This is a genomic window from Streptosporangium longisporum (assembly GCF_039534895.1).
Lineage (GTDB): Bacteria > Actinomycetota > Actinomycetes > Streptosporangiales > Streptosporangiaceae > Streptosporangium > Streptosporangium longisporum.
The window spans coordinates 574,450-631,622 of the sequence record NZ_BAAAWD010000014.1 but is presented as its reverse complement, the minus strand read 5'-3'; the positions used below and the strand labels follow the sequence as shown (position 1 = coordinate 631,622).

Genomic DNA, 57,173 nt, shown 5'->3' with positions numbered 1-57,173 from the left:
TGCTCACCAACGACTTCTTCACCAACCTGCTCTCCCCGGGAACCCGGTGGAAGGCGTCGGAGTCCGAGGAGCACGTGTACGAGATCCGGGACGTGAACACCGACGAGGTGAAGTGGACCGCCACCGCGGTCGACCTCGTCTTCGGCTCCAACTCCCAGCTGCGGGCCCTCGCCGAGGTCTACGCCAGCCAGGACGCCTCGGACAAGTTCGTGACCGACTTCGTCGCGGCCTGGACCAAGGTCATGGAGCTCGACCGGTTCGACCTCGCCTGATCCGTTCCACCTGATCCGTTCCACCCGGCGAGCCCGGTCGAGCCACCACGGCCGGCCGGGCTCGCCCGTTGCCGGACCCGGTGATCGACCGGATGAGCGTGACGTCGCGGGCTGAGACCGCGGCGTTCCGGGCGGAGCCCCGCGGCCTTCCGCCCGGAGGTCGGCGGCCTCCGGGCGGAGGTCAGCCGCTCTTCGGGGTGACGAGGGGGACCAGGGTACGGTCGCCGACGTCGGTCATGAAGGCCAGCGGCCTCACCGAGGCGCCGACGAACGCGGCCAGCGCGGGCCTGCCCGAGGCCCTGGCCAGGCCGGGTCCCAGCGCGGCCATCAGCGCGGTGAGCGCGGGCAGCGGCCGGACCCACATGGTGACCTCCTCGATCAGCCCGTCGTCGTCGAGACGGACCAGGGCGGCCTCCTCCAGCTCGTGGTGGCCGAGCCGGGCGGTGGCGGCGAGCATGCGGGTGCGGTCGTCGCCGACGTCGGTGTGGTAGCGAAGGTCCCGCAGAGCTCCGAGGGCGACGCCGAAGAGCCGGCGGATCTCGGCGTGCCCGGAGAAGCCGGCCCTGCTGCTGAGCGGGGAGCGGAAAACCACCGTGGGGGCGAGCGTCGACATCAGGGCGTCGACGTCCTTTGCCTCTCCGGCCTCGCGATAGCGCTGAGTGATGGCGTTCATGGAGCCTCCGGTGAGTCCTGAAAGTGAACTATGTGGGTTCACTTTAGCAACTGACTATGCTGGGGTCATGAACAGGTTCGGGGAGATGCACTGCTCGATCGCGCAGGCCGTCGGCGTGGTGGCCGAGCCGTGGACGCCGCTGATCCTGCGGGACCTGTTCCTCGGGCTGCGCCGCTTCGACCAGCTGAGCGAGGACCTCGGGATCTCGCGGAACCTGCTCACCCAGCGCCTGGACCGCCTGCAGGCGGCGGGCGTGGTGGAGAAAGTGGCGTACCAGGAACGGCCGGTCCGCCACGAGTACCACCTGACCGAGGCGGGACGCGACATCGTGCCCGCGCTGATCACCCTGATGGCCTGGGGCGACCGGTGGTCCACGCCGCCCGGCGGGCCACCCGCCCTGCTGGTCCACTCCTGCGGCGAGCGGTTCACGCCCACGGTGACGTGCCCGCACTGCGGCGGTCCCGCCGACGCGGACACGATCACGGTCGTCGCCGGCCCCGGCGCCGCGCAGGGCCCGGGGACGATGGTGCTGGCCAGGCCCGACTAGCGGCCCCGTCGTGCCGCTCCTCACCGAGGAGACCGCTCCGCCCGGTGCCCGGCCTGTCCGGGATGTCCCTGGCGTCGCTGGTGTCCAGGATGGCCCGCCCGCGTTCAAGGTGGTCTGCCCGTGTCCAGGATGGTCCGCCCATGTCGCCCACGCCGCGTCAACCGGCCGGTCCACCGGTCGCCGGACCGCTTCCCGCGCGCTCGGGTCCCGGGGGAGCCGATCTCAGGGTGCGTACCTGAGGCGCGCAGACGGTGAACGCGGCGGCCGCGCAGACGAGCACGGCACACCCGGCGAGGGTGGGCCGGAGACCCAGCTCGCGCGCGCCGACACCGGCCGCCACCACCGCCACGGGAGCGAGCGCCAGCGATCCGAACCAGTCGTAGGCGCTCACCCTCGACACCGCGTGAGCGGGAACGTGCTGCTGGACGACCGTGTCCGCGAGGACCATCAGCAGGCCGCCGCCGACGCCCGCGACGACCGCACCGGCGACCACGACCGGCGCGGGCAGCGCGGCCGCCAGCAATGCGATGGGAACGGCACCGGCCGGGAGGAGCAGCGCCGCGACGAGGGCGGGACGACGGGGCCGGACCCAGCGGGCGACGACCGCACCGGCCAGGGTGCCGACGGCCTGACCGGCGAGGACCGCGGACCATGCCCGGGGCCCGCCCAGGTAGGACTGGGCGGCCGACGGCCCGAGTACCCCGGTGACGGCGGAGGTGACGGCGTAGCAGACCGAGTAGCCCGTCACCAGGACCCACAGCCACTGGCGGCCGGTGAACTCCCGCCACCCCGCGACGAGCTCCCCGGCCAGACCGGCCCCCGCCCCCGAGACCGAGACCGACGCCGGGACCGGGGCCGACCCCGAGGCCGGGACGGCCGGTCGTAGCGCGGCGAGGAGCACGGCCGCCAGCAGGTACGTGGCGGCGTCGACGGCCAGCGCCCAGCCGGCACCGGCCCACGCCACCGTCGGACCGGCGGCGACCAGTCCCACGGTCCGCGCCGTGTACGTGGCGGACCGCAGCACGGAGTTCGCCCGGGGACGCTCGGACGCGGGCACGACGTGCACCACCAGCCCGGTCAACGCCGGTCCCACCGGCGCGGCCGCCACACCGGCGACGACCGCGCAGGCCGACAGAAGGGGGACGGGCGCGGCGCCGGTGCCCACCATGACCGCCATGCCGCCCCACGCGAGACCGGCGGTCACCTCCGCGGCGGCCAGCAGGACGGTCCTCGGGAGGCGATCGGCCAGCACACCGCCGAGGAGGACCAGGAGCAGGTGGGGAACCGTCTGGCAGGCCACGATCAGCGACAGCGTGCCGGTGTCGGCTCCGGGCAGGCCGAGGACGCCGAACGCGAGCGCGACCGGCCCGAAGCCGGTGCCCGCCGAGGAGACGACCCGCGCGGCGAGCAGCAACCGGAAGTCACGACGCCACCCCGCCGCCCCCGGCCCCCGCGCCGTCGCGATACGCCGCGTGTTCGCCATGTTCCCGCAATGTACGCGGAAGCTCCTGTAGGGAAGCTGAGACGGATCGAGAGAACATCGAGAGGGACGGGGACACGGTGCTGTTCTCCACGACGACAGGGCGGCAGAAGGCGAAGAACCTCGGACGTGACCCACGGGTCAGCCTCACGGTCTACGACACCGGGGACCCGTACCACTCGGTGGACATCCGCGGCACCGCCGAGCTCGTCCGGGACGAGGAGAAGTCGCTGCCGCGCAGGCTCTCGCAGAAGTACCTCGGCGAGGACCCTCCACCCGAGCCGGAGGAGACGCTTCGGCTGGTCGTCCGGGTGACCCCGCAAAAGATCACCGGCTTCGTCCGATAGGAACACCCGGCCGTACGGCGGTCCGGGCCACCGGCCTCCGGGACCGGCCCCCAGCGGCCCTCGATCGCCCGTCTTGTCGGTACGGTTTTGGCCGAGCAGAGTGATGAGTGGACCGAGGCCCGCCGCTGTAGGGGTCTGGACGTTCTGGCCAAGACCCGGATGGGCCTTCTCGTCGGCGACACACCGCAGCAGAACCCAATTCCGCAGAGACTTGCCGCTTTACCTGCAGAAACAGGATCACGCGAAGGTCAACTCATACACCACTTCGCTGGACGTGACCCACGGAGACAAGACGAAGTCCTTACCGGAGAAACCCTCTTGGCCTGGAAATTCGGTAATCGGAGTCACTGAGCCTGCGACGGAAGCACATGGACCTGGACAATGTGGTGATCCAAGCGTTCTGGCAGGCCGAGCGGTTTCGATACCGGCCCGGACGTAAGAATCCGCACACCTGCGTTGCCCGGTTCCATCGCCGTCTCTGCCTGAAGGGTCACACAAGGCCAAGCGCGCCTTTGGACGTCAGTACTTCCACCTCATCGTGTGCCGTAAAAATTGCACGGAGCGCAGGGGCATGTTCGAGATTCTGTCCCGCCGACCGTACCGAGCCCGCTCTCGCACGCGCGGATCGTGTCGAGGATTGAACGATGGCAAAGGCAAGCGGGTCCAGCCCCCTGTCCCTTCGCCCCTGATCGTCCTCCGCCCCCCACAGGAAGGCGCAGAAGCTCGGACAGGTGGAAAGAGCGGGATCTCATGTGGTGCACGCCTGATGGTGACTCGATCGCTGAGAGCGACTGGGACGACCGAAACAACTCCCGCGTCCCGCCGAGATCGACAAGGATGCCCACGTTCACGATGCGCGCCACACGGCCAGGGATGGGCATCCGAGTGATTCAGGCGGCCTCGGCCACTCCCCGCTCACCACGACCGAGCGGTACACCCGCATCCCCGAGACGCCCTCGATCGAGGCGGCGGGCCGGAAGGGACGGGTACGTGGGTCCCCTGACGGCGACGGACCGGCCGTCGTAACCGCAGCCGGAAATGCAACCGGGCAGACTTCCCGATCATGAAAATAGGGAGTCTGCCCAGGTCATTGAGGTAGGGCGCCTGGGACTCGAACCCAGAACCTACGGATTAAAAGTCCGCAGCTCTAACCATTGAGCTAACGCCCCGCAGGTGACAGCGTACCGAGGATAGTGTCCACTAACGTCCGTCGCCAGGCCCATTCATGGTCACCTGTTTGCGGAACGGCAGGTGGAGGGCCGGGACGGCTCCTAGAGTGGCAGGCATGACGAGCTCGGGGCTTGAGCCCGCCCGCGGTGCCCACGTCTCCACCGTCTCCACGCGGCAAGGGTATGTCGTGGTGGACGTGGAGACCACCGGATTCTCCCCGTCGAGGGGCGACCGGATCTGCGAGATCGCGCTCGTCTCGCTGGACGCCCGGGGCGAGACCGTCGACGAGTGGCACTCGCTGGTCGACCCCCGCCGCCCCACCGGGGCCGTGCACGTCCACGGGATCACCGGCGCGATGGTCGCGGGAGCGCCGATGATCGAGGAGCTGCTGGACGAGATCTGGCGGCGGGTCGCCGGCCGGGTCCTGGTGGCTCACAACGCCTCCTTCGACCTGCGATTCCTGCGGCCGCTTCCCGGGAGCGAGTGGGTGAGCGAGACCCTGTGCACGCAGCGGCTGGCCCCCGGTTTCCTGCCGGAGGGCAGGTGGACGCTGGCCGCGTGCTGCGAGCGCGCGGAGATCCCGCTCACCCGTGCCCATGCCGCCCTGGCCGACGCCCGCGCCACCGCCGATCTGCTCCGCTTCTTCATGGCCTGCGGCGCCTCCTGGGAGGACGAGCTCCGCAAGGCCGCCGAGACCCCCGAGTGGCGGCCCTCCGGCCTGCCCCAGAGGCATCCCCGCCCGCGGTGACCCGGGCGGGCGTCACCGTCCCGCAGCGGCCTCAGTGGCGAGGACGGAACCGTCCCGCCGTGACCCCGGGCGAGAACGGAACCGGCCCGTGGTGACCCTGAGGCGAGAACGGGACCGGCCCGTCCGGGCGACGGTCCGCGTGGACGTCAGCGGTAGGCGGCGATGCCGGTCAGGGCCTCGCCGAGGACCAGCGTGTGGATCTCCTGGGTGCCCTCGTAGGTCAGCACGCTCTCCAGGTTGTTCATGTGCCGGATCACCGGGTACTCCAGCGTGATGCCGTTGCCGCCCAGGATGGAGCGCGCCTGGCGGGCGATGTCCAGGGCCGCGCGGACGTTGGCGAGCTTGCCGAAGCTCACCTGACGCGGCGTGAGGGTCCCCGCGTCCTTGAGGCGGCCCAGGTGCAGGGCGGTGAGCTGCGCCTGTCCCAGGCCGACGTACATCCAGGCGAGCTTGTCCTGGGTGAGCTGGAAGCCACCGATGGGCCTGCCGAACTGGACGCGGGACGTGGAGTAGTCGACGGCCGCCTCCAGGCAGGCGCGGGCGGCGCCGGCCACGCCCCAGACGATGCCGAAGCGGGCCTCCGACAGGCACGACAGCGGGCCCTTGAGGCCTCGTACACCGGGCAGTACGGCCGACGCGGGCAGGCGGACGTCGTCGAAGTAGAGGGAGGAGGTCACCGAGGCCCGCAGGGACATCTTCTTGTGGATCTCCGGGGCGGTGAAGCCCGGGGTGCCGGCCGGCACCACGAACCCGCGGACGCCCTCTGAGGTCTGCGCCCAGACCACCGCGACGTCGGCGATCGAGCCGTTGGTGATCCACATCTTGGCGCCGTTGAGGATCCAGTCACCCGAGGGGTCCTGCTCGGCGTGGGTGCGCATCCCCGCGGGGTCGGAGCCGTGGTCGGGCTCGGTCAGCCCGAAGCAGCCGATCGCCTCGCCCGCGGCCATCCGGGGGAGCCACTCCTCCTTCTGCTCGTCCGAGCCGTACTTCCAGATCGGGAACATCGCGAGCGAGCCCTGGACGGACACGAACGACCGCAGCCCGGAGTCCCCGGCCTCCAGCTCGCGGCAGGCCACGCCGTAGGAGACCGCGTCCAGGCCCGCGCAGCCGTACCCGTCCAGGTGCATGCCCAGCAGGCCGAGCGAGCCGAGCGCCGGGGCCAGCTCGCGGGCCGGGAAGGCCGCCTGTTCGAACCAGTCGCCGACGTACGGGAGCACCTTGTCCGCGACGAGGTCCCGTACGGTGTCGCGGATGAGCCTCTGCTCCTCGGAGAGCTCGTCGTCGATGCGCAGGAGATCGTCCATGGTGTCCCTCTCTCGTCGGCCCTGTCAGGGTATTGCGGCCCCGGACGGGGTGCATGTCAGGGTCCTGCCAGGGGGAATCCCGATGTGAGACCGTCCCTCGGCCGGGCATTCTCGATACATGAACGAAAACGACTTCTCAGGCGTCAAGAAGCTCCAGCGGACCAGGGACGGGCGCATCGTCGCGGGTGTGGCCTCCGGTCTCGGACGGTACACCGGTATCGACCCCAACATCATCCGTGCGGCCCTCGCCGTCGCCACCTTCTTCGGAGGGCTCGGCGTGGCCGTCTACGCGATCGGCTGGGCGCTCCTGCCCGAGGAGGGGCACGAGCGGTCGGTCCTGCAGGACGTGATCGACAAGAACAAGGACAACCCGATCTGGGTGGACGCCAGGACCAAGGCCGAGCAGGGCTGGGCCAAGGCCACCAGCCAGCACCGCGCCCCGAACCGGCCGGTCGCGGACTACCCCACCCACCAGGAGCCCTTCCCGCCGGCTCCCGAGCCCGTCGTCACCCCGGCGCCGTACCAGGCGCCCAGGCAGGGCGACGACCTCCGTCCCCAGGGCTGAGTCAGGTGTTCGCCTCCACGCGAACCCTCTCGATGACCTCCCTGCGGGACCGCCTCCAGAGCACGGCCAGCGCGGCCGCCGTCACCAGACCGGCCGCGCCGGCCAGTGCCACCACGAGCTCGGGGCCCAGGTGGTCGGCCGCGACCCCGCCGATCAGGATGCCGATGCCCTGGGAGGCCAGCAGGCCGGACTGGACGAGCCCGAAGGCCTGACCTCGCTGCCCGGCCGGTACGTACTGCACGAACGCGGCGTTGGCCGCGAGCTGGTACGCCCCGCCCAGCCCCGAGGTGAACCAGAGCAGCAGGACCACGACGAGCGGCGGCCTGGCCGCGCAGAGGATCAGGGGCGCGCAGGTCAGCATCGCCATCCAGCCCATCGACCGCAGCCGGTCCGACGGGCTGACGTAACGGCTGAACAGGAACGCGCCCACGACCGTCCCGGTGGGCATGGCCGCCATGAGCAGGCCGGTCACCAGGGAGAGCTGCCGCGGATCACCCGTCAGCTCGTCGGCGTACGGGGTCGCGATCCCCTCGGGCAGCACGTAGAAACCGCAGAGCCAGGCGAACAGCACCAGCGTCCGCAGCCGGGGGTCGCCGAAGACCAGCCCGGCGCCGGCGCGGGTCATCTTCCACATCGAGGGCCGCTTCTCGTCGGGGGAGCAGGGAGCGGGACGCCGCCGTACGCCCGCGACGAGGATGAGCGCGGAGGCCAGGTAGGTGGCCGAGTCCAGCGCCAGCGCCCGGTACGGGCCCATCCCCATGATCAGGATGCCGCCGAGGGTGAAGCCCAGCATCTGCGCGCCCTGGTTGGTCATGTTCTGCAGGGCCGAGCCCGCGACGTAGCGGTCACCCTCCAGGAGTTCCGGCAGCAGGGCCGCCCGCGCCGCGGAGAACGGCGCGCTGAGCAGCACCACGCAGAAGACCAGGACGCACAGCGCCGAGAACGAGGTGCCGGGGACCGCCATGAGCGCGACCAGGGCGGCCCGGAGCAGATCACAGGTGATCATGACGCGCCGCCGGGCGTAGCGGTCGGCGAGGCCCGCGAGCAGCGGCCCGCCGACGATCGGCGGCAGGTAGGTCAGGGCGTAGACCGACGCCGTCGCCAGGGGTGAGTCCGTCCGCTCGAAGACGAGGACGGACAGCGCGACCCGCGAGAGCTGGTCGCCGAGCAGGGAGAGCCCCTGGCCGATCCAGAGCGCGCGGAACTCCCTGATGGCGATGACCTCGCCGTAGGTCGCTCGGCGTTCCGCCGGACGGCGGTGCCGACCGGGTAGTCGGCCGGACTTGGTGGCCGCCATAGGACTCCGCTGAGTTCGCAGGCACACTGACTGTGGGTGTTCACCGTGTGACCTACGGTGCCTTCTGTGAGGCCCGCGCGCAACCTAAAGCAATCAAACGCATGCAAACCGTAACGATAAGCGACGACATTTCGAGAACGGTGGCATTTGGTGCGTGTTCCGGGGGTACCTACCAACCCAGCTCGTGCAGCCGGTCATCATCGATCCCGAAATGGTGAGCGATCTCGTGAACGACGGTTATCTGTACCTCCTCGACGACCTGGTCCTCCGTCTCGCACATCGCGCAGATCGGCCCCCGGTAGATCTCGATCCGGTCGGGTAGCACCCCCGCGTACCAGTCGCCGCGCTCTGTGAGCGGAATGCCGGTGTACAGACCTAGGAGTCCTGGTTCGGGGGGATCGTCCACGACGACCAGCACCACGTTGTCCATGACCTTCGTCAGCTCGGGGGGAATGCTGTCCAGAGCCTCGGCCACGAGTTCCTCGAACTTCTCCCGCGAGATCTCGATCACACATGTCATTCTGCCCGCGCATTCCTGGGTAGAGGTGGAGGCGGATGAAACTCACTGATCTGGCCCCCCGGGCCCGCCGTCTCGCCGGCGGGCGGATCGCCCGCGGCGTCGCACGCGCCGTGGCCGTCGCCGCCGTCGCCCTGGCCGGCACCTGGCTCGGCATCATGCTCGGCGGGACCGTACGGTCCAACGTCGGCCCGGTGGAGCTGGGCATGTCGGCCGAGCCCTCCTGGAGCGGCGAGACCGTCGTGGACGCCCACCCGTTCGGCACGCTGCTGTTCGACACCCACAACGCCCCCGTGGGCCTGCGGGTGACCCTGGAGAACATCAACCCCGACCGGGCACGGGGCTTCCTGGACGACCCCCGGTTCTCCGCGGACCGCCTTCCCGCGCTCCTGGAGGAGGAGCTGGGGGCCGGGGTCAGGACGCTGGTCGCGCGCGCCGCGTTCTGCGGCCTGGCGGGCGCCCTGGTCGCGTCCCTGATCGTCTTCCGCAGGCCCGGACCGGCCCTGGCCGGTCTGACGGGCGTCGCCGTGGCGATCGCCGGTACGGGCGCGGCCGTCGCCCTGACCTTCCGGCCCGACTCGGTGGTGGAGCCCAAGTACACCGGCCTGCTGGCCGGGGCGCCCTCCCTGGTCGGCGACGCCGAGTCGATCGTGACCAGGTTCGAGTCCTACCGGGTGCAGCTGGCCAAGCTGGTCAACAACGTCTCCCAGCTCTACGACGTGGTCTCGGCCCTGCCCGTCTACGACGCCGACCCCACCTCGATCCGGGTGCTGCACGTCTCCGACATCCACCTCAGCCCCATCGCGTGGAACCTCATCCGCTCGGTCACCGCCCAGTTCAAGATCGACGCGATCGTCGACACCGGCGACCTGACCGACCACGGCACCGGCCCCGAGGACAGGTTCGTCGAGGAGATCGGCACCTTCGGCGTCCCGTACGTCTTCGTCAGGGGCAACCACGACTCCGCGACCACCCAGCGGGCCGTGGCCCGGCAGAAGGGGGCGGTCGTCCTCGACGGCCAGGCCGCGACCGTGGCCGGGCTGCGCGTCTACGGCCTCGGCGACCCCCGCTTCACGCCCGACAAGACCGTCCCGGTCGACTCCGACCTCGAATCCCTGGCGGCCCTGGGACGTACGCACGCCGCCAGGCTGGCGCGGCTGCCCAAGCAGGTCGACCTGGTCGCCGTGCACGACCCCACGATCGCCAGGGGGTTCTCCGGCTCGGCCTCGCTGGTCCTCACCGGTCACTCGCACCAGCGCTCCACCGAGCTGCTGCCCTCCGGGACCCGGGTCCTGGTCCAGGGATCCACCGGCGGAGCCGGCCTGCGGGCGCTCGAACACGACGAGCCGACCCCGGTGGAGGCCTCGGTCCTCTACTTCGACGCGCAGACGCACCGCCTGCGGGCCTGGGACGACATCACCCTCGGGGGGCTGGGCGAGCAGTCGGTTCAGATCCAGCGTCACGTCGAGGCCGACCCTGGCCGTACAATTTCTCCTGTGCCGACGACCGCTCCGTCTCCAACGGGGTCCGTCAGCGTCACACCGACACCGTGACCGCAAACCGCTTTGGCATCGAGGCAAAAGTCCCCTATGCTTCAGAGGTCTCCAGCGGAGCACGGCGACGGAACGGGATGCGAGTCCCGAGCCCCCATCGTCTAGTGGCCTAGGACACCGCCCTTTCAAGGCGGCGACACGGGTTCGAATCCCGTTGGGGGCACGGTCGGGCCAAGGCTCACCGGGGAAACGGCAGGTCGAAGACCTCCGGAAAACTGGTAGGCTAAGCACGGCAAGAAGGACGGGGCAAAGCCCCGGCAAGCAAGGTCCTGTAGAGCAGTTTGGAGTGCTCGCCACCCTGTCAAGGTGGAGGTCGCGGGTTCAAGTCCCGTCAGGACCGCTCTGGTAGGTGTTCGATCCACCACCGAGGTCAGGTAGCTCAGTCGGTACGAGCGTCCGCCTGAAAAGCGGAAGGTCGGCGGTTCGACCCCGCCCCTGACCACAGCAGCTGAGCAGCACGAACGCCCCGAGCGATTATCGTTCGGGGCTTTTTTTAATTTCTCAATCACACGCCCTGTTCACTGTGGTTCAAGGTGTTCAACGGCCGGTAAGAACAATCAGCGAATCCTCAACGAGGATCAGATAATCTGATTTCATGAAGGTGATGACTGCCACCGAGGCGTCCCGAAGCTTCGCGGTCGTTCTGGACGAGGCGGAGCGAGGGGAGACGATCGTGGTCACTCGGGGAGGTAAGCGGATCGCGGTGATCGGTCCCGCGCCCACGGCGCCGGGACGTATGGTCAAAGCCTTCCTGGCCAGAGCCGCGGAGACGCTGGACGCCGATTTCGAGGCCGATGTCGTGGCGGCCCGGGAGGCCGTCGACGACGAGATGAGGAGCGCGTGGCCCGACGTCTGATCCTGGACACCGGCGTACTGATCGCGGCGGAGCGGGGCAAGGCCTCCGTGGACGCGGTGATCGGGGACACCGACGATGTGGCGGTCGCCGCGATCACTGTGGCCGAGTTGTTCGTCGGCGTGGAGCTGGCGGATGAGGCGCGCCGTCCCGGGCGACAGGCTTTCGTGGACGAGGTTCTGGCGTTGATCCCGGTCGAGGAGTACACGGTGGACGTCGCCAGGGTTCACGCTCGTCTCATGGCGCATGTGCGCCGGTCGGGAAAGACGCGGGGAGCGTACGATCTGCTGATCGCCGCGACGGCGGCCACCACCGCCAGAGTCGTGATCACGATGGATTCGTCCGCCGCGTTCGACGACCTGCCCGGGGTCCGGGCGCAGGTCGTTCCCCGTTGAACGCCGACGACGATCTTGACGGTAACGGCCGGTGGCCCTCACCGGTCGGCCGTGAACGGGTGGATCTGTTCACCCACTGTGGGACGACGTCCCCTTCCCGCGTACGCGGCATGTCCGGGAGCGCCGGCGTACGGCCGGACCCGGCCGGATCGATCAATGGACCGGCCACGTGGGGACGGGCAGAGAAGAACGGCTGATCGTCGTCCTCCACAACGGTCGCCGGCGGACAGGTCGCCTCGATCACCCACCGGGACGCACCTGCGATCTCGACGGAACGTACGCCACCGGCACGGCCCGACGGCGTGATGCCCCCGTCCTGATCGGGTGACAAGCAGGGGACGACGCTGTTGGCGACGCGGGCCGGGCCGCCCGGTCATCCGGCCGGTGGGCCGTTCTCGTCCCGCTTCCCGATCGCGTTGCCGATGCGCGCGTGCAGCGTCCCGAAGTGCTCGACGAGCTCGGCCGGTTCGTGGACGGTGAAGTCGAAGCCGAGCAGGGTCACGTACAGGGCGAGCCCGTCCAGGGAGTTCGAGCCGGCCCGCAGGGTGCAGGTGTGCTCGTCGACGGCTTCGACCGTCCCCGCGTCGGACGGCACCCTTTCGGCCACCTGCGCGGCCGCGGCGTGCATGGTGAACCGCGCCTGGTAGCGGTAGCGGTCGACGCCCACGGCCCAGGACGCGTACCCGCCGATGTCGCCGGACGGCGGCTCGCGCGGTGTGAAGCGCGGACCGGCCGGGGTCCGCGGCCGCAGCCGGTCGACCCGGAACGTCCGCCAGCCGGCCCGGTCGAGGTCGTAGGCGACCAGGTACCAGCGGCGCTCGGCGTGGACCAGCCTGTGCGGCTCCACCGTGCGGACGGTGTCGGTGCCGTCGTGGTCGCGGTAGTCCATGCGCAGCCGCTGGTGGTCGCGGCAGGCCGCGGCGATCGTGGTCAGCGTCTCCGCCGGGACCACCGCGCCCGGCCGGTGCTGCGCCACGGTGGCCGCGTCCAACGCCGAGACCCGGTACCGCAGCCGTGACGGCAGGATCCGTTCCAGTTTCGCCAGGGCCCGCACCGACGTCTCCTCGATCCCCGCGACCGTGCCGTTCGCCGCGGTGCGCAGTCCCACGACGACCGCGACGGCCTCCTCGTCGTCGAGGAGCAGCGGCGGCATGGCGGCCCCGGCCTCCAGCCGGTACCCGCCGACGTTCCCGATCGTGGCGTGCACCGGGTAACCGAGTTCGCGCAGCCGGTCGACGTCACGGCGCACGGTGCGCACCGTCACCCCCAGCCGGTCGGCCAGCTGCGGGCCGGGCCAGTCCCGGTGTTGCTGCAGCAACGACAACAGCCGGAGCAGGCGGGCGGATGTTTCGAGCATGTCCTCATTGTGCACTCCAATGAGGACCGTACCTGACCTCCTTGGCGGACACGATGGTACCGACCCGCTCTGTGCCCGCGATCCCGGTCGTTCCGGCCTCGAAGCGGGCCGACGACCGGGGCCGACGACCGGGCGCGGCCAGGGAGCCGATCCCGTACGCGAGGCCGAGCACGTCACACCGACCAGAAGGAGCCGTTTCATGACCAGCGAGATCAAGCCGTTCCGCGTCCACATCCCCCAGGCCGACCTGGACGATCTGCGGCGGCGCCTGTCGGCCGTTCGCTGGCCCCGCCAGATTCCCGGCGTGGGCTGGAGCCGTGGCGTGCCGGTGGACCACCTGAAGGATCTGGTCGAGTACTGGACGACGACGTACGACTGGCGCGCCACCGAGGAGAGGCTCAACCGGTACCCGCAGTTCACCACCCGGATCGACGGGCAGGACATCCACTTCCTGCACGTCCGTTCGCGCCACCCGCAGGCGTTCCCGCTGCTCCTCGCGCACGGCTGGCCCGGGTCGATCGCGGAGTTCCTGGAGGTGATCGAGCCGCTGACCGACCCCGACGATCCCGACGACGCCTTCCACCTCGTGATCCCGTCGCACCCCAACTTCGGGTTCACCGGACCGGCCCCGGCGGGCTGGGACCCGCGCCGCATCGCCACCGCCTACGCCGAGCTGATGGCCAGGCTCGGCCACGACCGGTACGGGGCACAGGGCGGCGACTTCGGCGCGTTCATCGCACCCGATCTCGGCCGGGTGGATCCGGAGCACGTCGCGGGCGTGCACGTCAACGCCGCCACCGTCGGGTTCATCCCGTTCGGCGGTGTGCCGGAGGGCACGGAGCTCACCGACGCCGAGCAGGTCCGGCTCGATCGGATGAACCGGTTCCTCTCCGATGGCAACGGCTACTTCCAGATCCAGGCCACGCGCCCGCACACGCTGGGTTTCGGCCTGGCCGACTCCCCGCTCGGCCAGCTCGCCTGGATCGGTGAGAAGTTCCACGACTGGGCCCACCCCGCGGGTTCGATCGGGCCCGACGACGTCATCACCCACGCGATGATCTACTGGCTGACCAACACCGGCACCTCCTCGGCGCAGATGTACTACGAGTCCATGAACACCACCAGTTGGCCCACACCCTCGCGGGTGCCCACCGGCGTGGCCAACTTCGCCGAGGACATCGCGATCCGCCGGTTCGCCGAACCGCTCAACACCATCACCCACTGGGCCGAGTACGACCGTGGCGGGCACTTCGCCGCGCTCGAGGTCCCCGGCCTGTTCGTGGACGAACTGCGCACCTTCTTCCGTACCGTTCGCTGAAAATCCCGCCACCGCGGCCCTCGCGTCGGCACGGGCCTCTCACCACCTCGTGATCGTTCTCAGTACGGCGCCGCCTCGGGGCTCGTGGCGCTGGCCCGGGTGGAGGGCCACGGGGCGGGGGAGGGACGCCTCGGTCCCGCGGGTGCTGCACCCTGGTGGGGTGGACGATGTGGCGGAACTGCTGGACCGGATCTGGCGGACGGACGCGGCCGGCATGCTCGGCGCGCTCAGCCGGCGTCTCGGCGACTTCGACCGTGCCGAGGAGGCGCTGTCGGACGCGCTGGCCGAGGCGCTCAAGCGCTGGCCCGGAGAGGGGGTGCCGGACAGCCCCACCGGCTGGCTGGTCACCACGGGCTGGCGCAAGGCGCTGGACCGGCTGCGCCGCGACGCCGTCGGCCGCGAGAAGGTGGCACGGCTGGCCGCCGAACCGCCGCCGGAACCGGGCGCGGACGACCGGCTGGCCATGATCTTCGCGTGCTGCCACCCGGACCTCGCCGAGCCGGTCCGGGTCGCGCTGACGCTGTACGCCGCCGGTGGCCTGAGCACGGCCGAGATCGCCGCCGCGTTCCTGGTGCCGCCGACGACGATGGCGCAGCGGCTCTCCCGGGCCAAGCGCCGGCTGCGGGAACGCGGCATCCGGTTCGAGGTGCCACAGCCGCACGAGTACGCCGACCGGCTGCCGGCCGTGCTCGCGGTGATCTACCTGGTGTTCAACGAGGGCTACCTGTCCGCGAGCCGGTCCGCCCAGCGGCGCGAGCTGGCCCGCGAGGGGGTCGAGCTGGCGCGCCGGCTCGCCGGGCTGCTGCCCGGTGAGCCGGAGGCCGCGGGCCTCGCGGCGTTGCTGGAGCTGCACCACGCCCGCGCCGAGGCGCGGTTCGACTCGTGGGGCCGCATCGTCCTGCTCGACCGGCAGGACCGGCGCCTGTGGGACAGGGCGGCGATCGAACGGGCCGCGCTGCGGCTGCGGGCGGCGGTGCGTCAGGGCCGGACCGGGTCGTACCAGCTGCAGGCCGGCATCGCCGCGCTGCACGCCCTCGCCACCTCGTACGAGGCCACCGGCTGGGCCGACGTGCGGGCGTTGTACGACCGGCTGTACGCGCTGGACCCGTCGCCGGTGGTGCTGCTGAACCGGGCGGTGGCCACGCGGTTCGCGGTGGGCCCGGCCCCGGCGCTGGACGAGGTCGACGCGCTCGGGGACCGGCTCGCCGGCTACCACCTGTGGCACGCGGCCCGGGCCGACCTGCTGGCCGCGCTCGGCCGTCCGGCAGAGGCGGTGACGGCGGCGGAGCGGGCTCTGGAGCTGGCGACGAACCCGGCCGAACGGGAGCTGATGTCGCGCCGGGTGGGTGAGCTGAGGCGCCGGCCGTGAGACCGGCGCCCGGCGTCACCGCCGTTCGCGGCTCACCGTCGGACGGATCCCCGCCGCTGTTCACGGCTCACCGTCGGACGGATCCCCGCCGCACCGCTACTCGTGGCTCATCACCGGGCGGACCTCCAGTGCGCTCATCCCGGCGCCGAACGGCCAGGTGGCCGCGATCCGCGTGGCCTCGTCGACGTCGTCGCACTCCAGCAGGACGATCGCGCCGATGACCTCCTTGAGTTCCAGGTACGGCCCGTCGGTGATCACCGGCCGGCCGTCCCCGTCGGCGCGCACCGTCTTCGCCGTCTGCCGGGGCTGCAGCTCGGCACCACCGTCGATGATCTTGCCGGTCGGCTGCCACCGCTCGAACCAGGCGTAGACCTGCTTCATCACGTCCTCCTCGCCGGCCGGGGACAGCGTGGCCCACTCGCGGTCGTCACCGCAGATCAGCATCGCGTACTTCATCGTCGCTCCTCATGGATGGAAGGGATGCTTCGTCCGTGTGACGAACGGCGGGCACCGGTCCTCGACAGGATCCGCCGGATTCCTTCCCGAAGTTCCGACGGCCTACGGCTCCAGGCCGAGAACGGACATATCAGGCTGGATTCGGCGTGGACGTACCGTTCGGGTCCCTTGGTATTTCCGGCGCGCACGTGCCCGGCCGGGTCTGGAAGACGCCGGCGGGTCCTGGACGATCGTGTGGGGACTTTCGGCCTCGCCGGAGGGCGTCCGGTCGTGGGGGGTGTCGCTCATGGGAAGAGCGGGGCCGTTTGTGTCGTAGTGCACGCTCGCCCTTGTGTGTGCGTTTGTACGCAGAACGGGGCTTCTCTCCTGCCTAATGTCGGTGCTGTCCGGAACGCGCAGCACCGAGAAAGCGCACCGGGCGCGGACAGCACGGATCGCTCACCCGAAGGAAATCCCTCATGCGCAAGCTTCGCAGCATCCTTGTCGGCACGGCTCTGGCCGGCGCGCTGGCCACCGGTGTCGCCGCCGCCCCCGCCCAGGCCGCCACCACCGCCACGGCCGGTACGGCTTCGGCCGCCCAGGCGCAGTACACCAAGCACTGGTTCTCCGGCTACTCCGGCTTCGGCGGTGACGAGTCGCGCGGCGAGCGCTCCTACTACAAGGGTTACTGGTACTACTCCAACGGCCGCTACCACTTCGACATCAAGACCTGGGACCGCGACCGCGACCGGGAGAACACCTTCATCGACTTCTCCCACCACGACGACCGTGGCTGGCACAACCGCCGCTTCAGCACCGGCGGCCACCGCGAGTGGAAGTTCAGCTACAGCGCCAAGGGCGGCTTCGACGGCTTCCGTGTCCGCATCGGCGAGGGCCGCTCCGGCGACTTCGACTGGGGCACCTACCACCGCGACTCCTTCTGATCCCGGTCTCCTCGGAGATGGGGCACGCGCCGTGTTCGACGACGAACCGGTGGAGGCGTCGGCACCTCCACCGGCCGGCGCCGTCCCGTACGGACCGGCTCACGGCCCTCGGCCACGGTCGTCCTGCGGCCTACAACCGGCGCAGCACCTGCATGGCCTCCCTCTCGATGCGTGAGAGATCGCGGAGGATGACGCCGGCCCGCGTGAGGTACTCCGCGTCGCCGCTCTCCCCGGCCTTCTCGATCAGGGCGGACACGTCCGTCCACAGGGTGGCGGCCTCGGTGTAGAGCCTGTGACCGGTGCGGAGGCCGTCGTCGTCGATCAGCCGGGTGCACTCGTCGAGGAAGTCACGGTAGAGGACGCGGAACAGGGCGCCGCCGGTGCCGCCCCTCTCCATGAGGAGAGCGGCCTGCGGCAGGTCCTGTCGCGGCTCGCCGGCGCGCAGCAGCCATCCGGGCACCAGCTCGGCGGCCTTCTCGATGCCGCGGTGGCCCAGGTTCGCGATGGGAGCGGCGAGGAAGGCGTCGGCGCAGTCCTTGACGGCGGGGATGATCCGGTCCTGCCAGGAGGGCGGGCGGGCCGGCAGGGTGACGGTGAAGGATCGGTTCCTGGCGGTCATCGGGCCGCGTTCGGCGCGTGCCATGGCGAGACCGGCCAGGGTGGTGCGCACGGCCCCTCCCTGCTGCTCGGTGTCCACGAGGTAGGCGTCGTGCTCGTCGTAGCCGTACATGGCGACGACATGGCCGCCGAAGTGCACCTTGGAGCGGAAGTAGTCCAGGTGGTAGCAGTCGAGCTGAAGGCCGACCGGCCGGCCGGCGTCGATGGGGGCGGCCACGTTCTCCCACGCCCTGCGCGATGAGGTGGTCTCCTCGACCGTCAACGTCAGCCCCAGCCTGGCGGCCAGGTTCCTGGTGAGGTCGAAGGGCTTGACGCGGCCTCCGATGAAGGGGAGCGGCATGTCCTTGCGGTCCCAGTAGACGAAGGACAGGCCCGAGCCCAGCCCGAACAGCATGGGTTCGGACAGATCGAGTCCCTCGTGCCGTAGCAGCACCCCCAGCGCCGTGGTCTCGCAGTGGTGCGTGCCACGGGCCTCGACGTCCTTCACGATGGTCATGTGCCGCTCTCCTCGGGCCGACGCGCGGATGGTCACACCGTCCTCGCCCCTGACACCTGCATGATCAACCGCCGAGGACCGCTGGAGACAGCATGGGGTCTCCCACGGTGGGAGAGTCCAGCCGGGCCGGACCCACCCGGCGAGGAGCCGTCGAAGGGCCATTGAAGGCCTCGGATTCCGTCACCGGGGGCTCGCGGCACAGGACCGGACCGCGCGGCAGGCTCGCGCCCGGCTTGATGAGCCGGGCCACGACCACGTTCCGCTGCCGATCGACCGGGCGAGGTGGGATGGCGGCCACCGCCGGCCGTCCGCGGGAGTCCGCCCCGGCAGAACGGCTTGCAGATCACGCTCAGGTCTTCCCCGACGGCTCGTCGCTCATCTCGAAACGAGCCGCAGGCATCTCAGGGTGCGTTCAAGCCTGCTGCCCGGTTCGGGCGATGAGCGTGTAGTCGACGCCTGTGCGGAAATCACCGGAGGATCCGCGGATGGTCAGCGTATGGCGACCGGGCCGCAGCGGCTGGAGACGCACCCAGAGACCGCAGGCGTAGGAGGTGGTCGTTCCCTTTTCGCCGGTCAGCGGGTTGCCCGCCACGCCGGTCACGGCGACGTTGTCGTCCTCGATCCGTTCGGGCGTGACCGGCTCGCCGTCGAGGGTGGCCCTGCCTTCGGCGGTGGTCATGAACTCGTTGCACACCGCCTTGGAGTTGGCCTGTTGGTTCACCAGCGGGAACACCACCGGTCGCCCCGTGGGAACCGTGCAGGTCCGCCGTACGGTGCCGCCGAAGGTTCCGGCGAGGAACCACACGTCCTCTGGCTGGTTCCGGCCGCAAAACCTTCCGGTGGTGTCCGCCACGGGGTTCGTGCTCTCGCTCTCCGAGGCCGCCCAGGTCCACCAGCGTCCCTGGATCGTCTCCGCCGACGAGGCGACAGGTGTGGGAGAAGTGATCGTTTTAGCTCCGTCAGCGCCGCTCTTTTGAGCCACCCCGCAGCCGGTGAGGAGACCGGCGGTCAGTAGAAGCGATATGACGGATTTAGAGGGCATTCGGAAATCATAGGCCCGGCGGGCGTCGGCCCTTGTCCGACTGGCGGTGAGCGTGAGACAGGTGAACGACGCCCTGTCGATATTCCTCCTGGTCCACCCCTGGCGTTCTTCGTTCTCCTTTTCCCGTTGAGGTTGAGAAGGACAGGGCGGCGATCGCCGCGTCCAGGCTCACGGTCGGGGGCTTCGCAAGGGTACGGCGGTGTGCAGCGGGGGTGCCGGGGTGGTTCAGCGCTCGATTCCCGGGAGGATCACCTCGTCGAGCACGGCCCGGGCGGTCCGCTGGTCGGGGTGGTCGTACTCTCCGGCGGTGATGGCGACCACGAGGTCCAGCGGGGGCGCCACGTGGATCCGCTGGCCGCCGTTGCCGAACGCACCCACCCATCCCTCACCGGTGTACCAGTGGTAGCCGTAGGAGGAGTTCTCGTCGCGTCGTACGCGCGGACGCAGTGCCGCCGCCAGCCAGGATGCGGGTACGACGTCCCTGCCTCCGTCGAGGACGAGCCCTCCGATCGCCAGGAGGCCGCGGGGGGTCAGTCGCAGACCGGCCGCGGCGATGGCCGTCCCGTCCGTGCCGGTCGTCCACGCGAAGCGCGTGATCCCCAGCGGCTCGAACAGCCTGTCGCGGGCGTAGTCCGCCAGCGCCGACCCCGTGCCCTTCTCGATGAGCCGCGCCAGCAGCGCCGTGGCGCCCCCGCAGTAGGAGCGGCGGACGCCGGGCTCGTCCACGATCGGCCGTTCCAGGACGTAGCGGTAGCGGTCGGGGGCGAGCTCCATCGCGAGCTCGTCGTTGGCCGGGCTCGTGTAGGGGACGTTCTCGTCCCACTCCAGGCCGAGGGTCATCGTGAGCGCGTGCTCGACCGTCAGTGCGGCGCGCCGGGGGTCCTCGGCGAGGTCCGGGTACTCGGGGAAGTGCCGGAGCAGCGGCTCGCGCGGCTCGGGTACGTGGCCGTCGGCCAGGGCGACGCCGTACAGGAGACCGACGACACTCTTGGAGACCGAGCGGACGTCGTGGAGGGTGTCCGGGGTGAAGCGCACGTGGCCGAGCGGCTCGCCGAGCCTGAAGTCCTCGCCCTCGCCGTAGTGCTCCAGGACCACCTCGCCGCGGTGGGCGACGACGACGGCGTGCAGGCCGGGCACCCGGTCCTGTTCGACGGCGCGGGCGAGGCGGTCGGTGAGCGTGCGACTGTCCATGATCTCGTTCTACCGTCCGCCGCCCTCCGTCCGCCAGCGGTCGAGGGGGCGAGATGTCCGCCCTGGACGCCTTCCGGGGGACGGCGTCCAGGGCGGTTCACCGGGCGGGACGGTGTCACGAGAGCCGGTTCCCCGGTTCCGGGGACGGCGTCCAGGGCGGTGGGTTCACCGGACGGGACGGCGTCCCTGGAAGCCGGTTCTCCGGAGGGGACGGCGTCCATGACCGGGGGTCATCGCGACACCCCGGCCGGTTCCCTGGACTCCTGCCGTGTCCCGGTACGGCTCAGGCGGCCGGGCCACCAGGCGCGGGGGCCCAGGTCCCGGACCAGTGCCGGTACCAGCAGGGACCGCACCACCAGGGTGTCGAGCAGGACGCCGAAGGCCACGATGAAGGCGATCTGGGCGAGGAAGGCCAGCGGGATCACCACCAGCGCGGCGAAGGTGGCGGCGAGCACGACGCCCGCAGAGGTGATCACTCCGCCGGTGGTGACCAGCCCGCGCAGCACGCCCTGCCGCGCCCCGTGACGCGCGGTCTCCTCGCGCACCCTGGACATGAGGAAGATGTTGTAGTCCACCCCCAGCGCGACCAGGAAGACGAAGCCGTACAGCGGCACGGACGCGTCGACGCCGGTGAAGCCGAACAGGTGCGTGAAGACCAGGGTGGAGACGCCGAGGGTGGCCAGGAAGTTCAGCGCCACGGTGACCACCAGGAGCACGGGCGTCACCAGCGAGCGCAGCAGGACGATCAGGATGAGCAGGATGATCGCCAGCACGACCGGGACGATGAGCAGCGTGTCCTTCTCCGCGGTCTCGGTCGTGTCGTACCGCTGGGCGCTGTACCCGCCGACCAGGACGCCGTTCTCGGCGGAGAGCGCGGTGCGCAGCCGCCTGACCGTGTCCTGGGCGGCGTCGCCGTCCGGCGCGTCCTTCAGCGTCGCCTCCACCAGCGCGAGGCCGCCGACGACCTTGGGGGAGTCGCCCGGGCGTCCGCTCCGGCTCACCACCGACGCGTCGGACACGCCCTCGACGCCGCGGGCCGCCTCCCGTACGGCCGTGGCGCGCCCGGCCGGGACGACGATGACCGCGGGCTGTCCGGAGCCTCCGGGGAAGTGCTCGCTCAGCGCCGCCTGCGCCGCCACCGACGGCGCGTCGTTCACGAAGGTCTCGTCCAGCGGTACGCCCGCGGCGTTCAGCTGCGGTGCGAAGAGGGCGAGGCCGATCAGGGGCAGGACGGTCGCGATCCAGAGCCGGCGCGGATGGCGGTCGACCAGGCCGGCCACCCGGCCCCAGATCCCGCGGACCCCGCTCCCGGCCGATCGACCGGCCCGGTGGGCCGCAGGGGAGCCGTCCGGGTGCTCCGCAGAGCGGTCGTCCGGGTGCTCCACCGAGGGGCCGTCCGGGTGGTCCGTGGAGAAGCCGGCCGGGAGGTCGGCCGGGTGCGGCTTCGTCGGCCACAGGGCGGCGCGGCCCAGCAGGACGAGCGCGGCGGGCAGGAAGGTGAGGGCGCTGAGGGCGGCGCACACGATGCCGATGGCGCCCACCGGGCCGAGCGCGCGGTTGTTGGTCAGGCCGCTGAGCAGCAGCGCGAGCAGGGCCAGGGCCACCGTGGCGGCGCTGGCGACGATCGGTTCGAACGAGCGCCGCAGCGCGACGCGGCCCGCGGCGACACGGTCGCCGGTCGCGGCCAGCTCCTCCCGGAAGCGGGCGGTCAGCAGCAACGCGTAGTCGGTGGCCGCGCCGATGACCAGGATGAACAGGATGCCCTGCACCTGGCCGTCGACCCGGACGATGTCGCGGTCGGCCAGGACGTACACCAGGGCGCACGCCAGGCCCAGGGCGAAGACCGCACCGGCGATGATGATCAGGGGCAGCAGCACGCTCCGGTACACCGCCAGCAGGATGACCAGCACGGTGATCAGCGCCACCCCGAGCAGCAGGCCGTCGATCCCGGCGAAGGCGTCGGACAGGTCGGCCCGGGTGGCCGCCGGTCCCGCGAGCCTGGCCTGCAGGCCGTCGACCGCCACCGCCGAGCCGATCCGGTCCAGGGTCTGTTCGAGCGAGTCGCCGAGGTCGGGGCTGAGCTGGACCACGCCCTGCAACGCCCGGCCGTCGTCGGACCCGATGGCGGGCGTGGGCGTCCCCACGACGCCCGCCGTCCCGCGCAGCGAGGCGAGCGCCCGGGTCGCCTCGGTGGTCTGCCCGGGGGTGACGTTCCCCTCCGCCGTCCACACCACGATGAGCGGCTGTGTGGTGCCCTCGCGGAAGCGCTCCTGCGTCTCCAGCACGCGCGTCGACTCCGCGCTCTGGGGCAGGAACGCGGCCTGGTCGTCGGTGGACACCTCGGCGAGCCTGCCGGCGAACGGGCCGAGACCCCCGCCGACGGCCAGCCAGACCAGCACCAGCAGTGCCGGGACGAGCAGGCGGATCGATCGCCGCGCCATGAGACCGTCCTTCCGTGACGCCATATAACTCAATGATTGAGATAGCCAATGATTGAGTTAATGTAGCATGGCCTCATGACCGGCGACAGCGGGGAAGGCATCGACCTGCACTCCTTCGCGGTACGGCTGCGCCGGATGAACACCGAGTTCAACCGCATCGCCCACGAGTTCGCCCACGAGCACGGCCTGCACATCACCGACGTCCAGGCCCTCGTCACGATCTTCGACTCCCCGTCGCCGATCACCCCGAGCCGGCTACGGCAGGAGCTGAACCTGACCTCGGGCGCGGTCACCGCGTGCCTGGACAGGCTGGAGCGGGCCGGGCACATCCGCCGGGTCCGCGACGTGCACGACCGGCGCGTGATCCACCTGCACTACCTCGACGCGGCCAAGGAGTTCGCCGCGGCCTTCTTCCGCCCGCTCGGCCGCGGCACGGACAACGCGCTGCGGCGCTTCAGCCCGGACGAGCTGCGCACCGCGGCCGCCTTCCTCGACGCGATGAACGAGGAACTCGACCTGCTGCGCGCCACGCCGCGCCCCTCCTGATCACGCGCACCCGGCGCGCTTCCGCTGATCACGCGTACCGACGCGTGCCCCCGCGCGCACCGACGCGTGCCCCCGCGTGCCCCCGCGCGCATCGACGCGTGCTCCCGGATCGCGCGCACCCGGCGCGTGCCTTCCGGCCGCGTGGTCCCGGCGCGTGCGTGCCTTGAGGCTCAGGAACGCTCGTGGCGCAGTGAGGTCCGCCGGGCGCGGTCGCCCGGGGCGGTCGCGACGAGGCGGCGCGCCATCGCGGTGACGTCGTCGTTCGTCAGGCTGGCGCCCATGGCCGTCGCCTCGTCGTACGCCTCCGGCGAGAGGGTGGAGCGCACGGCGGCCACGTTGCGGGGGCCGTCCAGCGGGTCCATCAGCTCGGGGGAGTAACCGACCCGGGAGCCGATGGCCGAGACCGCGCCCAGGAGCACCGCGCCGTCCACGGCCCGGCCCGCCATGCCGAGGGCCCCGGCGAGCACGTGGGCGCAGGCCAGCCAGGAGGTCACGTCCTGCACGCGGTCGAGGTGCACGACCATGCGGGCCATCTGCTGCACCGCCCTGTCGGCGTCGCCCAGGTCCATGGCGACCTTGGCGCCGATCCAGGCCGAGGAGCAGTACGCCCAGTCGTGGCCGCAGGACTCGGCCAGGGCGGAGGCCTGCGTGAGCTGCTCGGTGGCGAGCAGCGGATCGCCCGCCACCCTGGTGATCTGCCCGCGGACCATCGTCAGCTCGGCCTCGACCCAGGACAGCCCGGTCGCCTGCACGTGCTTCCAGCCCTCGGCGAGCGCGAGCTGGGCCTGGCCCGGGTCGCCGCTGAGCTGGAGGAAGAACGCCCGGTACGGCAGGCCGCGGGCCAGGACCTCGACGTCGCCGGACGTCTCGGCCTCCCGTAGCGCCAGTTCGACGTCGTCGTTCCCGGTGAACGGGTCGCCCGCCAGGTAGCGGAGCATCGCCCGGCCGATCAGCGCCTGTCCCCGTCCGGGGTGGCCCGCGTCCGCGAGGTCGAGGGCCTCGGACAGCCGCGCGATGCCCTCGTGCACGTCGCCGTTGCGGTACCAGAACCACGACAGCGCGCCGGCGACGCGCAGCGCGGCGTCCCCGTCGCCTTCGGCCAGGGCATGGCGGAGGGCGGCCCGCGTGTTCGCCTGCTCGTTCCGGAGCCTGCGCGTCCACAGCGCGCCGTCGAAGGTGCGCAGGCGCCGTCCGGCCGTCTCGGCCAGTTCCACCGCCCAGGCGAGGTGGCGGTCGGCCCACCGGGCACGCTCGCCGGCGGGCAGGGTGCGCAGGGCGTACTGCCGGATGGTCTCCAGCATCCGGTAGCGCCGGGGCAGGGTGGCGCCGTCCACGGTGACCAGCGACTTGGCGACGAGACCGCTCAGCCTGTGCAGCACCGCCGGGGGTCCCGCCACCCGTTCGGCCGCCTCCAGGTCGAACCCGCCCTCGAACAGGCTCAGGCAGCCGAGCAGCTCCGCCTCGGCCGGGGTGAGCAGGCGCACGCTGGAGGCGATGGCCGCCTCCAGGCTCCGGTGGCGCTCCGGAGCGGTACGGGAGCCGGTGGTCAGCAGCGCGAACCGGTCGCCGAGCCCGTCGGCGATCTGCTCCAGGGACAGGACCCGCGTCTGGGCCGCCGCGAGCTCGATGGCCAGGGGGAGGCCGTCCAGCTCCCGGCAGATCCTCGCGATGATCTTCCGCTCGTCGTGCCGGGGGCGCTGACCGGGGCGGACGGCGAGGGAGCGTTCGACGAAGAGCTCGACGGCCGCCCCGTCGGGGTCGAGCGGCGGCAGGTCCCAGGTGGTCTCTCCCGCGACGGCCAGCGGCTCCCGGCTCGTGGCGAGCAGCCGCAGGCCGGGGCAGCGGGACAGCAGCGTCTCCGCCAGCGGGGCGACCGCGTCGATCAGGTGCTCGCAGTTGTCGAGGACCAGCAGCGTGTCCCGGTCGCCGATCGAGGCGGCGAGATGGTCGGCGCTGCCCGTGATGGCGACGCCCATCGCCGCGCCGATCGTGGCCGGCAGCAGCCCCGCGTCGGTCACGTCCGCGAGGAGGACCAGCCACGGGCCGTCCACGTCTCCGTCGGCGTCCCCGTCCGCGTGTCGCCGGGCGACCTCCAGGGCCGTGCGGCTCTTGCCGGTGCCGCCCAGGCCGGTGATCGTCACCAGCCGGTTCGCGGCGAGCAGGTCCGTGACCGTGTTCACGGCGGCGTCGCGTCCCACGAGGCGGGTCAGCGGCGCCGGCAGTCTCGGGCGGCCCGGCCGCTGCTCCGGTTCGGCGAGCCGCGCCGTCTCCTTGGGAGCCCGCCGGTCCAGGGCGGGGTCCTGCCGGAGCAGCGCCGTCTCCATGGCGCGCAGCGAGGGGCCGGGGTCCACGCCGAGGTCCTCGCTCAGCCGCTCGCGCGCCGTGCGCAGGGCGGCCAGGGACTCCCCCTGCCGCCCGTTGCGGTACAGGGCGAGCGCGAGCAGTTCCCAGGACCGCTCGGCCAGCGGATGCTCGCGCACCAGCGCCTCCAGCTCGCCCACCGCCTGGACGGCCGTGCCCATCGCCAGCAGGGCCGCCGCGTGGTCCTGGCGGGCGGCCAGCCGGGCGTTCTCCAGCCGGGCGATCTCGGCGCTCGCCACGTCGGTGTCGCCGAGGTCGGCGTACGCGGGCCCGCGCCACAGTCCGAGCGCGGTCGCGAGGGTCTCCGCGGCGGCCGGCGGGTCGTCGTCCAGGAGTCGCGCGCCGCGCTCGGCCAGGGCGACGAAGCGCTCGGAGTCCACCGACTCCGGCCTGACGCGCAGGGCGTAGCCCGGTCCCTGGCGGACCAGCAGGCCCGTGGCCGAGCGCGGGGGCCGGTCCGGTTCCAGGACCTTCCTCAGCTTGGTGACGTACGTGTAGAGGGTGGCCAGGCCGCTGTCGGGGGCCTGCTCCCCCCAGATCGCGTCGACGATGCGGTCGGTCGTGATCATCTTGCCCTGCGCGATGAGCAGGGTCGCGACCAGGGCCTTGACGCGGGGGCCGCCGAGGACGAGCCGTTCCCCCCGGCGGGACACGGTGAGCGGGCCCAGGACGGAGAAGTCGAGTCCGGCCGGTTCAGCGCTCACCCGTGACCCGTTTCCCTCTGCCGTCAGCGTCGTCCGAATATCGGCCTGTCGCTTTTATACCTCAGAGGGTTATAAAGGCAAAACGATGTCGCCGGTGGTGAGCCGCCCTCTACCGCGGGAGCGGCGAGTCGGCGGGGACCGGTTCCATGTCGGCGTCGGCTGTCCGGTGCTGGTGGCGGACCAGGTCGGCGTAGTGGCCGTCGCGGGCCATCAGCCACCGGTGGGTGCCGGTCTCGACCACCCGGCCGCGGTCGAGCACGACGATCAGGTCGGCGTCCTGGACGGTCGACAACCGGTGGGCGATGATCACCTGCGTCTGCCCGAGGTCGAGCAGGTTGCGGCGGATGCGCTCCTCGGTGACCGCGTCCAGGCTGGCGGTCGGCTCGTCCAGCAGCAGGATCCGCGGGCGGCGGAAGAGCGCGCGGGCCAGGGCGAGCCGCTGGCGCTGCCCGCCGGACAGGCGCGAGCCCCCCTCGCCGATGTCGGTGCCGTAGCCCTGGGGGAGCCGCATGATCTCGTCGTGGATCTCGGCCATGCGGGCGGCGTGCTCGGTCTCCTGGCCACCCGGCCCGGAGAAGCCGGTGATGTTGTCCCCGATGGTGCCGGCGAACAGGTGCGGCTGCTGGGTGACCACCCCCACCTGACGGCGGAGCCACTGCCGGTCGAGCTCCTCCAGCGGTGTCCCGTCGAAGCGGACCTGCCCGGCGGCCGGTTCCACCAGCCCGACCAGCACGCGTCCCAGCGTGGTCTTGCCCGACCCGGACGCGCCGACGATCGCGACCCTGGCGCCGGACGGGATGCGCAGGCAGACGTCCCGCAGCACCGGCGTGCGGGCGTCGTAGCCGGTGGTGAGCCCGGTGACGGTGATGTCGCCGCGCAGCCCGCCCTCCGGCCGGAGACCGCCCGCCGGTTCGGGTGCCGTGCCCATCAGGTCGGCGATCCGCCCGATGTGCGCGGCGGCGAGCTGGAGCTGGTACACGATGCCGAGCAGCGACGCGAGCGGCGTGGTCGCCGAGACGGCCAGGGAGACCAGGGCGAGCCGGTCGCCCAGCGTCGCGCCGTCGCCGGCGGTGGCGAACACGGCGACGAGCAGTCCCAGGTGGAGCGCCAGCTGCACGGCGTTGCTCACCGCCTGCACCCCGGCCACGTGCCGGTCGCGGGCCGCCCCTGCGGCCAGCTCCTCGTCGTGGTGCTCGCGCCAGCGGGCGACGACGGCCGCCTCGCCGCCGGAGGCCTTGACCGCCTCGATGCCGGTGAGGCCGTCGATCAGGATCGACTGGGTGGTGGCGCCGGTGTGCAGCGCGGCCAGGGCCAGGTGCATCCCGCGCCGGGCCGTGGCCAGTACCACGGTGGCCTGGGCGGCGGCGGCCGCGAGCGTCAGCAGCGCCAGCCCGGGCGAGGCCACCAGGAGCAGGGTCACGTACGACACGGCGGTGAACAGGTCGAACAGGAACGTCAGCGACCGTTCGGTGAGCAGGTCGCGCAGCATCGCCACCCCGCTGAGCCTGCTCAGCAGGTCACCGCTGGACCGGCGCTGGAAGAAGCGGTACGGCAGGGCCAGCGTGTGGCCGACGAGCCCGCGCATCACCTCGCCCGCCACCGAGGTCTGCAACCTGATCAGCACCCGGGCGCGGGTCCACGACAGCAGCGCGTGCACGAGGACGACGCACAGGGCCGCAGCCGCGAGCGTCGTCACGCCCGCCTCCACCGGCCGGTCCACCACGAGCTTGGTGAACAGCGGCACGGCCAGCCCGAGGAGCTGAGCACCGAGCGAGGCCAGCAGCACGGCGACGATCAGCCCCCGGTTCGCCAGCGCGGGCCTCACCAGCGGTCGGAACACCCGCCACGGCCGGGACCGGACGGCGGGGACGAGCCCGTCGGGGGCGTCGGCGAGCAGGACCGTGCCGGAGTATCCGGCCTCGAACTCCCGCGGGGACAGCCGCCGCCGTCCGCGCGCCGGGTCGAGGACGAGGACGCCGCGCGGGGTGACGTGCTCGACCACGACGAAGTGGTTGTCCTCCCACAGCGCGACGAACGGCGCGGGGAGCCCCGCGACGGTGTCCATCGGGGCGCGGCAGGCGCGCAGCCGCAGCCCGAAGCGGGCACCGGCCTGGATCATGTCGCGCAGGCTCGCCCCGTCGACGCCCTCGGCCAGGTGCTCGCGCACCTCCGCCATGCCGGTACGTCGTCCCAGCCCGCCGAGCACCATGGACAGGCAGGCGGCACCGCAGTCGCTGCGGGCGAGCTGCATGCGCAGCGGCACTCTCCTCCTCACAGCCAGAACCACCTGATGTCGGCCGTGCGCCGCCGCTCGTCCAGCCAGGCCTGGAAGGCCGCGTCACGCGCGGCGTCGAGCACCTCCGGAGCCTCGGGGTCGGCCGGGACGACCTCGTACACGACCCCGGCCAGGTGGCCGCCGTCGTAGGGGACCGGCCCGACCGCCGTGCCCGCGGGCACGGCGCGCAGGGGTTCGGGCAGCGCGGGGGTGATCGCGGCGGTGACCCGCAGCTCCAGCCCCCGGGTGCCGACGTCCAGGGGGGCCGGGCGTCCGGTCCCGTCCGCGGTCCCGGTCCCGTCCGCGGTCCCGGACGCGGACGCGGACGCGGGCAGCAGTGCCGCGGTCACCCGGTCCGTGAAGCCGGTCACCGGGCCGTCGGCGAAGGCGCGCAGCACGTCCGGCCGGGGACCGGTCACCCAGGCGGCACGCCGTACGGCGAAGTCCCCGGCGTGCTCGGCGAGACGGCGCCGGGCGGGTTCTCCGGCGAAGCGCTCGCGGACCCGGGCGACGAGCGCCTGCGTCCTGACGTGGTCCCAGAACACCTCCTCGGACATGCCGGTGTCGGCGAGCCACTCCAGCGTCTGCGCGCGGCCGGTGAGCCCGCGCCGCCTGCGGAACTCGTCGGCGGCCCGCTGCGTCTCGTCTGTGGTCGCCGGTGGCTCGTCCCGCAGCTCGTCGAGGACGATGCGGTGGTCCACCAGCCGCTCGTGCAGCCGCCGGTCGCGGGCGCCGAGCGCGCGGACGGTGGACAGCGCCGCGGTGATCGAGAGGCCGGTCCCGTCGACGCTGAGGACGTGGGCCGCGGCCCAGTGGGTGGAGTGGTCGACGAGCCAGGGAACGCCGTCGTCCACCTCGGCCGACAGCGCGACGGTGCCGCCCTCGGGGTGGTCGAGGAGCAGGTCGTGACCGATCCTGGTCGCTCCCGGGGGCTCGTCGACCACGAGCTGGGCGCGCAGCCACGGCCGCAGGGCAGCCCATTCCCGTACGGACCGGTGGGCCTCGTCCGCGGCGTCCCGGGCGGTCGGCAGGGAGCGCAGGAGGGTGACCGCGTCGGCGAGGCCGGTCGCGAAGGCGGTATCGGCCGCGAAGGCGGTGCGGGCAGGGGTGGCGGGGATGGCGGAGGTGGCGTGGGCGGGCGTGGGGGCGGTGGGCAGCGGGTCGCCGGGTGCGGGAGAGGTGGGTGCGGGGGTGACGGGCGCGACAGAGGTGGGTGCGGGAGCGGTGGGTGCGGGAGACGTGGGTGCCGGGCCCGTGGGTGCGGGGCCGGTCCGGAGGGAGGGCGTGCTCTGGTCAGCGGGCATCGGTGGGATCCTCGGGACGGGGACGGGCGGTGGCGTCGGCGAGCCAGTCGGCGATCGCGTCACCGATGGGCAGGCCGGTCAGCATCTCGACGAAGGCCCACTGCCCGCCGATGTTGAGTTCCAGGAAGACGTACCGGCCGTCGGGCGTGACGACGAAGTCCAGGGCGCCGAAGCTCAGGCCGAGCTCCGCGACCAGGCGGACGCAGCGTTCCGAGACGTCCGGCGGGAGGTCGTAGGCGGAGTAGCCCACGTTGGGGTCGTCGTAGTGCCGCCAGTCGACGGCGGTCAGCCGGGAGGCCTGGGAGTCGATGCGGGCGGCGAACACCCGCTCGCCGACGACGGTCACCCGCAGCTCGTACGCCTTCGGCAGGTTGGGCTGCAGCATCGCCGGGCCGTGCCGGAGCCGGTGCCGGCCCGACAGCCGCCGCCGGGGCACCACCGTGGTGTAGAGGTGACGCGGCTCGCCGTCCAGCGTGAACGGGCGGGCGTCGAGCGTCTTGGTGATGAGGCGGCCACCGGCGCGGTTCCACGCCGGGACGAGCTCGTCCGGGTCGTTCGTCACGACCGTGTCCACCACGTCGAACCCCAGTTCCACGGCCCGGTACAGGTGCAGCAGCTTGTTGTCGATCGCCGCGCCCCGGTGCGGGCGTATCGGCATCCACCGCGCCCCCACCATGAGGTCGTACGCGCCGGTGAGCGCCACCTTGGCCACGTGCTCGGCGAACGCCCGCTGCGAGGGTTCCGGCACCTCCGGCGCGGACGGTGTGCCGGGGCGGCGGTCCCAGACGGCGGTCACCGCCGACAGGTCGTACGTCTCGCCCCGGTAGGTCAGCGTCTGCCGCCAGTGTCCGCCGACGAGGCTCGTGGTGAGGGTGGAGGCCCCGGGGTAGTCGGCCTCGTCCCACCACAGCAGGGGCACGCCGCGCTCCCGGAGGCCGGGCAGCACGGCGTGAACCGAGTCGTCGCGGGCGCTGCTGATGATCAACAACACGGTCACGTGCTCCTTCGCCGTCGTGGGGTGGGGGCCGGTGCCCTTGGACACCGGCCCCGTCGTTCACCGGGCGGCCGGACGGCCGGTCCGGCCCTACCTGATCGGCCGGTCGTGTCCGGCCTTACCTGGTCGGCCGTGCCCGGCCCTACCTGGTCGGTCGTCTCCGGCCGTACCTGGTCGGCCGGTCGTTCCCGGGCCGGCCGTTACCGCCGGGACCCGGTCATGGCCGTCGAGGCCGGGTCACCGCGGGATCAGGTCATCTTGCAGTCGGTGGTCCCGTCGTCGTTCAGGGCGGTGCAGAGGTAGCCCGAACCGGGCTTCATGCCCGCGCTGATGCCCGATCCCGCGACGACGTCCAGGTCGTCGCCGGTGAGCGGGGAGACCCCGGCGGGAAGGTCGTCGATTTTCAGCATGTCGTTCATGACACGTCCCATCTGGTCGTACAGGACCGTGCTCTACGGCCCTGTGAAGACAATGGCGATCATGACTTGAGCTCTTCTGAAAACGCACTGGAGCCGACTTGAGACGGTCCTCGCGCGGCACAGCGCGGCCCGGTGTGGCCCGGCACGGTGCGCGGTGCGGCATGGTGCGGTGCGGCATGGTGCGGTGCGGTGCGGCATGGTGCGGTGCGGTCTCACCACGCGCCAGCGGGGAGCCTGTGAGTTCTCTCAGTGCGTCTCAGCGTCGGCACAGGGGACCCGGCCTACCGTCCGGTACATGACGAACGTGCCGCGAGCCGCCGAACCGTCCCGGGGGCCGACCATGGCGGAGGACGACGGCCGGAGCACGGCCCACGACGACGACGGCCGGAGCACGGCTCGGGACGACGGCCGGATTACGGCCCATGACGGCGGCGTCACGGCCCATGACGGCGGGCGGATCACGGCTCGGGACGCACGGACGGCGGGCGTGCCGGTTCCCGGCGGGGGACGGCGGACGTCGTCGCACCGGGCGGGGTACGCGACCCTCGGCTGGGCGCTGGTGTACGGGGGGTTCGGGCTGGTCGCGACGTCGGCCGGGTCGGCGCTCTTCCATCGTGCCGCCGAACCGCTGCCGGTCGCCCTGAACTGGGTCGTCGTGGCCGTGGCCGCCGTGACGGTGATCACGGTCCCGGCCGCGGTACGGCCGGGTCCGCGCATCCCCCGGGCGGTGGTGCTCGCCACGCTGGCCGGGCTCTGCGCGGTGAGCGGCGTGGCCGCGTTCGGCCTGCTCATGGACGTGATCACGCTCGTCTTCGCGCAGACCGTCGGCAGCTGGACGGGGACCGCCAACCGGGCGCTCGCCGCGATCGGCGTGGTGCTGCTCGTCGCCACGGCCCGTGCCTACCGCTCGGCCGCGTACGGAACCTGCCCGCGGTGCGGCTCCGTGCACACGTCCCCGGCCGTCCCCTCGGCCGCGCTCCCGGCCGGCCCTTCGGTCGCGTCCCCGGCCGTCCCCCCGGTCGCGTCCCCGGCCGCGCTCCCGGTCGTGCGGGGCGGGCCGGAGCCCGTACCGGCTTCGCGGCGCGTCCGCCTGACGGCCTACCTGGGCGCGGCGGCGTTCCTGCCGTACGCGGCCATGAAGACGACGTGGGCGCTGGGCGGCACCTTCGCCGGTGTCGGCGGGGCGGAGATGACGGCGACGATGGAGCGCAACGGCGCCTCGGGGCTCATGCTGACCCTGGAACGCTGGGGCGTCGACGTCACGGCGCTGCTGGCCGCGCTGGGCGTGTTCCTCATCCTCGGGCTGGTCAGGCCGTGGGGGCAGGTGTTCCCCCGGTGGACGTTCGCCCTGCGCGGCAGGCGGGTGCCCCGCTGGCTGCCGCTGACCCCCGCGCTGGTCGGTGCCGCCTCGCTCGCCCCCTACGGGATGGTCGGACTCGTCTACGCCGTGCTCGGCACGGCGGGTGTGGTGGCCGTCCCCCGGGGAGATTTCCCCACCCCGGGGGACGCCCTGCTGGTGATCTGGTTCGGTCTCGGCGCCTTCGCCGTGTACGGCGTCGCCCTGGCCGTGGCCGCCCGTTCCTACCTGCTCCGCACCCGGCCGGTCTGCCCGCTCGCCGGGACGGGGGCCGTGACGTGAGCCACGCGGCCCGGCCACGGGTCACGTGCCCAACCGCCCCTCAGCCCCGCCCCGCCCGGCCCCGCCCCGCCCGGCCCCGCCCCGCCCGGCCCGAAGGTCAGGCCGGGTCCGGTCCGGCCGTCTACCCGTGCCCGGGGGTGCGGCGGGAGGGCAGCGGGACCCGGGACCAGTCGGTGTCGGAGGCCAGGTAGAACCCCGGGTACGCCGGCTGGTTGTAGGTCGTCTGCTGGCGGGCCACCTCCACCCGGTACTGCGGGTCGTGCATCAGGGTGTACAGCTTGTGCCCGGTCACCTCGGTGCTGAGGTGGAACCGGATGGCACCGCTGTCGGCGGTGCGCACCAGCAGCTCCTCCCGCCAGTCGCCCAGGACGTCGGCGACCAGGGCGGGATTGCCCTTCGTGCCGTTGTTGGTCAGCGTACCCTCGGCGGTGAGCAGCCTGCCGCGCTTCCGGTCGTCGATCGTCGGGGTCTGCAGGACGGTGGTCGCGGTGCCGTTGACGATCTGGGTGGTCAGGTCGGCCGCCCAGCGGATGCTCATGTTCGTGCCCGGGGTGTTCCTGCCCAGGTACTCGCCGCGGGCCGACCACAGGCCCGCCTCGACCGCCTGGTTCGGCGGCATCGAGGACCACGCCTCCATGCCGCGTACGCCGGGCTCGATGTCGCCGACCATGCCGCGCCCGGTGTCCACGCCGCTGTAGCCGCCGAAGAGCACCTCGCCGGTGGCGGCGTCCCGCATCGCCCAGCCGTACGGCGCCGACGCCGCGCCCTCGTGCACCGTCCAGATCTCCAGGCCGGGACGGTCGGGGTCGAGGTCGCCGACGTGCATGGCGTCCCCGTGCCCCAGCCGGACCCGCTGCCCCGGGACGTTGCTCTGCGGCGGTGCCTCGGCGAACGAGGAGTACAGCAGGTCGCCGTCGTGGTCGATGGTCGCGGCGCCGTAGACGATCTCCTGCTTGCCGTCGCCGTCCACGTCGGCCGCGCTCATCGAGTGGAAGCCCTGGGTGGTGATGGTGCCGAACTCCGGATCGGAGCCGTCCTTGCCGTGCGGCGCGGCGTTGAACGGGTTGGCCATCGGCACGTGGCCGCTGTCGACGGACCAGGTCTTGCTGAGCCTCCTGCCGTTCCAGGCGTACGCCACCAGTGCGGTGCGCGTGTAGTAGCCGCGGGCGAAGACGGCGTGCGGGCGCCTGCCGTCGAGGTAGGCGACGGCGGACAGGAACCGGTCGACGCGGTTGGCCGGTTCGATGCGGCTCATCGCGTAGTCGCCCCACATCAGCCCGTCGTCGCCGCGTCCCGGCTCGTAGCGGACCGTCTGCAGTTCCCTGCCGGTGGAGCCGTCGAAGACCGTCAGGTACTCCGGCCCGCTGATGACGAAGCCCGCGAACTCGCGCAATCGGTTGTTGGCGCTGCGGCCGGGCGCGTACACGTCCACGAAGTGGTCGGCGAGCTTCGTGGCGTCCTGCCGGGAGAGCGGGTAGGTGTACGCCGGTTCGAGGCCGAGGGCCTGCTCCAGCGTGGCCGGCCAGCGTCCGGCGACCACCTCGGGGTGCTCGTGCCAGCCCAGGAACGTCTCGACCAGGTGGTCGAAGTAGCCGGCCGCGCTGAGGCGGTAGTCGTCCGTGTGCGAGTACCCGGCCTTCACGTCCTTGGCGGGCATGGTGACGTGGCGCTCGGAGACCACCTCGCCGCGGGCGCCATAACGAATGATCTTCGTACCGGGGGCGGTCTTGACCATCATCTCCGAACGGCCGTCGCCGTCGAAGTCGTACACCGGGAACTGGGTGTAGTGCGCGCCGGAGCGGATGTTGACGCCCAGGTCGAGCCGCCAGAGCAGGGTGCCGTCGAGCCGGTAGGTGTCGAGGTAGGTGTTGCCGGTGTACCCGCGCTGGGAGACGTCCTTGGAGTTCGACGGGTCCCACTTGACGACGAACTCGTAGCGCCCGTCGCCGTCGACGTCGCCGACGCTCATGTCGTTGGCCGCGTAGGTGTACGCCTCGCCGGCCGGGGTGACCCCGTCCGCGGGCTTTCGCAGCGGCAGGTCGTGGAACGCCCCCGACCACGGCGCGACCGGGGCGCTGCGCCGGCCCTCCCTGCCGCGGACGATCGGGGCCACCCGGTACTCGGAGCCGCCCGTGCCCGCGGTGTCCAGGTGGTTGGTGCTGTCGGTGACCGTCGCGATCGCCCTGCCGTCCCGGTAGACGCGGAAGTCGGTGCCGGTCAGGCCGGTGGGACCGTGCCCGGACGCCTCGTCGCCGAGCAGCCGCCAGCTGAGGAACACGCCCTCGCCCGTCGCCGCGGCGACCAGTCCCCGGTCGAGGCGTTCGAGCCGGACGCCCCCGCCGTGCCGGTCGGAGCCGGTCGCGAGACCGGTCCCGGCGGCGGCCTCGTGGCCGATCATGGTCGGGATCGTGCAGAGCAGTGCGGCCGAGGCGGCGACGAGGGCGCGGCGGATGCCGCCGGGGGGACTCATGTCAGGGGCTCCCTGGGTCAGGACCGTTCGGGGACGTGATCCTTCCGCGGTACCACCCGTGATCGGTGAGGAGGGTGATGCGGTGCCCCGACCCGTGAGGATCGGCGCGCCAGGGGGTTCACTCGCGTCTCCATACGGATTAAATCGATATAATAAAGCGGAGGCTATTGGCGCCTTACATGCTTGTCAAGAAGCTTTTTCACCCTTTCTTCCGCAAATAAATGGACTTTCAGTATTAATCGGGATATATCGGGTAAGCGCTTTCCTGATGCGCGCGGCACGGCCCGGACGACCGTCGGCGGGAGCGGGCGGATCCCCGGTGCCGGGCACGTGAAGGGCCGGGGTCCCCGGGCACCGGGAGGCACGCCTCCCGATCTCCGATCCCGGGGACCCCGGCCCGTGTCACGCGCTCAGGCCCGTGTCACACGTTCAGGGCCCGCCTCACGCGCTCAGCCTCGGGCGGCGTGGGTGGTGAGGCAGCGCTTGAGCGCGTTCCTGGCGTTCTGCCGGTGAGGCGCGATCTTCTGCAGCGTCGCCTCGCGCACCTGGATGTACCTGGTCCGGGCGGTGTTGTAGGCGTCCACCGCCTTCTTCGTGGTGGGGTCGAGCGACGGCGTCTTGATCCCGAGCTCGTGCAGGGCCATCCTCTGGGAGAGCTGCTCGACGTTCGCCGTGCCACCGGCCTTCACCAGGGCGGCGTGGGCGGCCCTGACCTCCGGACGGGCATCGACGTTGACGAGGGCGTCCTCGGCGTTCAGCAACGTGAGATGCTCCTGCGCGCAGGGGGCCGGGGCGACGGACGCGGACGCGGTGGCCGTGCCCGCGGTGGTCAGGGCGGCGAGAAGGCCGAGGGTGGCCAGTGTCGTGATGGTGCGGGTGTGCATGAGGTTGCTCCCGTGACTGTTGAGGGTTGACTGGCATGGGACCTCGTGCGCCGTAATCACCCTGGGTAATCGCCCTCGTCTTCCACGATCGCGTCAAGGATGCCGCCCCGGGAGGGAGACGGGCCCGTTCGCGGGAGGTCGGCCGTGTCGCCCGGTCACCGCGTCCGGGATCTCAGGGGGACGGACGGTCCCCGCGTGCGGTGCGGGCGGGGAGCACCACCCCGCGACCGGCGCGGGGGCGCGGGTCAGGACATCGTCCACTTCTGGTTTGCGGCGCCGGTGCAGTCCCACAGCTGCAGGCGGGTGCCGTCGGCCGGGGTGTTGCCGGTGACGTCCGCGCACCTGTTCGCGACGGGGTTGACCAGGTCCCTGGTCGTCGCGTTGTAGGCCCACTGCTGGTTGGCGCCGCCGGAGCACGACCACAGCTGCAGGCGGCTGCCGTTGGCGGTGCCGCGGTCGGCGACGTCGAGGCACTTGCCGAGCGCGCGGACGGTGCCGTCGCCGGGGCGGGTCCACTGCTGGGCGGCGGTGCCGTTGCAGGTGTGGAGCTGGACGGCCGTGCCGTCGGCGCTGCCGGCGCCCGCGACGTCCATGCACTTGCCGCCCAGGCCGGTGACGGCTCCGCCGGGGTTACCGGGATTGCCGGGGTTGCCGCTCTGCGTCCCGGACCAGGTGAAGGTCGCGGTGGTACGGCCCGGCAGGGAGTACACGAAGGACTGGCCGCCCCAGTCGACCCGGACGGACTGCGCCGAGGTGCCGCGGTTGTGCGCGATCAGCGCCTTGGAGCCGTCGGTGTTGCGCCAGGCGACGTTCTGGATCGTGCCGTTGGCGGTGGAGTCGATCCGCTGCGCGCCGGGCCTGACGAACTTCGTGAGGTGGCCGGTCGTGTAGTACTCGACGGTGTAGTCGACCTGGCCGGCCCGGGAGCCGCCCTCCTGCACGGTGATCAGGCCGGTGCAGGTGCCGCAGCCGCCGTTGTGCGGGCCCATGTTCTGGTTGAGCGCCAGGCTCCACTTGACCAGGCTGCCGCTCCAGTTGCGGGCGTAGGTGACGATGTCGGAGAGGTCCTCGTCGTGCTGGTTGCCGATCCAGGTGCCGCCCGAGTGCTCGGTGCTGAACTGCGGAACCGACGGGTACTGGTCGTGCACCTGCGTGCCGATCGCGGGGTCGCCGCCGTAGCCGTGCCAGGCGATGCCGCCGAACAGCGGGTCGTTGCGCACGCCCGCGTCGTTCAGCACCCCGGCGCCCATCCCGGCGTAGTCACCGTAGTTCCAGTCGTGCACCAGGACCTTGGTGGTGATGCCCGCGGCCCGGAAGGCCGGGTAGACGTGGTTCTTGGTGAACTCGGCCAGCCCGGAGGAGTTCCAGCTCATGCCGGGGTAGTCCATCTCGGGCGGGTTGTGCGCCTTGCAACAGTTGGGCTCGTTCTGCACGGAGATGTAGTTCACCGGGATCCCGGCGTTCTGGTAGCTCTGGATGTACTTGACCAGGTACTGGGCGTACGTGGGGTAGTGCTCCCACTTGAGCCAGCCCATCTGGTCCATCCGGCCGTTGTCCTTCATCCAGCCGGGTGCGCTCCACGGCACGCCCTTGACGCGCAGGGCCGGGTTGAGCGTCCTGGCCTGCTGGGTGAGCAGGCGGACGTTGGTGTCGTACCCGTTGGCGCCGAAGTCGCCGAGGTCGCAGCAGGTGTCGTCGAGGGAGACGTGGCCGGGCCGGGAGAGGTCGGAGGCGCCGATCGGGTTGCGCACGAACGACAGGCCGATGCCGTCGACCGGGTGGAAGAGCCTGCGCATCACGGTGTCGCGGGTGGCCGCGCTGACGGCGCCGCCGCGCAGCAGGTGGGCGGTGGTGTCGGTGATCGAGGCTCCGCCGCCCTCGAACCGCTGGTAGGTGGTGTTCTCGTTGACCGTGACGGTGTGGGCGGCGCTCCCGCCCGCGGGGCCGAACGCGATCGGGGACTGCTGCTGCAGGCCGCGCGTGACGTTCCGGCCGCCCGCGTCGGAGGTGGTGGTGAGCCAGATGTTCACCGGTTCACCGGCGGCGAGGGCCGGTGCGGCGGTCAGGGGCCCGCTCGCCCACAGGGCGGCGGCACAGGCCAGGGCCAGGGTGAGAACCCGGCGGGGGGATCGGGGCACGGCGGGGGTCCTTTCGGGGGGTGGCGATCGGGCCCGCGACATCCGGTGGGCCCGCGCCGGAGCGCGCGTTCCCCGGAACCGTCGCTGAAACTAATGTAACAAGCAAGAAACTTGCCTGTTACAGCTCAGAACAACACACGCAGAAATCACTTGTCAAGGCTCGAAACCACGCATTTCACGCGCAAAGAGCACGGTCGCGTACATGAAACAAATGAAACAAAAATCAGCGGGGAACCGGTCCCGTGGAGCCGCGGACGATCACGTCGGTCCCCAGGGAGACGTGCAGCGCCTCCAGCGTGTGCCGGCTCAGCAGCCGCATCAGCAGCGTGACCGCCATCCGGCCCATCTCCTGCAGGGGCTGGCGCACCGTGGTCAGCATCGGCCACGTCGCCCGGCTCAGGTCGATGTCGTCGAAACCCGCGACCGACAGGTCCTCGGGGACGCGCAGCCCGCGCTCGGCCGCCGCCCGCAGCACCCCGACCGCCATCTTGTCGTTGAACGCGACCAGCGCCGTGGGCCGTTCGGGCAGGTCGAGCAGCTCGCAGGCCGCGCGGTGGCCGTGCTCGGTGTTGGGCTCGGGCACGCTGCGCTGCAGCTCGGCCGAGGGCAGGACGCCGACGTCGGCCAGCGACGCGGTGTAGCCGGCCATCCTGGCCTCGCTGGGCAGCCACTTCACCGGGCCGCCGATGATGCCGACCCGGCGGTGCCCCAGCCCCACCACGTGCGCCATCAGCTTGCGGGCCCCCGCGAAGTGCGCGGCCGACACCGCCACGATGTCCCTGGGCAGCGGCGTCCGCGGGTCGATCACCACGAAGGGGAACCCCCGGTCCCGCAGCCGTACGAGCTCCTCGCCCGGCTCCGGGGGGAGGATCAGGATCGCCCCGGCGATGTCGGTGCGGTCTGGCAGGGTGGACAGCACCGGGGCGCGCTGCGTCGCCTCCCCGGTGCCCAGGATCACCTGCCCCCCGTGCAGGTCGACGGTCTCGCCGATGGAGGAGACGATGAGCCCGAAGTAGTCGGTCAGCAGGTAGGGGCAGCGTACGTAGATCGTGGCACCGGTGGTCGCCTCCTGCGCGGCGCGCGGCCGGGGCGCCTGGCCCCCCAGGCGTCCGACGGCCTCCAGCACCAGGTCCCGGGTGTGCGGGGCGACGTTGGCGCGGCCGTTCAGGACCCGCGAGACCGTGGCGATCGACAGGCCCGTCTCCGCCGCGACGTCGCGCACGGTCGCGCGCGCCCGGGGCCTGACCATGCGCGCCCCCCGGTAGCCGTGTCCCTGCGGCCAGCATAACCACCGGCGCGGGGACGCGACTTGTGGGAAGGCCGCAGCGGCTGGTCTGATGTCTGAAGTGTGAGGTGAGAGCGGTGGGGGAGGGTCGGTCGCCGGTCGTGGAGGCATCCGTCGATCAGCTGGTGTACGTCCGCGAGGACGAGTACACGATCGCGCGCATGAGCGCCGAGGGGCTTCCCGGCTTCGTCGCCTCCGGGCGGGCCCTGGGCGGGGTCCAGCCGGGGGAGACGCTCCGGCTCGCCGGCGAGTGGGGCGAGCACCCGCGCCACGGCAGGCGCTTCGAGGTCGTCGCGTGCGAGCGGCTGGTCCCGGCCACGGTCCGGGCCATCCGCATCTACCTGGGGTCCGGCCTGATCCGCGGCATCGGCCCCCGGCTCGCGCACGCCATCGTCAGCCACTTCGGCGAGGCGACGCTCACGGTCATCGACACCGAACCGGCCCGGCTCACCGAGGTCGTCAACATCGGCCCCACCCGGCAGGCCCAGATCACCGACGCCTGGGAGGAGCAGAAGGCGATCGCCGCGCTGATGGTCGTGCTGCAGGGCTTCGGGATCAGCCCGCTGCTGGCGGCGAAGATCTACCAGGTCTTCGGGGCCGAGTCCGAGGAGGTCCTCACCCGGGACCCGTACCGCATGATCGGCAAGGTCAGGGGCATCGCGTTCGCCACGGCCGACCGGGTCGCGCTGCGGTCGGGCGTCTCCGAGGAGAGCCCGGAGCGGATCAAGGCCGCGCTCATGGACAGGCTGGAGACGGCGTCCGTCCGCGACGGGCACTGCTACATGAGGCTGGTCGCGCTGGTCGCCCAGACCGTGGAGATGATCGGCCAGGACCACGACCGCGTCCGCGGGACGCTCGACGCCCTGGTCGCCGAGCGCCGGGTGGTCGTCGAGGCGTCACCGGACGGCCGGGGACCGGACGTGGTCTACCCGAAGGAGCTGCACGGCCGCGAACTGCGGCTGACCGCCAACCTGACCCGGCTCTGCCAGGCGCCCTCGACGCTTCCCATGCGCGCCTTCCAGGAGGACCCCGGGCTGGACGAGGACCAGCGGGTGGCCGTGAACATGGCGCTGACCAGCACCGTGTCCGTCCTCACCGGCGGCCCCGGGTGCGGCAAGAGCCACACCGTCAGGGTCGTCGCGGCGACGGTGCGGGCCATGGGGGGCACGGTGACGCTCACCGCGCCGACCGGCAAGGCGGCCAAGCGGCTGTCGGAGCTCACCGGCATGCCCGCGATGACCGTGCACCGGATGCTGGCCCACCAGCCGGACCCGGACAGCGGCGCGCTGTTCGAGCAGACGCCCGTACGGGCCGACCTGATCGTGGTCGACGAGGCGTCCATGCTGGACCTGCACCTGGCCACCCGGCTCACCTCGGCGATCCCGTCCGGCAGCCACCTGCTGATCGTGGGCGACAGCGACCAGCTTCCCAGCATCGGCCCCGGCAGCGTGCTGGCCGACCTGTTGCGGGTCGAGGCGATCGCGCGGATCCGGCTGACGCGCGTCTTCCGCCAGGCCGAGGAGAGCGGGATCATCCGGGCCGCCCACCGGATCCTGGCCGGCCAGGTGCCCGAGACCCCCGGCGGGGGAGGCTTCTGGTTCGAGGAGATCGACGACCCCGGGCAGGTCGCCGAGCGGGTGATGCACCTGGCGACCGTGGCGATCCCGCGCAAGCAGGGGGTGGACCCCGACCAGGTCCAGGTGCTGTGCCCGATGCGCAGGGGGACCACCGGGACGGTCGACCTCGGCCGGATGATCCAGGAGCGGCTCAACCCGGCCCGCGACGGGGTGGCCGAGCACTGGTCGGGCGCGTCGGTCTTCCGGGTCGGCGACCGCGTCATGCCGATCCGCAACAACTACGACAAGGGCGTCTTCAACGGTGACACCGCCACGGTCACCTCGATCGTCACGGAGGAGCGGGCCGTCGAGGTGCGCACCGACGACGGCCGGACCGTGCGCTACGGCTTCGGTGAGCTCGACGAGCTGACCCACGCCTACGCCGTCAGCGTGCACCGTGCCCAGGGCAGCGAGTACCCCTTCGTGGTCGCGCCGCTGGTCGGCGAGGCCGGGGGCGTCATGCTCCGCCGCAAGCTGCTCTACACGCTGGTCACGCGGGCACGCTCCTGGGTGGTCGTCGTCGGCAGCCGCGACGCCCTGGAGACGGCGGTCCGCAGGCTCGACCCGCGCCGCAACACCGGGCTGGCCCGGCGGCTCGCGCTGAGCCTCGGGGCGGAGCCGCGGTACGAGACCACCCCCGCCGACGACCCGCACGTCCTGGTGCCGTCCGACCCGGACGAGTTCCCCTGACGAGTTTCCCTGAGGGGGCGCCCCGGCGGGTCCCGCCCGTCACCGGAGCCGCGGGGACGGCCGGGACCCGGGCCGGCATGCCACCGGCCCGGGCCCCGATCGCCTGGTCTTCCGCCCTCACGGGCTCCGGATCAGGAGGCGTACACCTCCAGCTCGGACAGCTGCGCGGCGGGCCAGCCGGTGTTGGCGGTGACGTTGACCCGCAGGTGACGCTGGGTGGTGGCCGGGAAGGTGATCGTCACGGTGTTGCCGGTCGCGGGGTCGAAGACGCGGGGAGCGGACGCGGCCAGCGTGGTGAAGGCCGAGCCGTCGACGCTGCCCTGGACGGACAGGGTCTGGGTGCGGGTGGCCCAGGCCGCCGACGGCGGCAGTTTCAGGGTCACCCTGCGGACGGAGACGGCGCTGCCGAGGTCGACGGTGGCCCACTGCGGGAAGGCGTTGTTCGCGCTCTCCCAGTAGGTCCCGGCGTTGCCGTCGACGAGGTTGCCCGAGCCGTAGACGTCGGCATGACCGCTCTCGGTGGTGCTCCTGCCCCGCGCCAGGTTGCCGGCCGGGGGCGTGACGGTCGGGGTCGGCGTGGGCGTGACGGTCGGTGTGGGGGTGGCACCCGGGGTGCCGTACACCTCGACCGAGGACAGCTGCGCCGCGGGCCAGCCGGTGTTGCCGGTGACGGTCAGCCGGATGTGACGGACGTCGGCCGCGCCGATCGGGATGCTCACCGCGTTGCCGGTGGCCGGGTCGAACGTGCGGGACGCCGCGGCCGACAGGGTGGTGAAGGCGGTGCCGTCGATCGAGCCCTGCACGGCGACGGTCTGGGTACGGGTGTTCCAGGCCGCCGCGGGGGGCAGCCTCAGCTCGACGCGCTGCGCCCGGACGACGCCGCACAGGTCCACGGTGATCGACTGCGGGAAGGTGCCTCCGGCGCTCTCCCAGTACGTGTCGGCGTTGCCGTCGACCGCGTTCCCGGCGGTGAAGCCCTGGTTCTGGCTGCTCGCGACGACCCGCTTGCCGCGGGCGAGGTCACCGGTGCCGGGGTTGCACGGCGGGGTGACGGTGGGGGTGGGCGTCGGGGTGGGGGTGACGGTCGGCGTCACGGTCGGGGTGGGGGTGGGGTTGCCGCCGTTGCCGGGGTAGATGTAGTTCGGCGCGGGCCAGGTGCCCGTGCAGACCCGGTCGGACGGGCTCCAGCCGGTGTTCCCGGCCCCCGCGGCGATCGCGAAGCCGTTGCCGACGCAGTTGTGGATCGCGACGCCCGCGCCGATGTGGGCCGCGCTGACGTTCGTGAACGTCGTGTTCGCCGGTGACTGCGCCTGGATCATGTACGTGCCGGTGCCGTCGACCTTCACGTTCCTGAAGTTGACGGTGCTCGTGCTGCCCTCGATGAAGTGGATGGCGGCGTACGAGCTGTCCAGGATGTCGGTGTCGGTGACGTTGACGGTGGCGTTGACCGGCTCGTTGAGCCCGCTGAACCACAGGGCACCGACGCCGAAGTTCCAGTTGTAGTCGGAGTTGCCGGTACGGATCAGGGTGTTGCGGGCGACGGTGTGGGTGCCGGAGACCGCGGTGCCCTGGCCGGAGTTGACGCCCGGGTAGCGGTTGGCGATGTGGATGCCGCCGCCGTTGCTGACGCTGTCGGCCACCACGTTGTCGGTGATCTGGATGTCCCTGCCGCCGTAGGTGACCAGGTGGTTGGCCAGCAGCGTCACGCCGATGGTGTTGAAGGTGAACTTGTTGTTCACGTTCGGCACCCGCTCGGCCCACATGGCCAGCGCGTCGTCACCGGTGTTGCGGACGAAGGTGTTCGTCACGGTGGAATTGGTCACGCCGATGTGGAAGTTCACGCCGTCGGCGGTCTGGTCGAGGATGCGGCTGTTCTTGATGGTGAAGTTGTCCATCGGGCCGTCCATCCAGGCGCCGACCTTGGTGTGCTGCATCCACACGTTGTCGACCACGGAGTCGCTCATCGCGCCGCCGATGGCGTTGACCTGGTCCTCGTCGACGCGCTCGGTGATCTCGCCGATGACGGCGAAGTCCCGCAGGATGACGTTGCGGCTCGGGCCGCCCTCGCCGACGTACTTGCCGTACACGCCCACGGCCCTGTTGCGCTGCGTGGGGTGGCGCCCGCCCAGCACGCTGTACCAGGGTCCGGCCCCGCGCAGGGTCACGCCGTCCACGATCACGTGGTCGTACAGGTTGTACGTGCCCTGGGGGATGTAGACCTCCTTGCCCTGGGCCCTGCCCGCGTCGACCGCGGCCTGGAAGGCGGCCGTGTTGTCGACGTTCGTGTTGTTCTTGACCGCGCCGAAGTCGTCGACCGACAGCGACCCCGCGGGGCGGCCGATCGGGGCGCCGACGAGCTCGAAGTCGGCCAGGTCGACCGTGACGGAGTTGGTGACGGCGGTCGTGGAGACCTGGATGCGGACCTTCGTCCCCGCGGCGAGGGTGGAGCCGAACATGGTCCGGGTCTCGTCGTAGAAGTGGTGCGGGTTGCTGCCGCCGGGAGTGTTGTTGAAGGGGTAGCCGCCGTAGTACCAGCCGTACTTCGAGGTGAAGGTCAGGTCCTTGAGGTGGGAGCCGTTGACCCGGAGGCTGACGGGGGTGCTGAGACCGGTTCCCGCGGCGTTGTCCGGCACGCTGTAGCGGACGGTGACGGCGTTCGCGGGCTTGGTCAGGGTGAACTCGACGTACTCGCCGACCGCGTCCAGGGTCACGGCCCTGCGGCCGGACGCCTCGGAGGGGAGGCGGCCGTAGATGCGGTCCGGCCCGATGACCTGGCCGTTCGTGGTGGCGTGCGCCGGGTCCTCGGCCTCGAACTCGGTGAACGGGACCGTCGCCCCGCGCCCGGGGACGTCGAAGATCGAGTCGACCGCCACGGCGGCCGAGGCACCCGGTGACATGACGGCCGGGACGACCAGCGCTCCCGCCGTGAGCGCCAGGGCCGTGGCCGTCGTCCAGCCGCGTAATCTGCCGGTTTTCCTCATCGGGTGACCCTTCTTGGGGGGGAGAAGAGCCGGTACGGCGTCACGGTCGGGGGGCGTGCCGGCCGCCGCTGTGCCCGGCAGAACTGCCCACACCATAAGATGACGGACAAGTTACCGCAATGTTTCGACAAAAAATTGCAAGGTAACGACTTTGCCGCCGAGGGATCGCGGAGGCGGAAGCAGGGGCGGGAGGCGGATCAGGCCCCGGCCCGGCCGAACCGGGCGCCCCAGTCGCGGACCCGTTCGAGGAGTTCGGGCGGGCCGAGGACGCGGAAGTCGGTGCCGAGCACGCCCAGCGCCATGACCGGCCAGTCCAGGGAGTCGGAGGTCATGCGCACCCGGCAGTGCCCGGCGTCGACCTCCTCGACCGTGCACCACCTGCCGACCCGTTCCCGCGCGACCGCGGCCGGGGCGTCGGCCAAGACCTCCACCCGGTAGGGGCGGGGCAGCATCTCCAGACCGGAGCGGACGAACTCGGCGGCGTCGGCGGCGGGCAGGTCGCGGGGCCGGAACCGGGAGCCGTCGCCCTGCGGCGCGGCGAGCCGGTCGACCCGGAAGCTGCGCCAGTCGTGCCGGGTGAGATCGTAGGCGACCAGATACCAGCGGCGGCCGAGGCAGACCAGCCGATGCGGTTCGGTGTGCCGGTCGGTGCGCCGTCCGCCGGCGGCGGTGTAGGAGAAGCGGAGCCGTTCACCGTCCCGGCAGGCCAGTGCGACCGCGGTGAGCACGCCCGGGTCGACCCCCGCCCCGGCCGGGCCGTCCCACTCCGCGGGCACGGTCATCGCGCGGAGCGCCTCGACCTGGCGTCGCAGCCGGGCCGGCATCACCTGCGCCACCTTGGTGAGCGCCCGCACCGAGGACTCGGCGACGCCCTCCACCGCGCTCCGCGCCGCGGCCTGCAGCCCCACGGCCAGCGCGACCGCCTCCTCGTCGTCGATCACCAGCGGCGGCAGCGACGCGCCCGCGGCGAGCTCGTAACCGCCGTCCACGCCGCGCCGCGCCTCGACCGGATAGCCCAGCTCGCGCAGCCGGTCGATGTCCCGGCGCAGGGTGCGGGCCGAGACGCCCAGCCGCTCGGCCAGTTCGGTGCCCGGCCAGTACCGGTGGGTCTGCAGCAGCGACAGCAGTCGCAGCGTCCGGGAGCTCGTGTTGGCCATGTGTCGATTCTTCCGTGATTCAGGTCAGGAAGTGACCGCTATGCGGCCTAGCGTGGAACCTGACCGCGGAACAGAGGAACGGAAGGCGGAGACCATGAGCGAGGCCACGAACGTCGGCGCGACGGCCACCCTGGACGACACCGACGCACCCGTCACCGACGCACCCGTCACCACCGGCGCGTCCGTCACCGGCGCGCCCGCCGTCACCGGGGAGCGCGCGGATCTGCTGGCGATGCTGGCCAAGCAGCGGTACTTCCTGCGGTTCACCGTCCGCGACCTCACCGACGAGCAGGCCGGGCGGCGGAGCACGGTCAGCGAGCTGTGCCTGGGCGGGCTGATCAAGCACGTCACGTCGGTCGAGCGGGGCTGGGTGGACTTCATCCTGAACGGCCCGGCGGCGCGGAGCGACTTCACCGCCATGACCGAGGCCGACTGGGCCCGGCGGGAGGACGAGTTCAAGCTGCTCCCCGGGGAGACGCTGGCCGGGGTGCTGGCCGACTACGCCGAGGTCGCCCGCCGGACCGACGAGGTGGTCGCCACCCTGCCCGACCTGGACGCCGCCCGGCCGCTGCCGGAGGCCCCGTGGTTCGAGCCCGGCGCGCACTGGTCGGCCCGCATGACGCTGATGCACATCATCACCGAGACCGCCCAGCACGCCGGTCACGCCGACATCATCCGCGAATCCCTCGACGGCACCAAGAGCATGGGCTGACACCGGGATCCGCGGCCGGGCGAGGGGCCACGTCCTCTCAGCTGCCAGGGCGGGGTGCCGGGGCACGACGCGGATGCCGTGGGGCGGGGACGCGGAAACCGGTAAGTGCGAAGGTAGGCTGACTCCTCGTGACGATGTTCCGGATCGGCGAGGCCGCCGCGCTGCTGGGGGTCAGTCCCGACACCGTCCGCCGCTGGGTGGACGCCGGCCGGCTCCCCGCCCGGCGGGACGATCACGGCCATCGGACGGTGACCGGCGAGGATCTCGCGGCGTTCGCGCGCGGGCAGATCGAGGCCGAGAGCGGGTCGGGCCGTTCGTCGGCGCGGAACCGCTTCCGCGGGATCGTGACCGAGGTGGTCAGGGACGCGGTCATGGCCCAGGTGGAGATCGCCGCGGGGCCGTACCGGGTGGTGTCGCTGATGAGCCGCCAGGCCGCCGACGAGCTGGGCCTGGACGTGGGCGTGGTGGCGGTCGCCGTGATCAAGTCCACCAACGTCGTCGTGGAGATCCCCGAGGACGTCCGTACGGCGGGCCGATGACGCGCGCCGCGAGCCGGTGGACCGGCGGGCCGGTGAGCGGTGAGCCGGTCGGTGACCGGCTCGCGGGCGGCGGGCGGGCGAGCGGCGGGCCGGGGGGCCGATGAGGGGTGAGCCCGGGCGGTCCTCCGCCGGCGTGACGGGCCGCCCGCCCTGGGTGCTGGTGCTGCCGGCCCTGGTGGGGATCGCCTTCCTGACACTGCCGCTGGCCGGGCTGCTGGTACGCGCCCCCTGGTCGTCCCTGCCGCGCAGGCTGGCCGAGCCGCAGGTGCTGGAGGCGCTGCGCCTGTCGCTGGTGACCGCGACCGTGGCGACACTGGTCTGCCTGCTGCTCGGCGTGCCGCTGGCGTGGCTGCTGGCCCGCGTCACCTTCCCCGGCCGCCGCCTGGTACGGGCGCTGATCACCGTTCCCCTGGTGCTGCCGCCGGTGGTCGGCGGGGTCGCCCTGCTGCTCGTGCTGGGCAGGCGCGGCCTGGCCGGCCGGTGGCTGGAGGAGACCTTCGGCGTCACGCTGCCGTTCACCACCGCGGGCGTCGTGGTGGCCGAGGCGTTCGTCGCCATGCCGTTCCTGGTCATCAGCGTCGAGGGCGCGCTGCGTGCCGCGGACCCGCGCTTCGAGGAGGCCGCGGCGACGCTGGGCGCCTCCCGCTGGGTGGTGTTCCGCCGCGTGACGCTGCCGCTCATCACCCCCGGCGTCATCGCGGGGGCCGTGCTGTGCTGGGCCCGCGCGCTGGGCGAGTTCGGCGCCACCATCACGTTCGCCGGCAACTTCCCCGGCCGTACCCAGACCATGCCGCTGGCCGTCTACCTGGCCCTGGAGACCGAGCCCGAGGCCGCGATCGTGCTCAGCCTGGTCCTGCTGGCCGTCTCAGTGATCATCCTGGCCGGGCTGCGCGACCGATGGGTGGGCGGGCCGTGACGCTGAACGCCCACCTCGTCGTCACCCGCCCCGGTTTCGGCCTGGACATCGAGCTGGAGGTGGCCTCCGGCCAGGTCGTCGCCCTGCTCGGCCCCAACGGTGCGGGCAAGACGACCGCGCTGCGCGCGCTGGCCGGGCTCACCGGCCTGTCCGCGGGACGGATCGTCCTGGACGGGCGCGAGCTGCACACCCTGCCGGCCGAACGCCGCCCGATCGGCATGGTCTTCCAGGACTACCTGCTGTTCCCCCACCTGTCGGCCCTGGAGAACGTCGCGTTCGGGCCGCGCTGCCACGGCGTTCCCCGGGCGGAGGCGCGGCGCACCGCCGCTGCGTGGCTGGAGCGCGTCGGCCTGGCCGCGTACGCCTCGGCGAGGCCGCGCCGGCTGTCGGGCGGGCAGGCCCAGCGGGTCGCCCTGGCCCGTGCCCTGGCCGTCGGTCCCCGCCTGCTGCTGATGGACGAGCCGCTGGCCGCGCTGGACGCGCACACCCGCCTGGAGGTCCGCTCCCAGCTGCGCCGCCACCTGGCGGACTTCGCCGGCGCGACCGTCCTGGTCACCCATGACCCGCTGGACGCCATGGTGCTCGCCGACCGCCTGGTCGTCGTCGAGAACGGGACCGTCGTCCAGCACGGCACCCCGGCCGAGGTCGCCCGGCGCCCGCGGACCGACTACGTGGCCCGGCTGGTCGGCCTCAACCTCTACCGGGGCACCGCCTCGGGCAGGCGGGTGACCGTCGGGGAGGTGGTCCTCAGCGTCGCCGAGCAGCAGGACGGTCCGGTCTTCGTCGCCTTCCCGCCCAGCGCGGTCGCGCTCTACCGGACCCGCCCGGACGGCAGCCCGCGCAACCTCTGGCAGGCGACGATCGAGGGGGTCGAGCGGCACGGCGACAACGTCCGCATCCACCTGGAGGGGCCGATCACCGCCTCGGCCGACGTCACCCCGGCCGCGGTCGCCGACCTCGACCTCACCCCGGGCCTGTCGGTCTGGGCGTCGGTCAAGGCCACCGAGACGCACGCGTACCCGTCCTGACCCCGGGCCGCGCACCCTCGCGCACCTTCGCGGGACGGCACGGGGTGGCGGGGATCGTCGCGGGTCACCGCGTGGCGCCGGGGCGCGCCCGGTGGCCGCGGGCACAATGGCGGGAAGGGGGGATGATCTATGCGCGTCGCCGTACTCGGCATGGGCGTGATGGGGCGGGCGATGACCCGGCGGCTGCTGACGCTCGGATTCCCGGTCACGGTGTGGAACCGTACGCCGGGCCGCGCGGGCGAGCTGGTCGACCTCGGCGCCGTGGAGGCGGGCTCGCCCGCCGAGGCCGCGCGGGGGGCCGACGGGGTGCTGCTCTCGCTCACCGACGACCGGGCGACCCGGGAGGTGATGTCCAGGCTCGCCGAGATCGGTTCCGGCGATCCGTCCGGGGGCCCGGTGGTGGCCGACACGAGCACGGTCGCCCCGGACACCGCGCGGGCGCTGCGCGACCTGGCCCCGGGAGGCCGGTTCGTGGCCGCGCCGATCCTGGGCTCGTCGCCCGCCGTCGTCGAGGGACGGGCGATGGTCCTGGTGGGCGGCGAGCGCGGCCACGTCGACGCGCTCGGACCGGTGTGGTCGCAGCTGTTCGCCTCCTTCTCCTACTGCGGCCGCGACCCGGGCGACGCGCTCGTGTTCAAGCTTCTGAACAACTACCTGCTCATGTCCGGGATCGCCGTGCTCGCCGAGGTGGCCGCCGCGGGCCGGGCGGCCGGCGCCGACGACACGCTCCTGCACGACCTGCTGATGCGCTGGCCCACCGTCGCCCCGGCCCTGCACGACCGGCTGGACGACGTCCTCGGCGGTGACCACCGGGGCTGGTTCACGACCAGCCTGGCCGCCAAGGACCTGCGGCTCGCCGCGGGCCTGACCGAGCCGGACGGGCCCGCCCTGCCGATCGCCCGGCTGGTCGAGCGGCGCTACGCCGAGGCGGCCGAGCGCGGCTGGGGCGAGGCCGATATCGGCGCGGTCGTGGAGCTGCTGCGCGCGTGACGGCCGCCGCGCCACGGCCCCCCGGCGATCACGAGCGGGCCTTCCCGGTCACGGGCGGGCCCTCACCGGTCACGGGCGGGTCCCGGCGATCACGAGCGGGTCCCCGGAGGTCGCGAACGGGCGTCGCGGGTCGCGGGCGGGCCTTCCCGGTCACGGGCGGGTTCTCGCCACCTCCGCGGCCACGGCGCGGAACGCCGTCACGGCCTCGCGCTGGTCGTTCTCCGCGTTGGAGGCGACCGACTTGACGATGACCACGTCGTGCTCGGGGGAGACGTAGATGTACTGCCCGCCGAACCCGGCGGCCATGAAGTCGTCCCCGCCGTCGCCGCCCAGCCACCAGTGCAGCCCGTAGCCCGTGTTGAAGGAGGCCGACGGCCTGGTCGACAGGTCCACCCATGAGCTCGGCACGACCTGGCTCCCCTTGGCCGCCCCGTCGTTGAGGTAGAGCAGGCCGAACCGGGCGAAGTCGCGGTCGGTGGCGTGGAAGCAGCAGTAACCCAGGTTGTCGTCGTTGCCGTCGTTGCCGACGCCCAGCGTGGACTCCATGCCCGCGGGCTTCCAGATCCTCTCCTGCACGTACCGGTGGAACGGGACGCCGGAGACCGTGCCGACGAGCTTGGCGAGCACGAAGGAGTTCATGCTCGTGTACTCGAACCTGCTGCCCGGCTCCCAGCCGCGTACCTGCCGCGCCGCGATCCTGGCCACCGGCCTGCCCTGGTTGGCGGCCACCTGCACGCGCGGCACGTCGGTGCGCTCGTCCCACTCGATGCCCGACGACATCCGCAGCAGGTTCCGGATGGACACCCCCTCGTACCCCGAACCGCGCAGTTCGGGCAGGTAGGTGGTCACCGGGTCGTCGATCGAGGAGATGAGGCGCTCGTGCAGCGCGATGCCGACCGCGGCCGAGGTGAAGGACTTCGCCATCGACCAGGACTGGAAGCGGGTGTCCCGGTCCGCCGAGACGTAACGCTCGTACACGATCTTCTGGCGGTCCAGGACGACGAAGCCGTTGGTCCCGGTGCGCTGCAGGAAGTCGGCGAGGGTGTGCTGCCGCCCCTCGTGGGTGTAGGTCACCGAGAGCGTCCGGGGGGCGCTCGTCAGCGTGACCGGGGTGGCCGAGGGGTTCACCAGGTCGAGGGAACCGGGCGCGGCCTTTGCGGCCTTGACCCTTCCGGCCCCGGCCTTTCCGGTCGCGCGCTTCCTGGCCGTGCCCTTCGTGGTCGTGGGCGCTCTCCCGGTCCCGGGGGTGGGGGAGGCGTGGGCCGCGGGCGCGGCGGCGAGGGCGGGGCCGGGGGCCGCCGTCCCCGGAAGGGCGGCGGCGGGGACCGCCCAGGCGGTCACGGCCAGTACGGCGGCCGTGGCGACGGCGGGTCTTCGCAGACGACGACTGATGCTCATGGTCCCTCCACAGGTCCGGGCGGCGAGCCGGCCGCTCTGGTACGGCAGGGATCATGACGTACTTTCATGGCAGATCTCTGGCAGGAGCCGGGAGGGTTCCGGCGGATCGCGCGTCCTCCACGGGCAGGCGCACCTCGACACGCGTTCCCGTGCCCGGGCCGGCGTCGCCCGGCTCGGCGCCGTCCGGCGGGCCCGGTTCCGGGCCGGTCACCGTGACCGTGCCGCCGTGCAGCAGGACCTGCTGCCGGACGAGGGTGAGGCCGAGACCGGCCCCGGGGCTGCCGGCCCGCCGGTGGAAGCGGGTGAAGACGGACTCGCGCTCGGCGGGCGGTATGCCCGGCCCGGTGTCCTGGACGCCGAGCACCGCCTCCCCGCCCGCCGTGCGGAGCGTCACGGTGACCACCGCGTGACCGGTGCCGTCCGCGTCGTGGACCACGCCGTGGATCGCGGCGTTGTCGAGGAGGTTGTCGACGACGACCCGGAGCCCCTCGTCCCATCCCCTCACCGGCAGGTCCCCCGTACCGGAGAGGGTGATCGCGGCGTCCGGGTGGCGGCGCCGCGCCTCCTCGACCGCGGTGGCGGTGATCTCGGCCAGGTCGGTCCCGGTGAAGGCGGCGGGCTCGACCAGTTCCCCCCGCGCCAGGCGGCGGAGCATGGTGACCAGCCGCTGCGTCCGGTCGTGTTCCGCCCGCAGGTCCGCGATGACCTCGGCTCGCTCCGCCGGGTCCAGGCCGGGGTGGTCGAGCAGGCCGAGGTTGGTGCCCATGCTGGTCAGCGGGGTCCGCAGCTCGTGCGAGACGGTGGCGGCGAAGGCGCGGGCGGTCTCCAGCGCCTCGGCGGTACGGGTCACCGCCGCGTCCCGCCGGTCCAGCAGCTCGTTGAGCAGGCGGGCCAGCTCGTCGACCTCGACGACCCCGGAGGCGGTCGCCAGCCGCGTGTCCGAGACGGCGGGCACGTCGAGTTCCCGGGCCTGCCGGCGCAGCACCGTCAGCGGCCGTACCGCGAGCCTGCCGAGCCGGAAACCGGCCATGGCACCCGCCGCCGCGGCGACCAGGGTGACCAGGACCACGCGCTCACGGAGCACCGCGAGGTCCCGGTCGAGGTGCTCCTCGGCCTCGAACACCCACAGCCGGCCCGAGCCCTTCAGGACGCCCAGGCCGGAGGTGGTGAACCGCCAGCTCCGCCCGCCGCCGGAGAAGGTGGCCGGTCCGTCCCGGCCGGTCGCGGGCATCGTGGCCGGTACGTCCCCGATGACGAGCGGCGCGGCACCGGAGACGTCGACGCGCACCCCGCCCGGGTTGCCGGCGCTCAGCGCCGCCGTGGCCAGCCGCCGGGCGATCAGGTCGGGATGCACCTCCGGCACCAGGCGGACCCGCCACATGTACGACGTGGCCATCGGCGCCAGCGCGCGCGTCCGCAGCGCCAGCCCCCTGTCCCGCTCGGTGCTCAGGTCGTGGGAGACCAGGCTCAGCACGAGCATGCCGCCCAGCAGCACCAGCAGCGGGACGAGCACGGCGAGGCAGACCGCGAACCGGGTGGACAGCCTCACCCCCGCACGTCCCGCAGCACGAACCCGACGCCGCGCACCGTGTGCACCATGCGCGGCTCGCCCGCCGCCTCCAGCTTGCGCCGCAGGTAGCCGACGAAGGTGTCCACGGCGTTGCCGGTCACCTCGAAGTCGTATCCCCAGACCCGCTCCAGCAGCACCGGCCTGGACAGCACCAGGCCCGCGTTGCGCGCGAAGACCTCCAGGAGGTCGAACTCGCGCCGGGTCAGCTCGACCTCCCGGCCGTCCACGACGACCCGCCGGGCGGCCGGGTCGACCGTCAGCGGCCCCACCCGGACCGTCTCCCCGGCCGTCTCCCCGGTCGCGCGACCGGCCCGCCGCAGCAGCGCGCGCAGCCGCAGCACCAGCTCGTCCAGGTCGAACGGCTTGACGACGTAGTCGTCAGCACCTGCGGCCAGCCCGGCCACCCGGTCGGCGACCTCGTCCATGGCCGAGAGCATCAGCACCGGCACCTCCGCGCCGCGCGCACGCAACCGGCCGCACGTCTCGATCCCCGACAGACCGGGCATCGAGACGTCGAGGACGATCGCGTCGATCTCGGTCTCGTCCACCAGGTCCAGCGCCTGCCGGCCGGAGTCGGCGGTCTTCACGTCGAAGCCCCCCAGCCGCAGTCCCCGCCGTAGCGCGCGCCGGATCGAGGGATCGTCGTCGACGGCGAGAATGCGGTGTCGGGTCATCGCGAGCCCCCTGCTCGTCAGCGGCCGGCACCTGCGGTCCCGGCCGGCCTCCCGGGACGCGCCGGTCCGTCGTCCCCGCGGGACGCGCGGTGGACCGGCAGACAGGCATCCTGGCAGAAGCCCGGCCGCGGACCCACCCCGGCCGCGAACCCACCCCGGCCGCGAACCCACCCCGGCCGCGAACCCACCCCGGCCGCGAACTCAGCTCGGCCGGGAACCGGTCGACGCCGCACCCCGGGCCGCGCGGTCCCCCTCGGCCGCGCGGTCCCTCGACCGCACTGTCCCTCGCCCGTACGTCTCCCGGCCGTGACGTACCGGATGTCTCGCGCCCCCGTGGCGGAGACATCCGGTACGGCTCATCCGGCCGGTGACCCGATGCGCCCGTGCAGCACCAGGGCCCAGGCCAGGCAGGAGAAGGCGGCGACGCACGCCACCGTGCGCGCGACATTCCAGCGGACCCACGCCCCCTCGAACCGCTCGCGCACCGCCGCGAGGTCCGCGACGCGGTCGGGATCCCCGGCCGCGTCCAGCGCGTTGTTGAGCGGCACGTTGACCGCGAACGTGATGCCGAGCATGACCGCGTACAGCACGAACGCGGCCACGATCCACGGGAACACGGGCCTGCCGTCCCCCCGCAGGTGGAGGACCGCGGCCAGCGCGATCAGCGGCACGGCGCCGGCGAAGCAGACGCCGAACCAGCCGTTGAGGATCGCCACGTTGATCCGCTGCATCGCGGTGACGAAGGTACGGTCGTCGGCCCGGCCCAGGCCGGGCATGACGGAGCAGGCGTAGGCGTAGAACAGGCCCGCCGTGAGCCCCACGGTGACGGTCGCGCCGACCAGCGCGACGCTTCGGAACAGTGTCATCTTCGCGACCTCCACGGTCGTCAGCGGGTACGCGACCTTCGCGGTCGTCACCGGACGTTACGGAAACACGGGAACACGGGAACACGGTGGGGGCGGCGCGTCGTCCGTCCCGTCGGTGCCGGCGGCCGTGCCCCGCCCGGACCGGATCAGGCCGGGCCGGGGCGTGTGGCCGGTGGGTCAGCCGCCCCAGACCCCGGTGGCGGCGGTCTCGCGCGCGTACCGCGTGAAATCCCTGGGCTCCCGGCCGAGGGCCCGCTGGACGCCGTCCCCCAGATGGGCGTTGCGGCCGTCCAGCACGGCGCCGAACAGCGCGGTGAGCTGCGCGGCGTGCTCGGCGGGGACGCCGTACTCGACCATCGCCGCCTCGTACTCCTCCGGGGAGACCGCCACGTAGCGGATCGGCCTGCCGGTCGCCTCGGAGATCTCCGCGGCCGCGTCGGCGAAGGTCAGCAGCCGGGGGCCGGTGAGCTCGTAGAGCTCGCCCACGTGCCGGTCCTGCGTCAGTGCCGCGACCACGACGTCCGCGATGTCGTCGGCGTCGACGAACGGCTCCTTCACGTCGCCCGCGGGGAACGCGATCTCCCCGGCCAGCACCGGGTCCAGCAGGTAGTCCTCGCTGAAGTTCTGGCAGAACCAGGACGCCCGCACGATCGTCCACTCCAGCCCGGAGCCGCGGACCGTCTCCTCGCTCAGCCCGGCCTCCTCCTCGCCCCGGCCGGACAGCAGCACCAGCCGCCGTACGCCGCTGCCGGCCGCCTGCGCGACGAACGAGCGGACCGTCTCGGTGGCGCCGGGGAACGCCAGGTCGGGCTGGTACGTCAGGTACACCGAGCCCACGTCCCGCAGCACCGGCGCCCACGTCGCCGGGTCGTTCCAGTCGAACGGCGGCTCGCCCGAGCGGGAACCGGCCCGCACCGGCACGCCGAGCGCGGTGAGCCGCTCCACCACCCGCCGTCCGGTCTTGCCCGTCCCGCCGAGGACCAGCGTCGCCGGGGTGTCGTTCTTGTCGCTCTCGGTGTGAGTGTTCTCCGTCATGTGTCCAGTGAACCGTCAACGGCTGAGACGGACCATGGTTGAGAAGCGCACTTCCATGTTCCGGCGTCTAGGGTGAGGTGATGGACGCACTCACCGACTTCCTGGACGGGCCGAGGGCCCGGGGAGCGTTCCTGCTCCGCTCGATCCTCAGCCCGCCCTGGTCCCTGCGGATCCAGGACCGGGCGCCGCTGGCGCTGGCGGCCGTCGTGCGGGGCGAGGCGTGGGTCGTCCCCGACGACGGGGACCCGGTACGGCTGGGCCCGGGGGACGTCACCGTCATCCGCGGTCCCGCCCCCTACACGGTCGCCGACGATCCTGCCACGCCCCCGCAGGTGGTGATCCACCCCGGGCAGCACTGCACCACCGTCGACGGGCGGGACCTCTCCGACGCGATGAGCCTGGGCGTGCGCACCTGGGGCAACGACCCGCACGGGCCGGCGGTGATCCTCACCGGTGCCTACCAGATGCGCGGGGAGATCAGCCGGCGCCTGCTGGAGGCGCTGCCCCCGCTGCTGGTCCTGCCCGAGGACGCCTGGGACTGCCCGATCATCCCGCTGCTCACCGACGAGATCGTCAAGGACGAGCCGGGGCAGGAGGCGGTCCTGGACCGGTTGCTCGACCTGCTGCTCATCGCCGTGCTGCGAGCCTGGTTCTCCCGTCCGGAGGGCGGTGCCCCGGCGTGGTACCGCGCCCACGGCGACCCGGTGGTGGGCAAGGCCCTGCGCCTGCTGCACAACAATCCCGCCCATCCCTGGACGGTGGCCGGCCTGGCCGCCGAGACCGGCGTCTCCCGCGCGGCCCTGGCCCGCCGCTTCACCGACCTGGTCGGTGAGCCGCCCATGGCGTTCCTCACCGGCTGGCGGCTGGCCATGGCCGCCGACCTGCTGCGCGAGACCGACGCCACCGTCGGCGCGGTGGCCCGCCAGGTCGGGTACGGCAGCTCGTTCGCGCTCAGCACCGCCTTCAAGCGGGCGCACGGGGTCAGCCCGCAGGAGTACCGCGCCGGGGCGCACGCCGTCGGGACCGGCCACGACGCCGTCGTACCCGCAC

At 72.5% G+C, this 57,173-nt stretch carries 47 protein-coding genes and 4 tRNA genes (2 of these 51 only partly in view); 23 read left to right on the top strand and 28 right to left on the bottom strand.

Annotation, left to right across the window (positions count from 1 at the left end; all coding sequences use genetic code 11):
- Positions 1-272, top strand: the 3' end of a protein-coding gene (katG, locus tag ABD832_RS26150; RefSeq protein ID WP_344899937.1) for a catalase/peroxidase HPI. The gene continues 1,999 nt to the left of window position 1, outside the view; the window shows 272 of its 2,271 coding nt (coding positions 2,000-2,271); its start codon lies beyond the left edge, outside the window; its stop codon occupies positions 270-272.
- Between the two features lie 181 nt (positions 273-453).
- On the opposite strand, the gene ABD832_RS26145 is transcribed toward katG, so the two are convergent.
- On the bottom strand, positions 454-945 hold the full coding sequence (locus tag ABD832_RS26145) for a nuclear transport factor 2 family protein (RefSeq protein ID WP_344899935.1): 492 nt from the start codon (positions 943-945) through the stop codon (positions 454-456).
- Positions 946-1,012: 67 nt separating this feature from the next.
- Here ABD832_RS26145 and ABD832_RS26140 point away from each other — a divergent pair, with 67 nt between their 5' ends.
- Complete coding sequence (locus tag ABD832_RS26140) at positions 1,013-1,492, top strand: winged helix-turn-helix transcriptional regulator (RefSeq protein WP_344899933.1); 480 nt, start codon at positions 1,013-1,015, stop codon at positions 1,490-1,492.
- Positions 1,493-1,649: 157 nt separating this feature from the next.
- On the opposite strand, the gene ABD832_RS26135 is transcribed toward ABD832_RS26140, so the two are convergent.
- The gene (locus ABD832_RS26135; RefSeq protein WP_344899931.1) at positions 1,650-2,975 is read right to left on the bottom strand and encodes an MFS transporter; all 1,326 of its coding nucleotides are present in this window, start codon (positions 2,973-2,975) and stop codon (positions 1,650-1,652) included.
- A gap of 56 nt (positions 2,976-3,031) precedes the next feature.
- On the opposite strand from ABD832_RS26135, the gene ABD832_RS26130 reads away from it, so the two are divergent.
- A complete protein-coding gene (locus tag ABD832_RS26130) occupies positions 3,032-3,319 on the top strand; it encodes a TIGR03618 family F420-dependent PPOX class oxidoreductase (RefSeq protein WP_344900084.1) in 288 nt (95 codons plus the stop codon).
- 1,096 nt (positions 3,320-4,415) lie between these two features.
- On the opposite strand, the gene ABD832_RS26125 is transcribed toward ABD832_RS26130, so the two are convergent.
- Positions 4,416-4,488, bottom strand: a tRNA-Lys gene (locus tag ABD832_RS26125).
- A 116-nt stretch (positions 4,489-4,604) separates the two neighbouring features.
- Between ABD832_RS26125 and ABD832_RS26120 the strand changes: the two genes are divergently transcribed.
- On the top strand, positions 4,605-5,237 hold the full coding sequence (locus ABD832_RS26120) for a 3'-5' exonuclease (protein ID WP_344899929.1): 633 nt from the start codon (positions 4,605-4,607) through the stop codon (positions 5,235-5,237).
- Between the two features lie 146 nt (positions 5,238-5,383).
- Here the strand turns inward: ABD832_RS26120 and ABD832_RS26115 are convergent, their stop codons facing one another.
- Positions 5,384-6,541, bottom strand: a complete 1,158-nt coding sequence (locus tag ABD832_RS26115) for an acyl-CoA dehydrogenase family protein (protein WP_344899927.1) — start codon at positions 6,539-6,541, stop codon at positions 5,384-5,386.
- Between the two features lie 118 nt (positions 6,542-6,659).
- On the opposite strand from ABD832_RS26115, the gene ABD832_RS26110 reads away from it, so the two are divergent.
- Complete coding sequence (locus tag ABD832_RS26110) at positions 6,660-7,106, top strand: PspC domain-containing protein (protein WP_344899925.1); 447 nt, start codon at positions 6,660-6,662, stop codon at positions 7,104-7,106.
- A gap of 1 nt (position 7,107) precedes the next feature.
- Here the strand turns inward: ABD832_RS26110 and ABD832_RS26105 are convergent, their stop codons facing one another.
- Positions 7,108-8,403: an MFS transporter gene (locus ABD832_RS26105; RefSeq protein WP_344899923.1), complete on the bottom strand. Its 1,296-nt coding sequence runs from the start codon at positions 8,401-8,403 to the stop codon at positions 7,108-7,110.
- A 169-nt stretch (positions 8,404-8,572) separates the two neighbouring features.
- The gene (locus tag ABD832_RS26100; RefSeq protein WP_399189675.1) at positions 8,573-8,923 is read right to left on the bottom strand and encodes a metallopeptidase family protein; all 351 of its coding nucleotides are present in this window, start codon (positions 8,921-8,923) and stop codon (positions 8,573-8,575) included.
- A gap of 35 nt (positions 8,924-8,958) precedes the next feature.
- Between ABD832_RS26100 and ABD832_RS26095 the strand changes: the two genes are divergently transcribed.
- The 6 genes from ABD832_RS26095 to ABD832_RS26070 all read left to right on the top strand — a co-directional run bounded on the left by ABD832_RS26095 (position 8,959) and on the right by ABD832_RS26070 (position 11,721).
- Entirely contained in the window at positions 8,959-10,473 is a 1,515-nt protein-coding gene (locus tag ABD832_RS26095; RefSeq protein WP_344899919.1) for a metallophosphoesterase family protein, read from the top strand.
- 90 nt (positions 10,474-10,563) lie between these two features.
- Positions 10,564-10,636 (top strand) — tRNA-Glu (locus ABD832_RS26090).
- Between the two features lie 102 nt (positions 10,637-10,738).
- A tRNA-Asp gene (locus ABD832_RS26085) sits at positions 10,739-10,813 on the top strand.
- A 28-nt stretch (positions 10,814-10,841) separates the two neighbouring features.
- Positions 10,842-10,915 (top strand) — tRNA-Phe (locus ABD832_RS26080).
- Positions 10,916-11,068: 153 nt separating this feature from the next.
- Positions 11,069-11,329: a type II toxin-antitoxin system Phd/YefM family antitoxin gene (locus ABD832_RS26075; RefSeq protein WP_344899917.1), complete on the top strand. Its 261-nt coding sequence runs from the start codon at positions 11,069-11,071 to the stop codon at positions 11,327-11,329.
- Positions 11,314-11,721, top strand: a complete 408-nt coding sequence (locus ABD832_RS26070; RefSeq protein ID WP_344899915.1) for a PIN domain-containing protein — start codon at positions 11,314-11,316, stop codon at positions 11,719-11,721. Before ABD832_RS26075 ends, ABD832_RS26070 begins: the two co-directional genes overlap by 16 nt.
- Positions 11,722-12,094: 373 nt before the next feature.
- Here ABD832_RS26070 and ABD832_RS26065 read toward each other — a convergent pair whose 3' ends face one another.
- Positions 12,095-13,078 carry a helix-turn-helix transcriptional regulator gene (locus ABD832_RS26065; RefSeq protein ID WP_344899913.1) on the bottom strand — a complete coding sequence of 328 codons (984 nt, stop codon included), beginning with the start codon at positions 13,076-13,078 and terminating at the stop codon, positions 12,095-12,097.
- A 199-nt stretch (positions 13,079-13,277) separates the two neighbouring features.
- Here ABD832_RS26065 and ABD832_RS26060 point away from each other — a divergent pair, with 199 nt between their 5' ends.
- Positions 13,278-14,396 carry an epoxide hydrolase family protein gene (locus ABD832_RS26060; protein WP_344899912.1) on the top strand — a complete coding sequence of 373 codons (1,119 nt, stop codon included), beginning with the start codon at positions 13,278-13,280 and terminating at the stop codon, positions 14,394-14,396.
- A 160-nt stretch (positions 14,397-14,556) separates the two neighbouring features.
- Positions 14,557-15,765 carry an RNA polymerase sigma factor gene (locus ABD832_RS26055; protein WP_344899910.1) on the top strand — a complete coding sequence of 403 codons (1,209 nt, stop codon included), beginning with the start codon at positions 14,557-14,559 and terminating at the stop codon, positions 15,763-15,765.
- Between the two features lie 96 nt (positions 15,766-15,861).
- Here ABD832_RS26055 and ABD832_RS26050 read toward each other — a convergent pair whose 3' ends face one another.
- The gene (locus ABD832_RS26050) at positions 15,862-16,221 is read right to left on the bottom strand and encodes a YciI family protein (RefSeq protein WP_344899908.1); all 360 of its coding nucleotides are present in this window, start codon (positions 16,219-16,221) and stop codon (positions 15,862-15,864) included.
- A 458-nt stretch (positions 16,222-16,679) separates the two neighbouring features.
- Between ABD832_RS26050 and ABD832_RS26045 the strand changes: the two genes are divergently transcribed.
- The gene (locus tag ABD832_RS26045; RefSeq protein ID WP_344899906.1) at positions 16,680-17,144 is read left to right on the top strand and encodes a hypothetical protein; all 465 of its coding nucleotides are present in this window, start codon (positions 16,680-16,682) and stop codon (positions 17,142-17,144) included.
- A 130-nt stretch (positions 17,145-17,274) separates the two neighbouring features.
- On the opposite strand, the gene ABD832_RS26040 is transcribed toward ABD832_RS26045, so the two are convergent.
- The 4 genes from ABD832_RS26040 to ABD832_RS26025 form a co-directional block, all read right to left on the bottom strand.
- Positions 17,275-18,258: a BtrH N-terminal domain-containing protein gene (locus ABD832_RS26040; RefSeq protein WP_344899904.1), complete on the bottom strand. Its 984-nt coding sequence runs from the start codon at positions 18,256-18,258 to the stop codon at positions 17,275-17,277.
- Between the two features lie 412 nt (positions 18,259-18,670).
- On the bottom strand, positions 18,671-19,111 hold the full coding sequence (locus ABD832_RS26035) for a signal protein (RefSeq protein WP_344899902.1): 441 nt from the start codon (positions 19,109-19,111) through the stop codon (positions 18,671-18,673).
- 414 nt (positions 19,112-19,525) lie between these two features.
- Positions 19,526-20,491, bottom strand: a complete 966-nt coding sequence (locus ABD832_RS26030; protein ID WP_344899900.1) for a serine hydrolase domain-containing protein — start codon at positions 20,489-20,491, stop codon at positions 19,526-19,528.
- A 230-nt stretch (positions 20,492-20,721) separates the two neighbouring features.
- Positions 20,722-22,932: an MMPL family transporter gene (locus tag ABD832_RS26025; RefSeq protein ID WP_344899898.1), complete on the bottom strand. Its 2,211-nt coding sequence runs from the start codon at positions 22,930-22,932 to the stop codon at positions 20,722-20,724.
- Between the two features lie 75 nt (positions 22,933-23,007).
- On the opposite strand from ABD832_RS26025, the gene ABD832_RS26020 reads away from it, so the two are divergent.
- A complete protein-coding gene (locus ABD832_RS26020; RefSeq protein WP_344899896.1) occupies positions 23,008-23,478 on the top strand; it encodes a MarR family winged helix-turn-helix transcriptional regulator in 471 nt (156 codons plus the stop codon).
- A 170-nt stretch (positions 23,479-23,648) separates the two neighbouring features.
- On the opposite strand, the gene ABD832_RS26015 is transcribed toward ABD832_RS26020, so the two are convergent.
- From ABD832_RS26015 to ABD832_RS25995, 5 genes are all read right to left on the bottom strand, one after another.
- Positions 23,649-26,543: an AfsR/SARP family transcriptional regulator gene (locus ABD832_RS26015; RefSeq protein ID WP_344899894.1), complete on the bottom strand. Its 2,895-nt coding sequence runs from the start codon at positions 26,541-26,543 to the stop codon at positions 23,649-23,651.
- A gap of 109 nt (positions 26,544-26,652) precedes the next feature.
- Positions 26,653-28,806 (bottom strand): peptidase domain-containing ABC transporter, encoded by a 2,154-nt coding sequence (locus tag ABD832_RS26010; RefSeq protein ID WP_344899892.1) that lies wholly within the window; start codon positions 28,804-28,806, stop codon positions 26,653-26,655.
- 8 nt (positions 28,807-28,814) lie between these two features.
- Positions 28,815-30,122, bottom strand: a complete 1,308-nt coding sequence (locus ABD832_RS26005) for a TIGR04500 family putative peptide maturation system protein (protein ID WP_344899890.1) — start codon at positions 30,120-30,122, stop codon at positions 28,815-28,817.
- On the bottom strand, positions 30,112-31,119 hold the full coding sequence (locus tag ABD832_RS26000) for an MvdC/MvdD family ATP grasp protein (RefSeq protein WP_344899888.1): 1,008 nt from the start codon (positions 31,117-31,119) through the stop codon (positions 30,112-30,114). The genes ABD832_RS26005 and ABD832_RS26000 overlap by 11 nt, the downstream gene beginning before the upstream one ends.
- Positions 31,120-31,364: 245 nt before the next feature.
- Positions 31,365-31,526: a hypothetical protein gene (locus ABD832_RS25995; RefSeq protein ID WP_344899886.1), complete on the bottom strand. Its 162-nt coding sequence runs from the start codon at positions 31,524-31,526 to the stop codon at positions 31,365-31,367.
- A gap of 304 nt (positions 31,527-31,830) precedes the next feature.
- On the opposite strand from ABD832_RS25995, the gene ABD832_RS25990 reads away from it, so the two are divergent.
- The gene (locus ABD832_RS25990; protein ID WP_344899884.1) at positions 31,831-33,174 is read left to right on the top strand and encodes a DcrB/PsbP domain-containing protein; all 1,344 of its coding nucleotides are present in this window, start codon (positions 31,831-31,833) and stop codon (positions 33,172-33,174) included.
- 121 nt (positions 33,175-33,295) lie between these two features.
- Here the strand turns inward: ABD832_RS25990 and ABD832_RS25985 are convergent, their stop codons facing one another.
- The 4 genes from ABD832_RS25985 to ABD832_RS25970 all read right to left on the bottom strand — a co-directional run bounded on the left by ABD832_RS25985 (position 33,296) and on the right by ABD832_RS25970 (position 39,915).
- Positions 33,296-35,644 (bottom strand): rhamnogalacturonan lyase, encoded by a 2,349-nt coding sequence (locus ABD832_RS25985; protein ID WP_344899882.1) that lies wholly within the window; start codon positions 35,642-35,644, stop codon positions 33,296-33,298.
- A gap of 449 nt (positions 35,645-36,093) precedes the next feature.
- Positions 36,094-36,528, bottom strand: a complete 435-nt coding sequence (locus ABD832_RS25980) for a hypothetical protein (RefSeq protein WP_344899880.1) — start codon at positions 36,526-36,528, stop codon at positions 36,094-36,096.
- 245 nt (positions 36,529-36,773) lie between these two features.
- Positions 36,774-38,666 (bottom strand): ricin-type beta-trefoil lectin domain protein, encoded by a 1,893-nt coding sequence (locus ABD832_RS25975; protein WP_344899878.1) that lies wholly within the window; start codon positions 38,664-38,666, stop codon positions 36,774-36,776.
- 223 nt (positions 38,667-38,889) lie between these two features.
- Complete coding sequence (locus tag ABD832_RS25970) at positions 38,890-39,915, bottom strand: LacI family DNA-binding transcriptional regulator (RefSeq protein ID WP_344899876.1); 1,026 nt, start codon at positions 39,913-39,915, stop codon at positions 38,890-38,892.
- Positions 39,916-40,028: 113 nt separating this feature from the next.
- Here ABD832_RS25970 and recD2 point away from each other — a divergent pair, with 113 nt between their 5' ends.
- Positions 40,029-42,257, top strand: a complete 2,229-nt coding sequence (recD2, locus tag ABD832_RS25965) for an SF1B family DNA helicase RecD2 (protein ID WP_344899874.1) — start codon at positions 40,029-40,031, stop codon at positions 42,255-42,257.
- A 131-nt stretch (positions 42,258-42,388) separates the two neighbouring features.
- Here the strand turns inward: recD2 and ABD832_RS25960 are convergent, their stop codons facing one another.
- Together ABD832_RS25960 and ABD832_RS25955 are read right to left on the bottom strand one after the other, a co-directional pair.
- Positions 42,389-45,238 carry a galactose-binding domain-containing protein gene (locus ABD832_RS25960; protein WP_344899872.1) on the bottom strand — a complete coding sequence of 950 codons (2,850 nt, stop codon included), beginning with the start codon at positions 45,236-45,238 and terminating at the stop codon, positions 42,389-42,391.
- Positions 45,239-45,435: 197 nt separating this feature from the next.
- The gene (locus ABD832_RS25955) at positions 45,436-46,395 is read right to left on the bottom strand and encodes a helix-turn-helix transcriptional regulator (RefSeq protein WP_344899870.1); all 960 of its coding nucleotides are present in this window, start codon (positions 46,393-46,395) and stop codon (positions 45,436-45,438) included.
- A 94-nt stretch (positions 46,396-46,489) separates the two neighbouring features.
- Here ABD832_RS25955 and ABD832_RS25950 point away from each other — a divergent pair, with 94 nt between their 5' ends.
- The 5 genes from ABD832_RS25950 (at position 46,490) to ABD832_RS25930 (ending at position 50,580) form a co-directional block, all read left to right on the top strand.
- Positions 46,490-47,107 carry a DinB family protein gene (locus tag ABD832_RS25950; protein WP_344899868.1) on the top strand — a complete coding sequence of 206 codons (618 nt, stop codon included), beginning with the start codon at positions 46,490-46,492 and terminating at the stop codon, positions 47,105-47,107.
- 128 nt (positions 47,108-47,235) lie between these two features.
- Positions 47,236-47,646 (top strand): TOBE domain-containing protein, encoded by a 411-nt coding sequence (locus tag ABD832_RS25945; protein ID WP_344899866.1) that lies wholly within the window; start codon positions 47,236-47,238, stop codon positions 47,644-47,646.
- 100 nt (positions 47,647-47,746) lie between these two features.
- A complete protein-coding gene (locus ABD832_RS25940; protein ID WP_344899864.1) occupies positions 47,747-48,562 on the top strand; it encodes an ABC transporter permease in 816 nt (271 codons plus the stop codon).
- On the top strand, positions 48,559-49,590 hold the full coding sequence (locus tag ABD832_RS25935) for an ABC transporter ATP-binding protein (RefSeq protein WP_344899862.1): 1,032 nt from the start codon (positions 48,559-48,561) through the stop codon (positions 49,588-49,590). The genes ABD832_RS25940 and ABD832_RS25935 overlap by 4 nt, the downstream gene beginning before the upstream one ends.
- 129 nt (positions 49,591-49,719) lie before the next feature.
- Entirely contained in the window at positions 49,720-50,580 is an 861-nt protein-coding gene (locus ABD832_RS25930) for an NAD(P)-dependent oxidoreductase (RefSeq protein WP_344899860.1), read from the top strand.
- Between the two features lie 150 nt (positions 50,581-50,730).
- On the opposite strand, the gene ABD832_RS25925 is transcribed toward ABD832_RS25930, so the two are convergent.
- From ABD832_RS25925 to ABD832_RS25905, 5 genes are all read right to left on the bottom strand, one after another.
- A complete protein-coding gene (locus ABD832_RS25925; RefSeq protein ID WP_344899858.1) occupies positions 50,731-51,978 on the bottom strand; it encodes a serine hydrolase domain-containing protein in 1,248 nt (415 codons plus the stop codon).
- 64 nt (positions 51,979-52,042) lie between these two features.
- Positions 52,043-53,527 (bottom strand): sensor histidine kinase, encoded by a 1,485-nt coding sequence (locus tag ABD832_RS25920; protein WP_344899856.1) that lies wholly within the window; start codon positions 53,525-53,527, stop codon positions 52,043-52,045.
- A complete protein-coding gene (locus tag ABD832_RS25915; RefSeq protein ID WP_344899854.1) occupies positions 53,524-54,222 on the bottom strand; it encodes a response regulator transcription factor in 699 nt (232 codons plus the stop codon). Before ABD832_RS25915 ends, ABD832_RS25920 begins: the two co-directional genes overlap by 4 nt.
- A gap of 356 nt (positions 54,223-54,578) precedes the next feature.
- Positions 54,579-55,139 (bottom strand): anthrone oxygenase family protein, encoded by a 561-nt coding sequence (locus tag ABD832_RS25910; RefSeq protein ID WP_344899852.1) that lies wholly within the window; start codon positions 55,137-55,139, stop codon positions 54,579-54,581.
- Between the two features lie 126 nt (positions 55,140-55,265).
- Positions 55,266-56,123 (bottom strand): NmrA family NAD(P)-binding protein, encoded by an 858-nt coding sequence (locus tag ABD832_RS25905; RefSeq protein ID WP_344899850.1) that lies wholly within the window; start codon positions 56,121-56,123, stop codon positions 55,266-55,268.
- Positions 56,124-56,203: 80 nt separating this feature from the next.
- Between ABD832_RS25905 and ABD832_RS25900 the strand changes: the two genes are divergently transcribed.
- Positions 56,204-57,173 carry the 5' portion of an AraC family transcriptional regulator gene (locus ABD832_RS25900; protein WP_344899848.1) on the top strand. The gene runs 20 nt beyond the window's last position, so 970 of the gene's 990 nt are visible here — the first part of the coding sequence; its start codon is at positions 56,204-56,206; the stop codon falls past the right edge of the window.

Coding starts and splice junctions, on each gene's coding strand:
- ABD832_RS26060 (WP_344899912.1), top strand. CDS start 13,278: ATGACCAGCGAGATCAAGCCGTTCCGCGTCCACATCCCCCAGGCCGAC.
- ABD832_RS25995 (WP_344899886.1), bottom strand. CDS start 31,526: ATGCTGAAAATCGACGACCTTCCCGCCGGGGTCTCCCCGCTCACCGGC.
- ABD832_RS25940 (WP_344899864.1), top strand. CDS start 47,747: ATGAGGGGTGAGCCCGGGCGGTCCTCCGCCGGCGTGACGGGCCGCCCG.
- ABD832_RS25925 (WP_344899858.1), bottom strand. CDS start 51,978: ATGAGCATCAGTCGTCGTCTGCGAAGACCCGCCGTCGCCACGGCCGCC.
- ABD832_RS25980 (WP_344899880.1), bottom strand. CDS start 36,528: ATGCACACCCGCACCATCACGACACTGGCCACCCTCGGCCTTCTCGCC.
- ABD832_RS26145 (WP_344899935.1), bottom strand. CDS start 945: ATGAACGCCATCACTCAGCGCTATCGCGAGGCCGGAGAGGCAAAGGAC.
- ABD832_RS26065 (WP_344899913.1), bottom strand. CDS start 13,078: ATGCTCGAAACATCCGCCCGCCTGCTCCGGCTGTTGTCGTTGCTGCAG.
- ABD832_RS25915 (WP_344899854.1), bottom strand. CDS start 54,222: ATGACCCGACACCGCATTCTCGCCGTCGACGACGATCCCTCGATCCGG.
- ABD832_RS26120 (WP_344899929.1), top strand. CDS start 4,605: ATGACGAGCTCGGGGCTTGAGCCCGCCCGCGGTGCCCACGTCTCCACC.
- ABD832_RS26030 (WP_344899900.1), bottom strand. CDS start 20,491: ATGGACAGTCGCACGCTCACCGACCGCCTCGCCCGCGCCGTCGAACAG.
- ABD832_RS26025 (WP_344899898.1), bottom strand. CDS start 22,932: ATGGCGCGGCGATCGATCCGCCTGCTCGTCCCGGCACTGCTGGTGCTG.
- ABD832_RS26050 (WP_344899908.1), bottom strand. CDS start 16,221: ATGAAGTACGCGATGCTGATCTGCGGTGACGACCGCGAGTGGGCCACG.
- ABD832_RS26095 (WP_344899919.1), top strand. CDS start 8,959: ATGAAACTCACTGATCTGGCCCCCCGGGCCCGCCGTCTCGCCGGCGGG.
- ABD832_RS26045 (WP_344899906.1), top strand. CDS start 16,680: ATGCGCAAGCTTCGCAGCATCCTTGTCGGCACGGCTCTGGCCGGCGCG.
- ABD832_RS26005 (WP_344899890.1), bottom strand. CDS start 30,122: ATGCCCGCTGACCAGAGCACGCCCTCCCTCCGGACCGGCCCCGCACCC.
- ABD832_RS25960 (WP_344899872.1), bottom strand. CDS start 45,238: ATGAGGAAAACCGGCAGATTACGCGGCTGGACGACGGCCACGGCCCTG.
- ABD832_RS25905 (WP_344899850.1), bottom strand. CDS start 56,123: ATGACGGAGAACACTCACACCGAGAGCGACAAGAACGACACCCCGGCG.
- ABD832_RS26115 (WP_344899927.1), bottom strand. CDS start 6,541: ATGGACGATCTCCTGCGCATCGACGACGAGCTCTCCGAGGAGCAGAGG.
- ABD832_RS26105 (WP_344899923.1), bottom strand. CDS start 8,403: ATGGCGGCCACCAAGTCCGGCCGACTACCCGGTCGGCACCGCCGTCCG.
- ABD832_RS26110 (WP_344899925.1), top strand. CDS start 6,660: ATGAACGAAAACGACTTCTCAGGCGTCAAGAAGCTCCAGCGGACCAGG.
- ABD832_RS26100 (WP_399189675.1), bottom strand. CDS start 8,923: ATGACATGTGTGATCGAGATCTCGCGGGAGAAGTTCGAGGAACTCGTG.
- ABD832_RS25955 (WP_344899870.1), bottom strand. CDS start 46,395: ATGGCCAACACGAGCTCCCGGACGCTGCGACTGCTGTCGCTGCTGCAG.
- ABD832_RS25990 (WP_344899884.1), top strand. CDS start 31,831: ATGACGAACGTGCCGCGAGCCGCCGAACCGTCCCGGGGGCCGACCATG.
- ABD832_RS25985 (WP_344899882.1), bottom strand. CDS start 35,644: ATGAGTCCCCCCGGCGGCATCCGCCGCGCCCTCGTCGCCGCCTCGGCC.
- ABD832_RS25970 (WP_344899876.1), bottom strand. CDS start 39,915: ATGGTCAGGCCCCGGGCGCGCGCGACCGTGCGCGACGTCGCGGCGGAG.
- ABD832_RS26040 (WP_344899904.1), bottom strand. CDS start 18,258: ATGACCATCGTGAAGGACGTCGAGGCCCGTGGCACGCACCACTGCGAG.
- ABD832_RS26020 (WP_344899896.1), top strand. CDS start 23,008: ATGACCGGCGACAGCGGGGAAGGCATCGACCTGCACTCCTTCGCGGTA.
- ABD832_RS25930 (WP_344899860.1), top strand. CDS start 49,720: ATGCGCGTCGCCGTACTCGGCATGGGCGTGATGGGGCGGGCGATGACC.
- ABD832_RS25950 (WP_344899868.1), top strand. CDS start 46,490: ATGAGCGAGGCCACGAACGTCGGCGCGACGGCCACCCTGGACGACACC.
- ABD832_RS26140 (WP_344899933.1), top strand. CDS start 1,013: ATGAACAGGTTCGGGGAGATGCACTGCTCGATCGCGCAGGCCGTCGGC.
- ABD832_RS26075 (WP_344899917.1), top strand. CDS start 11,069: ATGAAGGTGATGACTGCCACCGAGGCGTCCCGAAGCTTCGCGGTCGTT.
- ABD832_RS26135 (WP_344899931.1), bottom strand. CDS start 2,975: ATGGCGAACACGCGGCGTATCGCGACGGCGCGGGGGCCGGGGGCGGCG.